Origin of the sequence: Parasegetibacter sp. NRK P23 (assembly GCF_023721715.1) — a bacterium.
GTDB lineage: Bacteria > Bacteroidota > Bacteroidia > Chitinophagales > Chitinophagaceae > Parasegetibacter.
In genome coordinates this window covers 1,116,769-1,174,439 of sequence record NZ_JAMDLG010000001.1, presented here as the reverse complement: position 1 = coordinate 1,174,439, position 57,671 = coordinate 1,116,769, and the positions used below count along the sequence as shown (strand labels likewise).

The window sequence follows — 57,671 nt, the reverse complement described above, 5'->3', positions numbered from 1 at the left end:
GAAAGAACGCCGTGCTGATCGTGGAGTTCGCGGTGCAGAAGCGACAGGAGGGGGCCACCATCCTGGAAGCGGCGATTGAAGGCGCGAAAGTACGTTTCCGGCCCATCCTCATGACCTCGTTCGCCTTCGTGGCGGGACTCATTCCATTGGTATTCGCCACCGGTCCCGGCGCACTCGGTAACCGAACCATTGGCGCCTCTTCGGCGGGCGGCATGTTGCTGGGTACAGTATTCGGCGTGGTCATCGTGCCCGGATTGTATTATGTATTCGCTTCGCTTGCTGATGGCCGTAAGCTGATTAAGAAAGAAGACGAAGTTCCTTTAACAGAAGAAATGATGCACCATGGTAAAAAGAAAAACCACTAAATATGCAGTGATCGCCTTTCTGGCGATCACTTATACCGCTTGTAAAACACCGGTAATCACCGGGAGAACGGAGGACAAGGCAACACCGTTGGCGTATAACGACAGCACAAGTCCTGATACCGCGAACACGGCTTCCACCAGCTGGAAACAGTTCTTTTCAGATACTTACCTGGTAGCGTTAATTGATACCGCGCTGAAAAACAACCAGGAACTGAACATCACCTTGCAGGAAATCGAGATCAGCCGGAACGAAATCCGTGCACGCAAAGGGGAATACCTGCCTTTTGTGGGGGTGAAAGGCGGCGTGGGCGTAGATAAGGTAGCGCGGTACACCAATATCGGCGCGATGGAGGCCAATACGGAGATCAAGCCGGGGAAAGAGATGCCGGAGCCGCTGGGAGACTTTGGCGTAGCGGCTTATGCCACCTGGGAAGCCGACATCTGGCACAAACTGCGGAACGCTACCAAAGCGGCAGCGCTGCGCTACCTGGCCACCGCGGAAGGGAAAAATTTCATGGTGACCAATATCATCTCCGAAATAGCCGCTTCCTATTTCGAACTGCTCGCGCTCGATAACCAGTTGGCTATCCTGCAACAAAACATTTCGTTACAGGAAAACGCGTTGAAGGTGGTGCGTTTGCAGAAAGAGGCCACAAGGGTAACCGAACTGGCCGTGCGCCGCTTTGAGGCGCAGCTGCTGAGCACACAAAGTATGCAATACACCATTCAGCAGCAGATCGTTGAAACGGAGAACAAGATCAATTTTCTCTGCGGAAGGTTCCCTGGCCGTGTGAACAGAAGCACCATTGGTTTTGATAACCTGGTGCCCGCGACCGTATATGCCGGGTTGCCCGCGCAACTGCTGTCCAACCGGCCCGATATCCGGAAGGCCGAACAGGAACTGGAAGCCGCGAAGCTGGATGTGAAAGTGGCCCGGGCACAATTCTATCCTTCACTGGGTATTTCCGCGGCAGTGGGTTACCGCGCATTTAACCCCGCTTACCTGGTGAAAACACCGGAGTCCTTACTGTATTCCCTTGCGGGGGACCTTGTCGCCCCATTGGTGAACAGGAATGCCATTAAAGCGGCGTATTATTCTTCGAACGCGAAACAGGTACAGGCGGCTTTCGGGTATGAACAAACTATATTGAATGCGTATACCGAAGTGTACAACCAGTTGTCGAAGATCAGCAACCTGGAAAAAACCTACGCGCTGCGCTCGAAACAGGTGGAGGCCCTGGCGCAGTCGGTAGACATCTCCAATAACCTGTTCACCTCCGCGAGGGCGGATTATATGGAAGTATTGCTTACACAGCGCGATGCTTTGGAAGCGAAGTTTGAACTGGTGGAAACGAGGATGCAACAACTGAATGCCGTGGTGAGCGTGTACCGGTCGCTGGGAGGTGGCTGGAAATAAGGTGTCGGTACCGGCGGCGCCGTTATAGCGGCGCTGCCGGGTACCGTCCTTTTCCGTAATTTAGCGGGTATAAACCCTGCGCATGAGCTTACCCGGTAAACAGTCTGAACTGCTGAAGTTCGATGAGATGAAGAAGACCTGGCACCAGATAGCCCGCTATAAAGAAGGTGATCCGGACCCTTCCTTCGAACTGGAAGTGCATAAGAAACTGCTGAACATATTTCACGTAGGCGACTATTTTTATTACATCGTGAACCTCGGCAGGGTGGATATCGAGTTCATGAGCGAAAATGTGACGAAGGTCATAGGTGTTAAGCATCCTTCCGAATATACCGTGGAATACATTTATGAAAATGTGCACCCGGAAGATAAGGGACGTTTCATCTCGCACGAACAGCAGGTAACGGCGTTCTTCAATACCCTTCCCCCGGATAAAGTAATGAAGTACAAAGTGAGTTATGATTACCGCATGCGCCGGACGGACGGTACTTACATATGGATATTGATGCAGACCACCACCATCCAAACCGATGACTCCGGCGCGGTGATCAGGGTGCTGGGCGTTCAAACAGATATCACACATCTAAAAACGGACAACACACCTTCCGGTTTGTCGTTTCTCGGGCTGGAAGGAGAACCCTCTTTCTACAATGTTCCGGTCGATAATATGATGGTATTGCCTTCCCGTGAATTGTTCACGCCCAGGGAAAAAGAGATTTTACGTTACCTCGTACAGGGCTTCACCAGCCAGGAGATTGCGCAAAAAATGTTCATCAGTAAACAAACGGTTGATCGTCACCGTAAGAACATGCTCGCTAAAACGGGCTTGAGGAACAGCCTGGAACTCGTGAACTTCGCGTTGCGAGAGGGAAGGTTATAAAAGAGAAGGACGCATCTTTTGAAAGATACGCCCTTCGTGATTGCTGTTCCGTTTCGGGTTCAGGGTTGATTACCGGCGGAAAAGCTTATGGTGATCCATAGTAGCAACCGACAGGTTTAACAGGGGTTACTTTTATTTCCGGAGTGATCCGTAAAAGAAGGAACTGTTGTCGGCAACACGATACAGCCCCCCGATATTGGTAACATTAGGATTTGTACTTTGAACATAGTCTACACGGAACGGACCGCCGGTGGCGAAGTAGTTCTGGATGTCGATCAATTGTGCTGCCCGCGCTGTCCAGTTGTTATCATACGTTGGATTAGTCAACGTGAGTACCCCGTCTTCGTAAGTGTATTTAAACGTGGCCACTGCCGAAAAAGTTGTGGTCCCATTGTTGTTCCTGGTGGTAACCGTGGCGCTGGTGGAATTGGCGAGGATGAAACGTACATCCACCAGTGTGCGTTTGGGGCTCATCGCCGCGAATTTCGTGACGGAACTCTGGTATACTGCGTTGAAGCCGGATGTGATTCCCGCCGGAAGTCCGCTGCCGATGTACAGTTCGCGGTAGGTTCCGTTGTAGGCGAAGAGTGTTTTCATCGGTAAAATGGGGATGTCATTCTGCTTTATTTCATATCGGGTGCCATCATTGGCGTAGAGCACGAAGATGCCGTTCTCCAGTTTTCCTTTCACGAAAGTGACGCCATTAATCGTGAAGCCGCTGGCGAAGTTGATGCCGATGTCCTCAAAATTGTACTTCCCTTTGATCTGCACCACTTTGCCATCGTTGTCGGTGAATTGGAGTTGGGCGATCTTGTTTGATTTGTCGAGAACGAATTCTATTTTGTTGTTGATGCCTGCAACATTTATGTAGTTGTTCTGGCTCACCGTGAAATAGTCGTTTATGCCGTCAATGTTGTCTTTGAAAGCGCTGCTCAGGTACCGTTGTTTTTCTTCGGCGGTAGCCTTCACCAGGATGAAGTCGTTTCTGTATTTAAAGCCTTTCAGGAAAACTGAATCGGGCGTGCTGCGCACGAATTCGAACTCCACATCACTTTGAAGTCCTGAGCCCGCCGCTCCTCCATAGGATGCCGGGGAAGGATCCTGCAACATGTTGATGTAGTTGTAGGTATCAAAGATGAGCGTGGCGTTCATCACCCACTTGATTCGGAAGGTGGAATTTTGTGATTGTGTAGCCGTTGCGTTGTTCAGGTCAGCGACCATGATGACGTTTTGCGACGCATTGAAATCCATATAGAAACCGTAGCCGCCTTTGGCTGAAGTGGTGAGTGCGCCTTTCCAGCCGTGTTCAGCTTCGAGCAGCCGCGAATTCAGTTCATTGATTCTTGCGGACATTCTTTCTTCAGGCGTTTCATCGAAAAAATGTGTAGTATCCTTTTTGCATCCGCAGAGCAGAAGCGCCGCGCAAAGGAAGTATGTTAGTTTTTTCATAATCAGTTCAGTTAAAATTTGCCATAGATAAAGTTGTCTGACTCTCCTTTTACCACCAGTGCGCCATACTTAAGGTAATTGGCGAACACGGGGAACTCTGGTTCTTTGGGTAGCCAGCTTCCATTGAACGTTTTCGTGGTAAAGTAGTCGCGCAGTGGCGCGAAACCCGCCAGTACCTGGCTGTTCCTGCCGTTGTTGTATTCGGCAACATCAATGGCCTTGTCGATATACTGGAAGGTGATATCTCCTCCTGATGTAGCGTTCATCGTGAAGTCGTACCATGCCGTGTAACTGGTGCCGGAAGCATTGGTATAAAAGCATTGCAACTGCATTTCCGTAGCGGAGAGGAAGGCGATCTGAAAGTAAGCGGGCGTTCTGTTGTTGGCGCCCAACGCTGTTTTAGTGGCCTGCCATACCTGCTCGAATTTTGCCGATTTCCCGAAAGTGGTGTGCAGGTCATCTGAAAAGTTCACGACCAGTGGTTTGGTAATGCGCGCGTTACGCAGCGCGACCAGGAAGTTGTTGGAGTTGTCGCCATATATTTCACGGAGCACCTTCGCCACTTCGTATTGCAGTTCCCTGAAATTGATGTTGAAGAACTGTTTGAAGTAATCCACCACCATGGCTTCTTTTCTTTTCAGCTTCGCCTGCGCGGCGGCGCCTGCCGCTCTCGCATAACCATCATACCATAGCTGGCCTTCCACCAGCAGATGGGCCGTAACTTCCGCGAAATCTTCCGTGTGTACACTTCTGGCGTACCGGGAAACAAAGCCCATGCTTTGTGCTATTTCCGCGGTGTTGGCGGCGTTGGTCCAGTCTTCATCGTATTCCCCTTTGGTGATCTGTTGAAATTCGGGGGGGATGGCCACGATCTGGTTGAGGATATGGGTGAATTCGTGGTGGATGGTGCGCATTTTACGGCTTACCTGTTGCGGTTCAGTAAAATCAAGGTCGTTTAGTTCATACAATACCACGCGGCGCCCGCCGTCGGCGGTTCCCAGTGTGATGGTGCCGTTGGAGTTATACGAAGGGGAACCATACAATACGAATTGTTTGGGTGTATAGGTTTTGATGAAAGCCGGACCGGCAACTTTTTCATACGTTTTTAGAAATATATTAAGGATGGCTTCCACCGTTGGTTTTACTTTTTCCAGTTTGATGGGGGCCACATCTCTGCCCGGATCGGTCAGGTTCCTTTCGAAGCGATAGACCAGCTGGATGTTGTAAGGATTGGTAAGGGTGGTCATGATCCAGTTGTCGAGTTCGGTTTTTACCGGGGAATCAACATTGTACTGTGACATGTCCACGTTGAGCGTCTCCGATTTTCTGCACGACCAGGTGTTGAGGAGAAGAAGCCCTGAAAGGCTTGTTGCTATTATATTTTTCAGTTTCATGATTAGCGGGGATTTAATGGTAAACCTGAAAGTGTTACTTCCTGTGGCAGTTGGAAAGCCCTTCTTTTATCGCCATGTGGGAGTTCCTCGAAAGTTTCTGTTCCGGAGGCGTCAATGTGGTTGTGCCTTACCGTTATTTTATGGCGCAGGATATCCATCCAGCGGATGCCTTCCAGGATGAACGCTTTCTTTTTGGTATCCAGCAGGGTGGCGATAAAGGCTGCTTTGGTATCGGTGAGCCCGGTGTATAGCTTCACTTTTTCAGCGTTGAGTCCGTGTGCGCTAACATTGAAACCCACGATGCGCGACCGGCCGAAATCGTTCAGGTCGTTGATGGCTGCGGTGTAATTTTCCTTTTGCAGGTAGGCTTCCGCTCGGTTCATCAGCGCTTCGTCAACGGTGAGCAGGGGCAGCATGATATAGGGTAATCCTGTTCCCTGGGCTACATTGGTATAGTGGAAGTATTCCAGGTATTTGCCCGGGTTGTAGTTAGGTGCACCCCAACTGAACAATTTTGTTCTGAAAGCGGGACCGAATGCGGTGGGACCTCCATAATGCGTTTTCACCTGCTCTCCGAATCCGTACCTGTTGGCGCCGGCGCCGGAACTGCGGTGGTACACAGAGTAAGTATTGGCCAGCAGCAGGTTGAAGGGGCTTTCCGCTTTGGTATAAACCTGGCGGTGTTCGTCGCTGGTGAGGTTGTACATATTGCCCGCGTACTGCCGGAGGTTGTCGTAGAAATTGTTTTCAGGAAGAATAGCGGAGGCGTGTTCAATCACTTTATCCCATTCTGCTTTGAAGAGGTAAAACCTTGCGGCGAAGGCATTGGCCGCCTGCGGGTTGAAGTGGTATTTCGGTACTTTCCAAACGCCACCTTTCAGCAGTTTCAATCCTTCGGTGAGGTCCTTTTCGATTTGGGTATAAACACTTTGAACGGTCCCACGGTCGTATTCCTTGAACACTACTGTTTCAGGTTCGGTAACATAGGGGATGCCCATGCCGCTGTTGGCGCCGCCCGGTTCATAAGCTTCCGCAAAAAGCGTTACCAGCATGTGGTGGCAGTAAGCCCTGGCAATCAGCGCCTCACCTTTGTATGGCAGCACTTTGTCGCCGAAATTGTTTTCTTCTATCGCTTTTAATGCATGGTTGGCGGAGGCGATGGCGGAATAACAGGCGTTCCAGTATTCGGCGGGTGTGCTGTTGCCCGAACCTGTTGGGTCGCGCCAGAAATAAAGGTCAACGTAGGGTTGCGATTGGTTCGAAGATAAAGCCGCTGTTCTGTCTTCGGAATTATCGGAAGCTGTTTCCGTGAACAGGTAGGTTCTTTGCGGATAAGCAGAAACCAGGAGGCCGGCCACTTTCTCCACAGTAGTGATCTCTGCGCGGTTGTCTGGATTCTCCTCCAGGTATTTGTTGCAGGAAGTGAAGAGTACGCCCAAACACAACAGGCTGTATAATATGGTATTTCTTTTCATCTCTATAATCATTTTAGTGCGGAAGGTTTCCTTCCTCAATTAGAATCCGAGTTTGATGGCCATGGTGTATTGCTTTGGAATGGGCATGGCCACACCGCCGTTGTTGAAAAATTCAGGATCGGCACCGTAAAGGTTCTTATCCGAATACAACAGGGCGATGTTGTTGCCTACAAGGGAAAGTTGCGCACTCCTGATTTTCAAACGTGCCAGCAGTTTTGCAGGAATTTCGTAGTCCAGCGACACTCTTTTCAAACGGATGAAATCACCTTTGGCAACAGCTTGGGTTGAATAGTTGTAAGCGTTGTAAGGATATACGCCGCTTACAATGGTGCCGGTGGCATCATTCATTACCGCATTGGAAACATGGTAAATACCCAGGAGTGAGGGAATATCAGTTATTTTCTCATCACCCGGGGTAAGCCACCTGTCTTTCATCCTGTTCGACATGGTGTACATGTCGGAGTAAGAAGCGGAAAACGCCGGTTGCAAGCGGATCCAGTTTCCTGCGGAGAAAGTAACCAGGGTGGAAAGGGAGAACCTTTTGTAGGAAAAGTTATTATAGAAACCTCCCGCGAAAGTAGCGTCGGTGGGCCCGTGGTATACGAGGTAGTTGTCGTCAGCATCCTGCAGGCGCACATAAGTGGTGGGTACGCCTGAAGCCGACAGGTAAGTGGGATAACCGTATTCCGGATCCAGGCCCGCGAAAGGAATGGAGTACAGTCCGCGTTGCGCATAGCCTACCCGCATACCACCTTCCGCCCTTGCGTTCGCCCAGATGTTCGGGTTGATGTCGAGTTTGGTGATCTCATTTTTGTTGATGGAGAAGTTGAACTGCGTTCTCCAGCGGAATCCTTCGGGAATACGGATCGGGTTACCGGCGATGGTGAATTCAAAGCCGCGTGCCCGCATATCGGCGTAGTTGGCGGTTTTCACGAATTGGCCGCCGATGCCGGAGGTGTTCAGACTTCCAATCAGGTCGAAGGAATTGCGTTGGTACCAGTCGAGGGTAAGGTCGATCTTGTTGAACAATGCCAGGTCGGCCCCGATGTTCAGTTCATACATTTTTTCCCAGGTGAGTTCCGAGTTTTCGAGTCCGCTCAGGAAGATGCCCGATTCGCGTTCATTGTCGTAAGGGCGGTAAGTTACCTGGTTGTAGAATACAGCGGAAGAGTTGCGTGCGTTCCCGATGCTGGCCGTCATACCATAGGTGCCGCGCAGCGTTGCGCCGGATACTACGCTGGCGATGGCGTTGCTGTAAAAAGGTTCGTTGTCGATATGCCAGGCGCCTGAAACGTTCCAGGTAGGGAGCCAGCGCGCCACTTTCGATTTGCCCATTTTGTTGGAACCATCGTAACGTGCGGTGGCGTTGATGCTGTATTTCTCGTTGAAGGAATAAGCGGCACGTCCCATAAATGCTGCGAAACGGTCCTTGCCGTACGACATCCCGAAGTAGGGGTCTCCGCCTTCAATCATCTTTTTGAAGAATCGGTAGTTCGGGTTCACGAGTCCGCCGTTCTCATACTGGTAGCCGATACCTTCATAGTTTGAATTGCGGCGGTCGGTACTTCTCAGTTCCATCGAACCGAAAAAGTTGAAGCGGTGTACATCGTTGAAGGTATTATCGTATTCGATGTTCTGTCTGAAATAGTAGTTCTTCAGGTTGTCGATGGTGGTATTGAAGAAGCCGCCTTCGGGAAGTACAACCACGGGCAGTGAATTGATGTTGTCCGGGTCAACATACAGGTTGATATTGCCCGCGGCGATGGTAGCGTCGTAATCCGCACGGAATGCTTCGGCCATATTGGAACCTTCCAACACATAATGTTCGCGGGTGGTATTGGCGTAACGCAATGCGCCGTCTATGGAATACTCCAGTTTGGGAAGAATCTTGTATTTGATGCCGCCCTGCACCTGGAGGTCAAGGCCTTTCAGGGTGAGGTAGTTGGTGTTCAGTTCATTGATGATGTTGAAAGGAGCGTAGTTCCTGACGAAGAACTCCTGCGCACCATTCTCATCATAAGCAGTCATGAGCCTGCTGGTGTTCAGGGAGTAAGAGTAGGGGTTGATGTCGAAATCGCGGGAATACAATCCGTAAACGGGATCGGAGTTGCGGGTAAGTGTACCTGGCGTGCGTTGGTCCCTGATGGAACCGTTCACCAGTACTTCACCCCTGAACCGGTCGCTCAGTTTAAAGTTGTTCCTGAACTTAGTGGTGTAGCGGCTCACATTGTCGCCTATCGTCATGCCATTATCCTTCATCAGTGAAGTAGAGAAATAGGTTTGTGAAGTGGCCGTTCCGGAGTTCATGCTGATGGAATGTTCCTGGAGCATGGAGTTTTTGAAAAGCACATCGAACCAGTCTGTGTTGGCTTTGGCGTATCTCTCCAGGAACTTCAGCCTGTCTTCCATGGTATTTTTCAGTGCATAAGAATCGGTGGCTTCATCATAATCGTACATCAGGTTGTACATTTTGTAGAAGATGCCGCCGTCTTTTCCCCTTGAAACGCCACTGTGGTTATAGTACCCCTTGTTTTCCAGTTCCAGTAAGGCGGAGAGCTGGTCGGCCGAGTTCATGATATCGAACTGGTTGTAAGTCGGTTTCAGGTAGGTGGTGAAGGTGCCAGAATAGTTGATCTGCGGCTTGCCGTTGGTAATCCTTCCTTTTTTAGTGTTCACCACAATTACGCCGTTCATGGCACGTGCGCCGTACATGGCGGTAGCGGCCGCGTCTTTCAGGATGGTGAACGATTCGATGTCATCGGGGTTGATACCGGCAACGGAAGAACCGATCAGCGTATTGGCGTCTCCGGTAGAAAGCGCTTCATTGGAAATGTTCACCACATCTTCCAGGATGATACCATCCACTACCCAAAGGGGTTTGTTCTCCCCTGTGAGCGAGGTGGCGCCACGTACACGTATCTTGGGCGCCGCGCCGAAGGTGCCGGAAACGTTCTGAACGGTTACGCCGGCCACCTGTCCTTCCAGCATCCGCGAGATGTCTGGAACACCGCTTCTCTCCGCATCTTTGGCATTTACTTTGGTGGAAGCACCGGTGAACATTTTACGGTCAATGTTCTGGTAGCCGGTTACCACCACTTCTTTCATTTTATTTTCCGCTTCCTGCATCACCACGTTTAGCGTAGTGTTGGCGGAAGAAACCTTTACTTCTTTATCGTTGTAGCCGATGATGCTGAATACCAGCGTAGCGTTTTCGGGAACATTCTTTAAGTTGAATTTTCCTGTGGCGTCTGTAGATGTTCCTGTTGAAGTTCCTTTGATGATTACTGAAACGCCTTGCAGCGGCACGCCTTCCCCGGTTTTCACCACACCTGTAATGCCGATATTTTCAGCAATGGCGGGAGAGATGGTGTTTGTGGAGAGGGCTTTTCCAGGTTTTATCACCACGGTGCTGTCCACGATCGTGTAGGTAAGCGGCTGGCCAGCCAGGCATTTTTTCAGGGCCTGCTCCAAAGGGGTGTTGGTGACGGAGATGCTCACCCGCTCTGCGGCTTGTAACATCTGCACATTATACACGAACTGGAAACCTGTTTGCCTGCGCATGTCCAGGAACACTTTTTCCAGTTTCACGTTTTTTTGGTGGATGGTAACGTGTTGTGCCCATCCGCCTGCGGAAGCATGAAGGGTGGCCACTGTCGTCAGCAAAAAAAGCAGTCTCATAATCAATAACGTTTTGGCCGGGAACCGTCCGCGCATGAGGGGGACGCTCCCGTAAGCAGTAATTTTCATACTTTTGGAGTGTTGGTTTTGACGTTTTCCGAATCTTAATTGCGAATGTCGATCCAGCTCGCCGGTAATGCGCCACATTACCGGCTTTTAGGATCTTCTCATGTGTGTTGGCTTATACTATCTCATCAGTTTTGGTTTTCAGTTTTTTTATGGTTGAACAATGATTTTCCCGTTTTCCATGGTAAAATGAACGGCGCCAGTGAGTTCGAGCAGGCCGAGTAGTTTCGATAATTTATCTTTTCTTGAAACGGTGCAGGTGAAATCGAGATCCGCCACGTTTCCTTTAAAAACGATGTCCGTGTCATACCAGCGGGACACCTGACGCATGATCTGCCTGATGTTCGCGCCGTTGAAATGAATCTGTCCGTTCTTCCAGGCTGTTTCTTCTACGATGTCCGCTTTCTCTGCTGAAAGCGATCCGTTGGTATGGTTGAGCACGGCGTGCTCACCCGGCACAAGCAATTGCGGGTGCTTTCCCGGTGTTTCCACTTTCACGGAGCCTGAAACCAGTGTGGTCACAAGCGTGGGTTCATCATCGTAACCCATGATGTTGAATTGTGTTCCGAGTACTGAAACCTGTATGTCTCTGATTTTTACTTCGAAAGGATGGGCTTTGTCTTCCGCCACTTGAAGGTAGGCTTCTCCGGTAAGTTCCACTACTCTTTTATCGCCGGTAAAAGCGGTGGGGAAGCGCAGCGATGAAGCTGCGTTGAGCCATACTTTGCTGCCGTCGGGAAGGGTGATGGCGAATTCTCCGCCGCGGGGTGTGGTAATGGTATTGTAGGCGACGACGGCTTCTTTTGCGGACCGCTGTGCATCGTAAGCCAGGAGTCCGTTCTGCAAACGAACATTGGCGTTGCCCTGCACGGCTATGATGCCGTTCCCGGCGCTGTCCAGCTCCATGGTGGAGCCGTCGGCCAGGGTGAGGATGGCGGTATTGCGGCCCGGATCTTTTTCGGGCTTGGTGGCCGTTTGAGCCAGTTGCGGAGATTTTTCAGACTGGTTAAAAAAGAAGTAGGCCCCTGTTGCAATCAAAGCCAGTAATACGGCCGCGGCATACATCCAGCGGCGGCGGATGGCACGGACAGGGGCGATATTTGTTTTGCCCGGCTTATCCGAAGCGGTGATCTGTTGGAAAATATGCTCGGAAGGTATCGGTTCGTGGCCGGTGGCATTCCGGCTTTCCCCTTCTATCAGCGTGGAGATGTGCGCCATCAGTTCCTCCCGGTCGGAAACGGAGAAAATAGTCTCAAGTTCTTTCAGTTCTGCCGCGGTTATTGTACCCGAGCCATATTGCGTCAGTAAGTAGTTAATCCTGGTTTGGTCCATCAGTTGGAGGGGTTGTGTTATGATCCATGATACCGCACAATGCCGCTGCACGGTATATAAGACTGTGTTCGTGTTAAAACGTCACGACCAGGAAACAGGATTTTTAGAAAAAAAGTAAAACCGAAGAATGAAGACAGAGTAATACGATTGGGCCGTGGCCCGCGGCGATGAGTTGTTCGCGGATTTCCTTTAATGCCGCGGAGAGCTGATTTTTAACGGTACCCACGGGCATATTGAGTTGCTCGGCGATCTGTGCCGGTTTCATATCCAGTTCGCGGTTGAGGTGGAATACTTTCTTTTTCTGCTCGGAAAGTTGCTCCACCGCTTTGTGGATGTTCAACCTGATTTCAGAGAGCGCCGTTCGTTCCTCCGGCTCCGCCGCACCCGAGCCATACAGTATGGACCCGTATAAATCTTTTCGTTGCGCGATCTTCACCTGGCGGGAAAGGTGGTCGATGTATACCCTGGAAGCGACGCGGAAAATCCATGCTTTAATATGTTCAATCTCGGGAAGACGATCCCGGTTCACCCACACTCTGATGAATGTTTCCTGGATGATCTCCTCGATGTCTGCTTCCTGGCGGGTATATTTCTTTAAGAAGGGCTGAAGCAGGGCTGAGTAGTGAAGATAAAATTGATGAAAAGCCCTTTCATCGCCTTCTGCCATCTGCAGCAGCGCTCTTCTCTCATCATATGAAAAATGATCGGGCAATAAACGGCTTTTTGTGATGTGCAAATATGGGAAAAAACGAGAACCATGAGGAAAGAATACGATGAGCGGTTGATAAATATCAAAATAACAACCAAATAACAACCGCTCATTTTCCCCGCCCGTTATATATTCCTACCTTGCCAACTCAAATACATGGAATGGGTTTTGCGTCAACGATGGATGCCAGGGCTAAGCGCACCACACTTCTTATCATATCCTTACTTTCCGGAGCCTTACTGGTTTCCCTGAGCTGGACATTTGGCGCCCATTTTATAATTTATCCCTTCTTATTTATCGCCACTATCGTTTTGCTTTTTTCCCTGAGATTAAGAAAGAACGCAGGACTCAGCTTTGTGCATGGTGCCATAATGTTGAAAACGCCGTTTTCCAGGCGAAGGATACCCCTGCAACAGATAAAGGCCGTGTCGGAACTGAATGGCATAGAACTGGCCCATGCTTTACATGGCTCCGCCAGATTCGGATTCCTGGGTTACAGGGGATTGCTAAAACACGATAAGTTTGGCCGTATTACAAGTTACGCCACCCGCCGCGACAATGGTGTGGTGCTTCACCTCCACAATGGGGAAACCTTACTGCTCACTCCCGATGAATGTCCAAAGTTTCTTTCCCTGCTTCGCCTCGTAAAAGGCAATACACTCTCCGCCGCCTGAATTGTTGAACCATCCCGCAGGAAACCCTTGCGGTTTCTAAATTTCATAGGTGTAAATTCCTGCGCTTCGTATATTACTGTAACTATTTCAGAACCCTGTATTTTGAACTGATCTTTTTAAAGTGGCGAAAACTTTATAAAATTTTTAAGAAGTTTTTGTTACTTTAATGAAAACCTTTTAGATTTGGTTTAAAATATAATAAACTAAACCCCTTCATGAATCCCAAGAAATTGAAATATAAAAGGGAGGTTGTTAGTAAACTATATTTTTCAGGTGAATTGTCATCTACCGATCTGAGTAAGCTGATAGATAAGAGCATTCCGCTTACCACCAAGATACTGGGAGAACTGATTGAAGAAGAAGTGGTACTGGAAACGGGACATGCTTCTTCCACAGGTGGCCGGCGGCCGGTGATGTACGCATTGAAGGAAGATGTGTATTATATCGTATGTGTGGCATTGGATCAGTTTGTGGCGCGCATTACCATCACCGATATGCAGAACAGGTTTGTGAAGCCGGTGGAAAAATTTGAACTGGCGCTGCCGAGAAATCCTGATGCGCTGGAGGCCCTTACGGATTGTATCAAAGAATACCTTTCCACCAGCGGTATCTCCAGGAAGAAGATTATAGGAATAGGTATTGGCATGCCGGGTTTTGTGGACGCGAAGAAAGGGATCAATTATTCCTTTATGAAAACAAGGGGGAAGTCCATCTCCCAAACCATTTCGGAAGCAACAGGGTTACCGGTATATATAGACAACGATTCGAGTTTGATCGCGTTGGCGGAACTGAGGTTCGGAGCTGTGAAGCACAAGAGCAACGCGATGGTGGTGAACATTGGATGGGGTATAGGTTTAGGCATGGTATTGAACCGTTCCCTTTTCAGAGGGCAGGAAGGTTTCGCGGGAGAATTCAGCCATATCCCCTTGTTTCAGAACGGTAAAATGTGCAGTTGCGGTAAAACCGGTTGCCTGGAAACGGAAACCTCCTTGTTGGTGATCATCGAAAAAGCGAAGAAAGAACTGGAAGCGGGAAGAACCTCGATGATGCAACTGATGCCCATGGACCATTACGAGCAGGCAAGCGAGACGATCATCTCCGCAGCAATTGAGGGTGACCGTTATGCCATTGAATTGTTTTCAGAAGCGGGTTATAACATTGGACGAGGACTTGCCATACTGATCCACCTGTTGAATCCTGAAGTAATTGTATTGAGCGGCAGAGGCGCGTCGGCTGGCAAAGTATGGTTAGCGCCCATGCAGCAGGCTTTGAACGAGCACTGTATTCCGCGACTGGTGATGCATACAAGCATGGAATTGTCTACGCTGGGGTACAATGCCGAACTGATTGGAGCCGCCGCCCTGGTGATGGAAAATTATGAGAGCAGGGATGTAAAAAAGAGTTTGAATGCCGATATAAGTGTAGCCTGATTTTGTTGGCGGATTCCCCTGATAGAGAAAATTTGTGAAGAACACCCTCGTGCCATACCGCATTACCTGAGGCGTATGCTTTATGGTAAAAACTGACAGATGAGCTTTTTTCATCTGATGTAATTTTTTTGCCTGAACAGGGCGAACGGATTTTTATTTCGTCAATAAAAATAAACCAAAATGAAGAAGTACTTACTGCTTATGCTATTGTTACTTCAGGGAGTTTCTCTGCTATTCGCCCAAAGCCGGCAAATAACAGGGAAAGTACTTGATGCGGCAACAAGAACCGGGCTGGGGGGCGTTACCATACAGGTGCGTGGCCAACAGATCATGGCACTCACGGATGCCGACGGTTCTTTTACCATGAATGCTCCTGCAGGAGCCGTTGTGCTGGAAATCAGTTATGTAGGGTATAAAACAGAAACGCTTTCAGTAGGGGCAGCAACCAACAATGTATCCATAGATATCGAGCCCGCTGAAGGGCAGATGGGCGAAGTAGTGGTAACGGCTCTGGGTGTGAAGCGCGACAGGAAGAGTTTGGGCTACGCTACTTCCACCGTTACCGGCGACCAGTTGATAAAAGCGGGTACAACACTGAACCCGGCACTTTCATTATATGGCAAGGCCGCGGGTGTGGGCATCAATATCGGTTCTGCCGGTCCAACAGGTGGTGTGAACATTAAGATACGCGGTGCGGCTGGTTTGGAATCCAATTCAAGAACCAGGCCTTTGTTCGTTGTAGATGGCGTTCCTATTTATGACGTGGCCACCAGCATGGAAAATAAAACATACGATCCGCTGAACTCTTTCGATTACGGATCCGGGATAAATGATATCAATTCTGATGACATTGAGTCAATAGAAATCCTGAAAGGTGCAAAAGCAACCACACTTTATGGAAGCCAGGGACTAAATGGCGTTGTGCTGATCACTACCAAAAGCGGAAGGAAAACCAGGGGTCTTGGCGTGAATGTTTCCCACCAGGTGAGCGTTGACAAGCCCTTCAGCTTTATTGACTTCCAAAATAGTTATGGTTCCGGTAACAATACGCTGGATACCGCTACAACAGTACTCCCGAACGGCAGGAGAATCCGTACCTTGCGTGCCAACAGGTTGAGCTTTGGTCCGAAATTCGACGGAAGTGATATAATGCGCTACGATAGCGCCATTGTTCCTTACCAGGCACATCCCGATAACTTCCTTGATTTCTTCCAGAACGGGATCACCAACAGAACGAATGTTGCCCTTGCAGGTGGGGGAACTTTCGGAAGCGCAAGAGCATCCTACTCGCATGTTGACTTCAGTGACATGTTGCCTAACTCAACCCAGAAGTCAAACACATTTAGCTTCAACGGAAACTTTAATATTTCTCCATTCGCCACCCTCGAATTCATCAGCAATATCTACAGCATCAAAACCCAGAACAGAAGACCAAACCTGGAACAGGTGGTAGCTTGGGGTTTGAACAGAGATTATGATTATAATTTCCTGAAAGATTTTTACCTCGATGAATCGGGTTACCTCCGCGAACTGGACGACTATGCAATGCCGCCCTCAGCGCTTCGTTTGATCCCGGTATTGTGGCAACAAAACAATAACCGCAATACCGATCAGAAGTTCCATACCATCAATACGGTGAGAACTACAATGAAGTTTACAAGGGAACTTTCTTTCCAGGCGCAGGCTTCCGTAGATTATACCAATACAGATTACACCGTAAAGAACCAGATCACCAGGCTGCTTCCGCAAACTGTCGGGGGGAAATTCCAGCTCAGGAAAACAAATACCACCGTTCAGAACTACCAGGCGCTCCTGAAATATGAAAAGGATATTTCCAACGACTGGAACCTTTTTGCTTTCGCCGGAGGTGCTTACCAGCAGATGAGACTGAACGATGTGTTTGCAGGTACCGGTGATAACGGTCTTCGCTTCCCGGACTGGTACTCTATTTACAACGACATTGGTGGTGCGCAGGACCTTGGAAAAGTTCGTGGCATCGAGGAAGCGTCTGAATTGCTTTACAGTGTGTTCGGTTCTGCTACCGCATCCTGGAAAAACAAGGTGTATTTTGAACTACAGGCACGTCAGGACTGGAACTCTACTTTGTCGCCTTCCAAGAACAGGTACTTCTATCCTGGCGCATCCATTACTTATAACTTCGACCAGGATATTACCATACCCAAGTTGAAATATGGTAAGCTGAGGTTGGCCTGGGCTGATGTAGGCGGTGGCCCGAATACCGTTTCAGAAACACGTTACTTTGCCAACAACAGTTACTCCGTAGTTACAGTATATGAAGGCTCTCCCATAAGAGCGGTTGCCACGCCGAGCGCGTTGTTCCTGGGCGACATCAAGCCCTACCGGAAAAGAGAATATGAAGTGGGCTTCAACACCCGTTGGTTTGACAACAACAGGTTAGAAGTGGACCTTTCCTTCTACACCAATAATATCTATGATCAGATTGTAAACCTGGCTATTTCTCCAACTACAGGTTATAGCACCGCTAAAATAAACAGTGGTAGTGTTAAGAACTGGGGTTACGAATTGTTCATTAAAGCGGCACCACTTGTAACGAAAGATTTCCGTTGGGATCTCACCTTCACTGCCGCCCGTCAGTTCTCAAAAGTTAAAGAACTATACACAGGTATCAATGAGCAACTGATCCAGGGAATGAACGGTGTAAACGTGGTGGCAACAGTTGGCGAAAAGGTAGGTGATATCAAAATGTTCGACTATATAAGGGATACAGACGGAAACAGGGTAGTGAATGCTAACGGACTTTATTCTCTGAACAACAATGAGTATAAAAAATTCGGTAACGTGAATCCCGATGCTTTTGGTGGCCTTTATTCCGATTTCTTCATGAAAGGCTTCAACTTCCATATCGGGTTTGACTATAAGTTTGGCGGTCAGGTGTTCTCTTACTCGAACAATTACCTCGTAGGCAATGGTGTAATCAAATCCACCTTGTTCGGAAGGGATGAAGAGAATGGTGGCCTTGCTTATTATATAGAACAAGGCAGCAACAAGAAAATACCCTGGCAACACAACCAGCCTGCTCCTTCTAATGCGGTGGGCGGATTGGTTTACCATGATGGTATGATCCTGGATGGTGTAATGCAGGTTACAGAAAATGGGGTAACCAAGTATGTGCCAAACACCCAACTGGTTGCAGCGCCCACTTACTATCAGACCTACATCAATGATGCGGGTGGCGCATGGCCCCCCGACAGGCTCGCTAAGAATGATTACATCAAGCTCAGAGAGATTTCAATAGACTATACCATCCCGACAAAATTGTCGCAAATGCTGAAATTGCAAAAACTCACTGTTACAGCGGCCGTAAGGAACCTCGGGTATATCTACAAAAGCATTCCGAATATTGACGCGGAAGCAACATTGGGCGCACAAGGATTTATTGAAAACTCTTTCTATCCTTCTCTGCGTACCTATACGCTGGGCCTGAATGTTAGTTTCTAACTGAAAAACAAAAAAAATGAAAAAGATCATCACATATATCATGGCCGCGGTCACTGTAGGATCTTTCACTTCCTGCAAGAAGGACCTTGAGTCTCAATTCAACAATCCGGCTGTTTATGCCAAAGTAGAGAACCTCTATGGCGGAATATTCCTGAAAATGCTCACTGAGAATAAGGTTTATTCGCAGGATTATGGTGAATTCTACTGGCAGTTTAACGCGGGTACCGAAGTGCCAGGGTATGCGCAGATTGCGCAACGGCATATCACCGACCGTTACGCGTGGTTCCTGAATTTCGACGACCTGAGCGGCACCAACGCTTTTGGTGGAAATACCAATAACCTCTGGAACAACAGGTTCAATGATTTCTATACAAGGGCGCGTTCCTGGGCCGTGTTGAAAGACGAATTGAGTAAAATTTCCGGACAGGCGTTGAAGGATAATATGATTTATTATACCTTATCAACCGTGATTAAAGATTACTCAGCATTGCTGACGGTGGACTTCTACAACAGCATTCCCTATTCGGAAGCATTTAAGGGAACTGAGGGCGAGTTTTACCCTAAATTCGATGACCCGCTGGAAATCTATAAATCAGTGCTGGATGAACTGAAGCAGATCAGTACAGATCTTCCCGGCATCTACGACGAAATGTCGGCGTTGTCTAAAAACCTTTTCGCAACCAACGACCTGGCTATGAAAGGCGATGTAGACAAATGGGTGCGGTATATCAATGCGCTCCGTCTGAAGTACGCCGTTCGTATTTCCGGGGTGGCCGAAGATGTGGCCAAAGTACACCTCCAGGATGTGCTTACAAAACCACTTCCTGCCGCGGATTATGTTTGGGACCTCACTACCGATGTGGCGCCGGAAAGCAATGGCTTCTGGCTCCGCGGACTGGGAGAGAACTCTTTCGCCAGCTTTATACCTGATATCATTATGCGCAGGATGCACCGCGATTCATCCAAAGCGTACACGCCCGGAACGGATGATCCCCGCCTACAGGTGCTGGCCATGCCCACCAAATATTTTGATGGGGCGTACAGTTCTACCGTGAACAAACGGAAATACATCGGGGTAAGCTACAATACCGATGCACAAAAGCCTGCTTACGTTGCCGGGGAGCGTTATACCACTACACCGAACAGCTTTATCCTTTCCCTGCAACAGAATGCCAAATCTCAGTACCACCTCACCACGTTTACACACAATTCCAATTTCCCTGCATATATGATGTCAATGGCGGAAGTGGACCTGTTGCTGGCTGAAGTGGCGGCAAAGAACCTGGGAAACACCGGTAAAGCTGCAAGCCAGCACATTAAGGATGCAATTTCACATTCCACCGATTTCTGGTATGCACGCAATGAGGAGAGCCGGATGGCTAACTCGTTCCGCACCAAAGCACTCAACGGAGGCTACTTTGTTGGGCCGGCTACTTTCGCTACCAACCGTTTCGGGGAAGATTCAGCGCTGTACATGCACCCGGCAAAGCCCTCCACTGCTGATATCAATAAATTCTCAGACTCTATCGCCACGCGCTTTAACTCGAAAGACCTGGAGGGTAAAATGGAAATACTGATGCAACAGAAGTACATCCACCTCAACATTATGGCGCCGTTTGAGTTGTGGTCCGAGATCAGGAGAACACGCCACCCTTACCTGGAACCCATGACATTTACCGGAAAAGTGATGAAGCCCTTCCCGGAAAGATTGAGGTACCCCACCATCACGCTGGGCACCAATCCGGAAGAATTCCTTAAGGTGAAGGACCAGGATAATTTCACCACACCCATATTCTGGGTGCCGGCCGCGAAGCGGGGAGTTAATCCTTACTGGAGCGACTATAATTATGAATAACGAATTTCTCTGAATAAAAATTCTTATGATTAAGGAGTATAACGAAAGTTATACTCCTCTTTAAACCTTATTTTATGAAACGTATTATTCTGATTGTTCTACTTTGTTCTTTTAAAATTTCTCAAGCCCAGAATGTGATAGTGGCTCAGGGAACTGACGCAGAGTATTGTCCGAATGTAGATTATGAATTTACTTGTTCTACATTGACAAATATCAGTTCTGTAAGTGTTTCTCCCGTGAGGATTTCAAGTAATGATGGTATACCTCAAAATGCAATGATACTTGATAATGGATTTATTTCAAATGCTGGGCAATATAAGGTTTTTAGATTTAGAGGCCGGTTTTCAGATGATGGGCTTAATCAGGCATTTAGGTTCAACTTTTCAAATGGTACAACGCAATACCCCGAATCGGATGTTGTATTTAAGAGGATTAAATCTTTCGGAAGTTCAGGTGTAAAGTCGAAACCTATACTTTCTCTCAGCACTATTCAAGTGCCTAGATGCGAAATACAATCAATCCCTATTTCTTTTGCGCCTGTTAAATTTTTAAATCCCAACGATGACAATGTTGAATTTGGTTCAGTGTCGTCCTTTGAGTATCTTCTTCCAACTGGTTGGCAAATTAACGGAACAACATCTACAGGTGGATGGATTTCAGGAAATACTAGTGCTACTATTACCTCCGACTTGTCAAACGGCGATAATGGTGTGATTCGAATAAGGGCGGTCAACCCATGTAATGGTTTTTTAAAGCCAGGAACAGAGGCTGTTATTTCAATAGCACGACCAGCGCCAACATTTTCAATTACAGGCAGTTCCAATAACTTATGTAATGGCTCAATAAGTTTTTCTCTAAACGGGTTGCCGTCAGGAGCATCAATCAGCTGGTCATCCTCAAACTCGTCTATAGCATCAGTTCCTGCCAATAGTAATCAACCTCAAGTAATATTGTCGCGCATCCCAGGGGGCCAGAGTGGTTTGATAGACCTTACTGCGTTGATTACACATTGTGCTTTTAGTTATACTGTTTCAAGACAGGTTCAGGTTGGAGGACCTGGAGAAGGACAGTTTTCAATTTTTACTAACAGCTCTCAATCCCCTTATTGCCCAAATGTGCCTATTATGTTTGGTGCTAATTTTATAAATACTCAATATAGGTGCGGATCTGTACCTGGAGGTCTAACAAATGTAGAATGGGAGGTTACTCCTTTTTCCGCAACTGTAATGGAAAACACCGGAATGGCTATTTGCCCATCGGATAATAATGCAGGGATATCAGTAATTTTTCAAAATCAATATTACCCTTATACTGCACAGGTAAGGGCTCGTGGTCAGAATAATTGCGGATATGGAAATTGGACTGCATGGCTCCCAGTTTCAATTCAAAGTGGGACTAATTGTGGTGGCGGATTTAGTAGTTTTAGTGTTTCTCCTAATCCATCGTTAGGGCGGATTACAATTTCTAAGAAAGATCAGGTAAATGGTCAGGAGGGAGCGATATATCAGGTGTTAATTTTTGACAGAATAGGAAATTTGGTTAGAAAGATTCGGTTTGCCAAAGGGGTGTCAAGAACAGATATTAACATATCTGACCTTAAGTCTGACATTTATTTTATGAAGATTTTTTATGGTAAAGGGTGGACATATGAGAAGTTGATAAAGCAATAATTTAGTTTTTGATTTTTTAATCTAGGGGAGGAAATATACCTCCCCTTTATATTTAAAATATAATGAAACATTTAACTATTTTAATAGTCTTAGAACAACTCATCTTCTTTACATCCACCTCCGCCCAGCACATCCACCAGTTCCGCTCCGGCCTCATCGCCCCAACCGGCACCCGTTACGGACGTGAAGCTGTATTCACCGATCCCCTGGCATATCACCTGTACAACGGTTCGTTGAAAACACCCACCGCTGGTGCCGTTTTTTCCACCAACGAAAAAGGGGAGAAAATCACCTGGATCAAAATAGAAGCCGACAGCGCCAACAGGTTAAGGACCATTAATACAGAGCAACGGAATCCCGGTGTGCCCGCGGGTCCTGGTGTGAATATGCAGTCGCAGCGCGGCGCTATCGGCAGAGGAGGCGCTTATGTTTACCTCACCTATACTGCCCCGAAGGCACAAACCGCTGTATTGAATGTAAAAGGAAACAGTGCTGTGTATGTGAATGGCGCCATTCATACCGGAGACGTGTACAACCTCGGTTACATGTACATTCCCGTTGCCCTGAAGAAGGGGCTGAACGAATTTTATGTACGCGGTGCATTTATTGAAGCAGCTTTGCAATTGTCGCCGAAAGCTTTACAACTGAATACGGAAGATCTTACATTGCCCAGCATTGTGATCGGTAAGCAGGAAGCGAATGCGATGGCTGGTTTAGTGGTGCTGAATACAACCAATGCGCCCATGAACGGGTTGCAGATCCGAACCAGGTTGGATGGCAAAGAAAAGGTAACGGCCATTCCAGCTATCCCGGCGATGTCTTCCAGGAAAGTAGCGGTGGGTTTTGATGGTACAGGCGTTCATGAAAAGGGGAAGTTCAGTTGTGAAGCGGTGTTGCTGAAAGAGGGAAAAGTACAGGATACCAAAAGTTTTGAAGTGGAAGCCGTGCTGCCAACCGAATCTTACAGCAATACTTTTGTGAGCGATATGGATGGAAGTCTGCAGTATTACGCCGTTACACCCAGGAACGGCGACAAAGGCAACGCGCTTTTCCTCTCCGTACATGGTGCCGGTGTAGAAGCGCTGGGGCAGGCAAGGGCGTACCGCTCCAAAGACTGGGGTACACTCGTGGCCGCCACCAACAGAAGGCCGCGCGGTTTCAACTGGGAAGACTGGGGCAGGCTCGATGCCCTCGAAGTACTGAATATCGCAAAAAATAAATTTAACCCCGATCCCCAATCGATCTACCTTACGGGTCACTCCATGGGTGGGCACGGTACCTGGTTCCTCGGCGCCACCTATCCCGATAAATGGGCCGCCATCGCGCCCTGCGCGGGATACCCTACCATGAAAGGATACGGCTCCGCAGATGGACTCATCCCCGATTCCAGCGCCGATCCGCTCGAACAACTATTGCTCCGCTCCAGCAACCAGAGCGATGTACCCAAACTTGCGTTCAACTACAAGCCACTTGGCGTATATGTTTTTCACGGCGATGCCGATAGAACGGTGCCCGTCACTTATGCCCGCCAGATGCGGCAGTTGCTGGGTACTTTCCATCCCGATATGAGTTATTATGAATATCCCGGCGGCAGCCATTGGTTCGGCGACCACAGCGTGGATTGGAAACCGATGTTCGATTTCTTCCAGTGGCACAAACGCCCCATCGATTCCACCGTGAATACAATTGATTTCAGCGCCGCCAGTCCTGGTATATCCGCTGCTTATTACTGGGCCGGTATATACCAGCAACAACATCCGCTGATGTACAGCCGTATACAGCTCAACAGGGACCTCAACGCCGGAACCATCTCCGGTACAACACAAAATGTGGCGATGCTGGCTTTCGCACTGAAAGATTTTATGGCAGGAAAAGAACTGAACATCACACTCGATGGAAAAAACACGCTGAAATACGTCGTTAAATCCACAACCGACAGTGTATTCCTCGCAAACAAAACCGGTGAATGGCAACTCGTTTCGCGGCCATCCGCCACGCAGAAAGGACCACATCGTTATGGTACATTGAAAGACGCGTTCCAACACCATATGGTGTTCGTATACGGAACTTCCGGAACGAAGGAAGAGAACGACTGGAGCTACAACAAAGCGCGTTATGATGCCGAAACCTGGTACTACCGTGGCAACGGCGCCGTGGATATTATTCCCGATAAAGCATATTCCATCGAAAAATACAGGGACCGCGGCGTGATCCTTGTCGGTAACCGTTCCACCAATAGCGCATGGGACCTGCTGCTGAAAGATTGTCCCATCCAGGTTGACCGTAACAAAATCACGAACGGTAACAAGACCTTTACCGGAGACGATCTGGCGGCTTACCTGGTATGGCCGCTCGCGCATTCCAACACGGCTTCCGTGGCCGCGATAACCGGAACAGGATTGAAAGGAATGAAGGCGGCGGATGGTAACCAGTATTTCGCAGGTGCCAGCGGATTCCCCGATTACATGATCTTTTCGCTGGAGATGCTGAAACAAGGGGCTTCCGCTATAAAATCAGCGGGCTTCTTCAGCAACGAATGGAAGTTGTCGGAAACCGATGCCGTTGACAGAAACTAAAAACACTTGTAAATTGTTGGGGTGAAGTATTTGTATCTCATAGCCGCAGTAGTGTTCATGTTCCCGGCACGGGCGCAGTTCGTGAACAGTATCGGGATGAAGATGGTACCCGTTAAGGCAGGAAGTTTCCTGATGGGCAGTGAAGGAACAGGGGAGAACTATGATGAAAGCCAAGCCCATCGTGTAACGCTTACCCGGCCGTTTCACATGGGCGCAACGGAAGTGACGAATGCGCAGTACGAAATGTTTGATCCTTCACACAAACAATTGCGGGGTAAAAACGGCTTTTCTTCCGGCGATCAGGATGCGGTCGTATTTGTGAGTTACCAGGAAGCGCAGCAATTCTGTGCATGGCTCTCCAAAAATGAAGGCAAGCCTTATCGTTTACCTACCGAAGCCGAATGGGAATATGCCTGTCGTGCAGGAACCACAACCAGTTTTAATACCGGCGATAGTTTCCCGAAAGCTTTTTTAAAACAGCAGCAAACCAACCGTACACCGGTACCTGTTTCCCTCCAGGTGGCCATGTTTCCTGCCAATGCCTGGGGCTTACACGATATGCACGGTAACGTCGAAGAATGGTGTAGTTCCTGGTATGCGCCTTACCCGTCATCTCCCCAAACCAACCCGGCTGGGGGAAGAACAGGCTTGTACCGGGTGACGCGTGGCGGTAGTCACAATACCCGACTCAACTATTTACGGAGCGCCAACAGGATGGGGATGTTGCCGGAGGATAAACACTGGCTCACCGGATTTCGTGTGGTAATGGGTGTTTCGGGAAAACAGAGTTTTACTACGCCAGAAGCAACCGGGAATGAAGTTAACCAGCAAAAATTCGCTTGGAAACCAACCGCCAATCCCGTTTTTAAAACACCGGTGCCCTACGTGAAAAACCCCGCTGAAAATGTTCCGTTCTACGCCCATAACCATTGTCCGGCCATCACCTGGTGCGAAAACGGCGACCTGCTGGCCATCTGGTTCTCCACGAATGAGGAACATGGTCGGGAGATGGTGATCCTTCAGTCGAGACTGAAGCCGGGAAAAGAAGATTGGGAACCCGCCACCTTGTTCTGTAAAGTGCCCGATAGAAACATGACCGGCTCTTCATTGTTTACAGATCAACAAGGCACTTTATACCATATGAACGGCGTGGAAGCCGCAGGCGACTGGCAGAACCTCGCTATGATGTTCCGCACCAGCAACAACAACGGGGAAACCTGGAGCGCGCCAAGACTGGTGCAGCCGGAACACGAACCCGGTCACCAGGTGATCGCGGGGATGTTTGCGACTTCTTCCGGAAAACTGATCCAGGTATGCGATGCGGTGCCTGGTCCGAAAGGAGGTTCGGTGCTGCACGAGAGTATGGATGGAGGAAAAAGCTGGACCCTGCTCAGTGATATGAACGAAGTCCCTCCGTTCATTAACGGAGGCACGGGTAAAAGAATAGCAGGCATACATGCGGGTGTGGTGGAACTAAAGGATGGCCGGTTGCTGGCGCTCGGCAGGAATGACGATATCGTGAATGAAAATGGCTTACTCCGGATGCCACTCAGTATTTCTTCTGATGGCGGAAGAACCTGGCGTTATGCGCCGTCTCCGTTTCCCCCGGTGGGCAGCGGGCAAAGACTGGTGTTAAAAAGACTGAACGAAGGGCCCATTCTTCTCTTATCGTTCAGTGAAAACGACGGACTTCTTCCAGGGAAAAAAGGCATGTACGCGGCGTTGTCTTTTGACGATGGGGCAACATGGCCAGTGGTGAAATTACTTTCCGATGGGAACACCCGTCTACTGGAAGGCGGTGCCTGGACCAAAACATTCACCATGGATGAAAATACCGCCGAACCAAAAGGATACCTTGCGGCAACGCAAACACCAGACAATACGATTCATTTGTTAAGCAGCAACCTGTACTATCGCTTCAACCTGCAATGGCTGATGCAGCATACACAGGTACAATAATTTTTAAATATGAGAAAAGGAAAAATCTTTGCCTTGTTACTGAGTCTGTTTCTTTCCGCAGGCATGGCGCAGAACAACCTGCACCACCAGTCTTCGGTTTATGAATGGCCGGAAGACCCGTTGGTAAAAGAAAAACTCGAAGCATGGCGCGATAAGAAATTCGGCATTATCATCCATTGGGGCATTTACGCGGTACCGGGTATCATTGAATCCTGGTCCATCTGCAATGAATCCTGGATAGACCGCGACAGTACCATCGCGTACGATGATTATAAAAAATGGTATTGGGGGCAGTCGGAAAAGTTCAATCCCGTAAAATTCGATCCGGAAAAATGGGCCGCCGTTTCAGAGAAAGCCGGCATGAAATACCTCGTGTTCACCACCAAGCACCACGATGGTTTTAATATGTTCGATACCAAACAATCGGATTATAAAATATCGAACGGTCCATTCGCGGGCAACCCGAAGGCCGATGTGGCGAAATATGTTTTTGATGCCTACAGGCAGAAGGATTTTATGATCGGCGCCTACTTCTCCAAGCCCGACTGGCACTCCGAATATTTCTGGTGGAAGAAATACGCCACGCCCGACCGTAACGTGAACTATGATATCACCAAATACCCCTGGCGCTGGGAAAAATTCAAACAATTCACCTACAACCAGATCAGTGAACTGATGCACGGTTATGGCAAAATGGACATTCTCTGGCTTGATGGCGGTTGGGTTCGCCCCAAAGAAACCGTAAATGCCGAAGTATTGTCGTGGGGAGCACCCATCCCGCCCTTCAGCCAGGAAGTGGACATCCCCGCTATCGCGAAGATGGCCCGCAACGCGCAACCCGGCCTGTTGATCGTGGACCGCACCGTACACGGCCCATACGAAAACTACCAGACTCCGGAACAGCGCATCCCCGATACAAAACTGGACCATCCCTGGGAAAGTTGTCTCACGCTCGCCAACAACTGGGGCTTCGTGCCCAACGACCAATTCAAATCCGCCACAAAGGTGATCCATTCCCTCGTGGAAGTGGTGGCCAAAGGAGGCAGCTTATTGCTGGGCGTTGGTCCTACTCCCGAAGGTGAGTTCCCGCCCGAAGCCATTCATCGCCTGGAAGCCATCGGCGACTGGATGAAACGCAACGGCGAGGCCATCTACAATACCCGCACCACCGGGATCTACCAGGATGGAAATACCTGGTTCACCCGCGGAAAAAAGGATAATAAACTGTTCGCCATCGTGTGCATTAAAGAAGGAGAAACAATCCCGTCAACCCTTCAATGGAAAGGCAATCTCCCGGCAAAAGGAGCGCCGTTAAAATTCCTGCAAACCGGCAAACCCGTTAAGTGGAAGATAGTGGGAGATAATGTTGTAGTCACCATTCCTAAAGCGCTGGTGGGCAAAACCGCCCCCGCCTTAGCTTTCGCCTACTAATTGCGACTGCCCTGGTTCGCGGCCCCCAAACCCGCCCGCACCAACCAGTGCTCTACCAACCCATCGCCCCGCGAACCAGGCGCAGGAAGCAATCTCCCGTAGGCTACTCCGAACTCCTTTGAAAAATGTGCGGGGTTTAACCCCACCCCCGCACCAACCAGTGCTCTACCAACCCATCGCCCCGCGAACCAGACGCAGGAAGCAATCTCCCGGAGGTTACTCCTCACTCCTTAAAAATGTGCGGGGTTTAAAGATGTTGGTATTAATTTATAATGAGACTGCTTCCCGCGCCGGGCAGGGAGGATGTTTGGGAAGATGCCGGGCGCGGTTCGCAGTTGGGAACAAAATTAAGATTATGCTTAAACGAAAAATGAAGTTGCTGTTGAGTTTGCTGGTGCCGGTCCTCCTGAATGCGCAGGACCACACCAACACATCCCTTCCTCTTGAAACCCGCGTACAATCGCTGCTGAAGGCGCTCACGCTGGAAGAAAAAATATCGTTGCTGGGCTTCAACAGTAAGCCTGTTCCGCGATTGAATATTCCCGCCTACAACTGGTGGAACGAGGCGCTGCATGGTGTGGCCCGTGCCGGGGAGGCTACCGTGTTTCCCCAGGCCATCGCGATGGCGGCCACTTTCAACGATCAACTCCTGGAAAGCGCCGCTGATGCCATTTCCAACGAAGCCCGCGCCAAATACAATCTTTCCACCGCGATGGATAGAAGATTGCAGTATATGGGACTTACATTCTGGAGCCCCAACATCAACATCTTCCGCGATCCCCGCTGGGGACGCGGACAGGAAACTTATGGAGAAGATCCTTTTCTCACCGCTACCATGGGTCTTGCTTTTGTAAGGGGCATGCAGGGCAATGATCCGCTGCACCTCAAAACCGCCGCCTGTGCCAAGCATTTCGCGGTACACAGTGGTCCCGAAGAAGGGCGTCATGCTTTCAATGCCCTCGTCAATGAGAAGGACCTCCGCGAAACTTATTTGTATGCCTTCAAAAAACTCGTGGACGGTGGCGTGGAATCCGTGATGTGCGCGTACAACAGGGTGAACGGCGAACCCTGTTGCACGGGAAATACATTACTGAAAAACATCTTACAGCAGGAATGGCGCTTTAAAGGCCATGTGGTGACCGATTGCGGCGCGCTCAACGATATTTTCCAGTTCCACAAAACAACCAACGACCCGGTGCAGGTGGCCGCCGACGCCATTAAAGCCGGGGTTAACCTCGATTGCTCCAGTCTGCTGCAAAGCGATCTGATGAAGGCGGTGGAAAGAAAATTGTTGACCGCAGAAGAAATCACGAATGCGTTGGCGCCGATTCTCCATACACAATTTAAGCTTGGGTTTTATGATGGAAAGAAGACCGGTAAATACGATGCTTTCGGGGCGGATAGCGTGCATACCGCGCACAATGTGCGCCTGGCCAGAACAATGGCGCAGCAAAGTATGGTATTGCTGAAAAATACTGCTAACCTGCTTCCTCTGAATCGTGATAAATATGGTTCCATCATGGTCGTCGGTGCTAACGCCGCTTCCATGGATGCACTGGTGGCGAACTACCATGGCATGTCGGGGAACATGGTCACTTTCGCCGAAGGCATCACGCTCGCGGCAGGACCCGCCACTGCCGTGCAATACGACCAGGGCAGTGATTATACGGATACTACGCGCTTCGGTGGCATCTGGGCCGCAGGGGAAAGCGACCTCACCATCGCCGTGATCGGACTGACGCCCGTGCTGGAAGGGGAAGAAGGCGACGCCTTCCTGGCGGAAAGTGGTGGCGATAAAAAAACGCTTAGTCTGCCCGCCGCGCACATCGCCTTCCTGAAGGCGTTGCGGAAAAAGCACAATAAACCCATCATCGCCGTGGTTACAGCCGGCAGCGCCGTGGATATTTCAGCGATAGAGCCTTATGCGGATGCCATCGTGCTCGCCTGGTATCCGGGGGAGCAAGGCGGCAATGCCCTCGCCGATCTGCTTTTTGGAAAGGTATCTCCTTCGGGAAGACTGCCCGTTACCTTCTACAAATCTTTCAGCGACCTACCGGCTTACGACAGCTATAAAATGGAAGGCAGAACCTACCGTTATTTCAAAGGCGACGTGCAATACCCCTTCGGCTACGGGTTAAGCTATACCAGTTTCCAATACGATTGGGAAAAGAAACCACAAACCACTGTTACAGCAAAAGATACGCTTCGCTTTTCCGTTTCCATTACCAATACCGGGAATTATGATGGAGATGAAGTAACGCAGGTGTACATCCGCTATCCTGAAAAGGATGGAATGCCATTGGGTGAACTCAAAGCATTTAAAAGAGTTTCCGTTCAAAAAGGAGGAAAACAAACAGTTGAATATGAAATTCCTGTCGCGGAACTGATGAAATGGGATAAAAACTGGGTATTATACGCGGGTAATTACGATATTGTGGTTGGCGCGCATTCCAGAGATGCCCGTCTGACCCACTCGTTCAAAACCAAAACAACTGTAAGAAAATGATGAAAAAGGCCTTGCTACCAGCCGCTTTTTTCACCAGTGCCCTCCTGTTTTTTTCACCCGCGGGGGCACAGGTGAAACCTCAGCCCACTCCCTCTTTTACGAAGTATGTTGATCCTTACATCGGAACAGGCTTTCATGGCCATGTGTTCCTGGGGGCCAATGTGCCGTTTGGCGCGGTGCAACTGGGTCCGGTGAACATCACGGAAGGATGGGACTGGTGCTCTGGGTACCATATTTCGGATACCACCATTACAGGGTTTTCGCATACCCATCTGAGTGGTACAGGTATCGGCGACCTGGGCGATATTCTCCTGATGCCCGTTACCCAACAGGTGTCTATGCGCCGGTCACGTACCGGGATGCAAATGGAGGACGGTTATTTCACCGTGTTTTCGCGTGAAACCGAACGGGTAAGACCTGGGTATTATTCCGTATTCTTACCGCGTTTCGGGGTGCATGCTTCACTCACCGCGTCTGAAAGGGTGGGCTTCCACAAATATGTGTTCCCGCCTTCTCCGGAGTCAGCGGTGATCATTGATCTTGAAGCGGGCATTGGATGGGATGATCCTGCGGAAACCTATCTGCACCAGGTGAACGATAGTACCATAGCGGGTTACAGGTATTCAAGGGGATGGGCGGCTTTTCAGAAAATCTTCTTTACCGCCGTTTTCTCCAAACCCATCACCGGTATCCGGTTGTACGACAGCATTCAGCAGAAAGAGGGTACTTCTTTAAAGGCGCAAAGGGTAAAAGCCGTGGTAGGCTTCGCTTCCGATAAAAGTGAAACGGTACTCGTGAAAGTGGGCATATCCCCGGTAAGTGAAGAAAACGCGCTGATGAATATACGGATGGAAATTCCCCACTGGAACTTTGACGCGGTAGTACAAAAAGCGGACGCCGCCTGGAACAAAGAACTGGGTAAGATCAATATTGAAACGGACAACGAGGACCGTAAAAAAACGTTTTATACCGCCTTATACCACACAATGATCGCGCCATCCCTGTTCAACGATCACAACAAGGATTACCGGGGCACGGATGATAAAATCTACCGGAAGGCGAACTTTAATAACCTCACTACTTTTTCGCTGTGGGATACCTATCGTGCCGCAAATCCACTCTATACGATCTTTCAGCCGGAAAGGGTGAAAGATATGGTTGCGTCTATGCTGGCGATTTACAGACAACAGGGGAAATTACCCATCTGGCACCTGATGGGCAATGAAACGAATACAATGCCTGGTTACAGCGGGGTCTCCGTATTGGCGGATGCCACATTGAAAGGACTGGCCGGTGTACCCGATTCAGTAGTGCTGAATGCCATGATCACTTCCGCCATGAAAGGAGAACGCGGTATTCAGTATGTAAAGAAATATGGATTTATCCCCGCGGACAGTATGCATGAATCGGTGGCCATGGCAATGGAGTATTCCATCGCGGATGCGGGCATTGCATTGCTGGCGAAGAAAATGGGCAGGACCGAAGCGTTTAAATACTGGCAATCCCGGGCGGAAAATTACCGCCGTTATTACGATGAAAGCACCAGGTTCATGCGTGGGAAAATAACGGATACGGAGTGGAGAACGCCATTCAGTCCCTTTGAGTCGAAACACAACAAAGATGATTTTTGTGAGGGAAATGCCTGGCAATACACCTGGCTCGCGCCGCAGGATGTAGATGGTTTGATCAGATTGCTGGGAGGGGAGGAGCGTTTTGTAAAAAAGCTGGATTCGCTTTTTACTGTATCGGGCGATATGGGTGCGGAAGCTTCCAGTGATATTTCCGGCCTGATCGGGCAGTATGCGCATGGCAACGAGCCCAGTCACCACATTACTTACCTGTACATGTACGCGGGACAACCGTGGAAGACGGCGGATAAAGTGCGGCATATCCTCGATTCGATGTACACGGCAAAGCCCGATGGTATTTGCGGGAACGAAGATGTGGGGCAGATGTCGGCCTGGTACATATTTTCAGCACTTGGGTTTTACCCGGTACATCCTTCAAAGGGAGAATATGTTTTTGGCAGCCCGGTGGTGAACCGCGCTGAATTAAAATTGCAGGGCGGGAAGGTGTTCCGGTTGATCGTCAGGAACAATTCAGTGGAAAACAAATACATCCAGCGCGTCACCTGGAACGGTGTTCCTTATGCGAAGTCATTCTTCCGGCACAGTGAGCTGGTGAAAGGGGGTACAATGGTGGTGGAAATGGGGGCGAAACCTTCGGCCACCTGGGGTGTGGCAAAATCGTTCAGGCCCTGAGCGCAAAGGTTTTGGGCGTATATCACTTACTACATTGCGAATGTCCGGTGCGCATGGTTTTCCATGAAAATTTAATTTACATCCGTTCCCACGAATAGGCGTGGGGCGGATGTTTTTATAGAGAAAGATGATGAAGAAAAAACTATGGCTTGCTGCAGGTATTGCCATCACCGGTTTTTTAACGGGCAACGCGCAGCAGAAAAACACGGGGAGCAATTATGTATTAATCGCCCCGGGCGATACGGAAGCGGAAATCATTGATAAAGCTGTTGCTGTTACACCTTCTCCACGGCAACTGCGTTGGCAGCGCCTGGAGCTTACCGCATTCTTTCATTTTGGGGTGAATACCTTCACCGGCAGGGAATGGGGACATGGAAAGGAAGATCCACGTATTTTTAACCCGACGCAACTGGATGCGCACCAGTGGGTGAAAGCCGCCAAAGCCGCGGGCATAAAACAAGTGATTATTACGGCAAAACACCACGATGGTTTCTGTTTATGGCCCACCGCCACCACGGCGCATTCTGTGAAAAGCAGTCCGTGGAAAAACGGTGCCGGTGATGTGGTGAAAGAAGTGGCCGAGGCTTGTAAAAAAGAAAAGATCGGGTTCGGTGTTTACCTCTCACCCTGGGACCGCAATGCCAAAGTTTATGGCTCCCCCGCTTATAACGACTTCTTCGTGGAACAACTCACGGAGCTGCTCACCCGCTACGGGAAGGTAGACGAAGTATGGTTCGATGGCGCCAATGGCGAAGGACCGAGCGGTAAAAAACAGGTGTATGATTTTGAACGCTGGTACCAACTGATCCGCAAATTGCAGCCTGAAGCGGTGATTGCCATTATGGGACCCGATGTGCGTTGGGTAGGTACGGAAACGGGTTATGGCCGCGATACAGAATGGAGCGTGGTGCCCACGAACAACCTGAGCCAGGAATCCATCGCCGCGAACTCACAGCAGGGCCTCGCATTTAAGCCTACCGGCGATATGATGGGCGATGACCTCGGCAGCCGCGATAAAATTGTAAAGGCGAAGGGGCTGGTGTGGTACCCCGCGGAAACCGACGTGTCCATCCGCCCGGGTTGGTTCTACCATGAAAAGGAGGACAGCCAGGTGAAAACACCCCAAAAGCTGGAAGACATTTACTACCATTCCGTAGGAAAAAACGGGGTGCTCCTGTTGAATATCCCCCCGGATAAACGGGGTTTATTGCACGAAAATGATGTGAAAAACCTCCGCGACTGGAACACGATCATCCAAAAAACCTTCAGCAACAACCTGGCTGCCGAGGCGAAACTGTCCTCCTCTGGGAAAGGCGCTAAAAAAGTATTCGATAAAAAAGAGCATACCAGTTGGTGTCCCGCTCCCGGAGACACAACAGGGACCCTTGAACTGATGCTTCCCCAGAGTACGACTTTTAATGTACTACTGCTGCAGGAGCAAATTACCCGCGGCCAGCGGATTGAGCGATTTGTGCTGGAATATGAAGAAAATGGCGATTGGAAAAAAGTAACGGAGGGCACCACGGTTGGTTACAAACGGCTGCTTCGTTTCCCCGAAATCAGTGCCCGTAAGGTAAGGCTGCGCATCCTTTCGTCCCGGAAAGGTTTTTTCCTGGCCAGTTTCGGCCTGTATAAATCGGCTGCATTACCTTGATTTCAGGTCATTTCAGTGATGATGATCTTCACCGGCGGGTAAAATTCCTCTTATCGTAAACAAGTTCGGGGAAACTAAAGTAATTTTGCGGCACTTTATACCGTTCCTTTCGTGAAAAGATGTTGGTCTAAAGCGAGGTATTCTTCCCCTCTTTTGAACATAAGGGATTGATTATCTGTTTAATTGCTGCCATTTTTAACGAATTTGGGTGTTCACGCGCCCGCACATGTTTTAACCTGAAGAAATGATACAGACAGATATTTGCATAATAGGAGCGGGTCCGGTGGGCCTGTTCGCTGTGTTTGAGGCCGGCCTGCTGAAAATGCGCTGCCATGTGATGGATGCCCTGCCGCAGGTGGGCGGGCAACTTTCTGAGATTTATCCCCATAAGCCCATCTACGATATCCCTGGTTCTCCAGGCGTACTCGCCCAGGAACTGGTGGACAACCTGATGAAGCAGATTGAACCCTTCGCGCCCACTTTCACCCTCGGCGAAAGAGTGGAGGAAGTAGTGAAACAGGAAGATGGTTCTTTTATAGTGACCACCTCCGATAAAACTTCCGTGCACTGTAAAGTTATCGTGATCGCAGCCGGACTGGGCTGTTTTGAGCCCCGTAAACCGGCCGTTGAACAACTCGAGGAGTTTGAAGGCAAAGGGGTGGCTTACATGGTGAAAGATCCCGAAGTGTTCCGAAACAAAAATATTGTGCTGGCGGGTGGTGGAGATTCCGCCCTCGACTGGACCAACTACCTCGCTGATGTGGCCGCGTCGGTGACGCTGGTACACAGGGGCGAGACTTTCCGCGGCGCGCCCGATTCCGCTGAAAAAGTGTTTGAACTGGCCAAAGAAGGAAGGATCAACCTGGTGCTGAAGGCCAACGTGGTGAAGATTGAAGGAAATGGTAAGCTGAACGCGGTGCTGGTGCAGGACGACGCTAAAAACCTGAACACCATACAGGCCGATTACTTCATTCCCTTGTTTGGATTGAGCCCGAAACTGGGTCCTATCGCGAACTGGGGACTGAACGTAGAAAAATCGGCCATTACGGTGAATACTTTTGATTATTCTACCAACGTAGAAGGTATCTTCGCCATCGGTGACATCAATACATATCCGGGCAAACTCAAGCTCATCCTCTGTGGTTTCCATGAGGCCGCGCTGATGGCGCAAAGTGCCTTTAAATATGTATATCCCGATCAGCGGCTGAGTTTCAAATACACCACAGTAAACGGGGTGAACGCTTTTTAACATGAACATCACGATCACAGTAGAGGACAGGGAAGGCGATGTACAAACGCTGGAAGCGCCCACCGACATGGGGCTGAACCTCATGGAGTTCCTCAAAGCTTCAGAATACGCCATCGTGGCCGCCTGCGGCGGAATGGCCATGTGCGGCACCTGTCATGTGCAGGTGGTGCACGGACTTGAAAAACTGCCCGAAAAAGGCGACGCCGAAATGGACATGCTGGATACGTTGCCCGATGCGGATGACGATAGCCGACTGGCCTGCCAACTGAAACTGGATCCCGCCATGGACGGGGCTTATTTTAAGCTGCTGGCGGAAGAGGAGGAGGTGTAAGAGATTTTGAATTTTGAATGATGAATTTTGAATGGAGCTCCGCATTCCCGGAGTTCCATTTTTTTGTGCATCACCCAAAGTGCTTACAATATTAGGGAGCCGCATTCAAAATTTAAAATCCATCATTCAAAATCGGGTTACTTCTTCCCTCTATATGCCAGAATATCTCTGTCGAACAAATACAGGCCACTCTTATCTTCTCCAATCAGTTCCAGCTTATCATTCAGTATACGCGCGGTATTTTCTTCTTCCATCTGCTCCGTTACATACCACTGCAGGAAGTTGTGGGTCGCGTAATCTTTCTCGGCAAGCGATAGGTGCACCAGTTCGTTGATGCTTTCACTCACCGCCACTTCATGTTTCAGGAATTCCTGGAATACACGGATCAGGGACTGGTAGGTAAGAATAGGCTGCTCCAGCGCCGGAACAACGGCAAAACCGCCTCTTTCATTGATGAATTTCATCAGTTTCAACATGTGCATTCTTTCTTCATCCGCCTGTTGAAAAAAGAAGCCGGCCACACCATCTAAACCGGGTTGAATATCGGCCCAGGAAGCCATGGCCAGGTAGGCCTGGGAACTTTCAGCTTCCATCTGCACCTGTTTGTTCAACGCTTCCGCTATTGCTTTTGATAACATATGATTCGTTTTAGGCTAATTTAGGTTTTTTAGCGCAATAATCAAGTGATTTTGAATCGATTCTGAGGATACCCAGGATTATAGCAATCTATTGAATTAAACTTTTTATTAATTCTTCCTTTTGTTCAAAAAAAGTCAAAAAAAATAATTAAAAACGTGTTGAAAATTGCAAATGCACGGCCCTATTGAACTTCAAAAAATACCCACAATTGTTATGCACACCTGTGGATAGTCTTTTGTAGGAATCAGTTCATTTGGTTTGTACTATTGCATACACGATCTCCAATATCCGTTACGGTACGGTTTCCGGGAACTCATCCGGGCCGGAATACCGGGTTATTTCAAAGCCCCGGCTCCGTAAATACATGTTGAAATCAGGATCGAATTAATCCCTTAACAAAGGTTTGTATTGAAACCGATGCCTCCCGAAGTAAAATCCGGAGCCGAGGCAGCGGCTAAAAACGTCCTTATAAGGTTCACTATAAAAAATTGATACCATGGCGCAAGCAGATGAACTCCTGTTGAAGGAGAACAAAGACAGATTCGTGATTCTTCCCATCAACTACCCGGCTGTATGGGATATGTACAAAAAGCATGAAGCCTCGTTCTGGACGGCGGAAGAGATTGACCTCAGTTCCGACCTGAAAGACTGGGCCTCACTGAACGATGGCGAACGTCATTTCATCTCGCATGTGCTGGCTTTCTTCGCCGCAAGCGACGGTATTGTGAACGAAAACCTGGCGGTGAACTTCATGAGTGAAGTGCAATTGCCCGAAGCACGTTGCTTCTATGGCTTCCAGATCATGATGGAGAACATCCATTCTGAAACTTACGCCCTGTTGATTGATACTTATATTAAAGACCCACAGGAAAAACACCGGTTGTTTCATGCGATTGACACGGTGCCCGCGGTGAAGAAAAAAGCGGAATGGGCGCTCCGTTGGATCGAACAGGGTTCTTTCGCTGAAAGGCTGGTGGCTTTCGCCGCTGTGGAAGGCATTTTCTTCTCCGGCAGCTTCTGCTCCATTTTCTGGATGAAGAAACGCGGCCTGATGCCGGGACTTACCTTCTCCAACGAACTGATCAGCCGTGATGAAGGCATGCACTGCGAATTCGCCTGTCTCCTGTACAGCATGCTGAGCAACAAACTTTCCCAGGAAGAAGTATATAAGATCATCGGCGATGCCGTAGTGATCGAAAAAGAATTCATTACCGAAGCGCTCCCTGTTGACCTGATCGGGATGAACGCCCGCCTCATGCAACAATACATTGAGTTTGTGGCCGACCGCTGGCTCTCTGAACTGGGTTACCCCAAAATGTTCAACGCCACCAACCCGTTCGATTTCATGGAAATGATCTCCCTCCAGGGCAAAACCAACTTCTTCGAAAAACGGGTAGGCGATTACCAGAAAGCCGGTGTGATGTCGGGTTCCAAAGAAGCGCAGACTTTCAGCCTCGACGAAGACTTTTAAATTGATTCAACTTTATTGCTCAACTACTAACCTTTAAATATATACTCCAATGTTCGTCATCAAACGCAATGGTAAAAAAGAAAGCGTCAAATTCGATAAAATCACGGCGCGTATTCAGAAACTTTCCTACGGGCTCAGCGCCCTTGTGGACCCGATTGATGTAGCGAAGAAAGTGGTGGAAGGTATTTACGATGGTGTTACCACTACTGAACTGGACAACCTGGCTGCGGAAACAGCCGCGTCGCTCACCACCAAGCACCCCGATTATGCCCTGCTGGCGAGTCGCATCGCGGTGAGCAACCTGCACAAGAACACTGAAAAGAGTTTCTCCAAAACCATGCGGAAACTCTACAACTATACTGATCCCCGTTCCGGCAAACTGCTGCCCCTGCTCTCCGACGAGATCATGGAGGTGATTGAAAAGAACGCCGAACTGCTGGATTCCACCATCATCTACGACCGTGATTTCGGTTTCGATTATTTTGGTTTCAAAACCCTTGAAAAAAGTTACCTGCTCCGCCTCGACGGCAAGATCGCCGAGCGCCCGCAGCACATGTTCATGCGCGTGTCCATCGGTATTCACCACGATGATATCGAGAGCGCCATCATCACCTACAACCTGATGAGTGAGCGCTGGTTCACACACGCAACCCCAACATTGTTCAACGCAGGTACACCTAAGCCGCAGATGTCGTCCTGCTTCCTGCTCACAATGAAGGAAGACAGCATCGACGGTATTTACGATACACTCCGCCAGACCGCGAAGATTTCGCAGAGCGCCGGTGGTATCGGTCTCGCTATCCATGGCATCCGCGCAACCGGTAGTTATATCGGCGGCACCAACGGTACCAGCAACGGGATCATTCCCATGCTGCGTGTATTCAACGATACGGCCCGTTATGTGGACCAGGGCGGTGGTAAACGCAAAGGCGCTTTCGCCATCTATCTTGAACCCTGGCATGCTGATGTATTTGAGTTCCTCGATCTCCGTAAGAACCACGGTAAAGAAGAAATGCGCGCACGCGACCTGTTCTACGCCCTCTGGATGCCCGACCTGTTTATGCAACGTGTGGAAGAGAACGGCGACTGGAGCCTGTTCTGTCCCAACGAAGCACCGGGACTGCACGAGTCATGGGGAGAAGAATTCGAAAAACTGTACACCACTTACGAAAAAGAAGGAAAGGCCCGCAAAACAATCAAGGCGCAGGAACTGTGGTTCGCCATCATCGAAGCCCAGATCGAAACAGGGACACCTTACCTCCTCTATAAAGACGCGGCCAACCGCAAGAGCAACCAGCAGAACCTGGGTACCATCAAAAGTTCCAACCTCTGCACCGAGATCATCGAATACACTTCTCCCGATGAAGTGGCCGTTTGTAACCTCGCTTCGCTCGCGCTGCCCCGCTTCGTAACCGATGGTCAGTTCGACCACCAGAAGTTGTATGAAGTAACCTACCAGGCTACCAAAAACCTGAACAAGATCATCGACTTCAACTACTACCCCGTGGAAGAAGCACGCAATTCCAATATGCGTCACCGTCCTATCGGATTGGGTGTGCAAGGTTTGGCCGATGTGTTCATCCTCCTGCGTCAGCCGTTTGAAAGTGAAGCCGCTAAAGTGTTGAACAAAGAGATTTTTGAAACGATCTACTTCGCCGCCATGACCGCCAGTAAAGACCTGGCTATTAAAGACGGCGCTTACTCCACTTTCAAAGGTTCGCCGCTTTCAAAAGGTATTTTCCAGTTCGATATGTGGGAAGAAGCTTCCCTATCCGGTCGCTGGGATTGGGATACCCTGCGCAAGGAAGTAATGCAGCACGGTGTGCGCAACTCGCTGCTGGTGGCACCGATGCCAACGGCTTCCACTTCGCAGATTCTCGGTAACAACGAATGTTTCGAACCTTACACTTCCAACATCTATACCCGTCGCGTACTCAGCGGTGAGTTCATCGTCGTGAACAAGCACCTCCTCCGCGACCTGGTGGAACTCGGCCTGTGGAGCAACGATATGAAGAACAAGATCATCAAAGCCAACGGTTCCATCCAGAAAATTGAAGAGATTCCCGCCAACATCAAGGAACTCTACAAAACAGTATGGGAGATCAAACAAAGGAACCTCATCGATATGGCCGCCGACCGCGGGGCATTCATCTGCCAGTCGCAGTCGCTTAACCTCTTCGTGGACGCGCCTTCTTCTTCCAAACTCACTTCCATGCACTTCTACGCCTGGAAAAAAGGTTTGAAGACCGGTATGTACTACCTGCGTACACAGGCCGCCGCGCAAGCTGTTCAGTTCACGGTGGAAAAACAGGGTGGCCAGAACATGGATCCCGTGATTCCCGCAGGAACTACTTTGCAGGTGGTGGATGATACTGCAGTGATGATGACAGGGCAAACCTGCACGATGGAAGAGGGCTGTGTTACTTGTAGCGCTTAATCAGGCTTGCTTCTCGCGGCGGGGATAATTTATTTCTCGCAACGGCGCTACGGCGCAACGGAGATTACTCAGTTGAAAACGAATAATTTAAAAGGGTCGGCACATTGATTTGTGCCGGCCTTTTTTGTGTGGGAATATGTTTCACGCAATTGCTTTGTGCTGCGCACTTCGCAACGCAAGGAAGCAGGGACGCAAGGATCGGTTGTGGTGCTGCGGGTTGAGGGTGAATACTTCTCGTGATTGCTTTATACCTCGCAACGCTGCGACGCAACGTAGATTACTCAGTTGAATACGAATAATTTAAGAGGGCTGGTACATTGATTTGTGCCGGCCTTTTTTTGTGCGTGAACCCTCAAAAGAACACCGGCAGCACATACCAGCAGAACACTGAAATCAGCACAATCGCCAGCAAATTCAGCACCAGCCCGGCTTTCACCATTTGTCCCAAACGGATATGCCCACTCGCGAAAACGATCGCATTGGGCGGCGTGCCCATCGGCAGCATAGATGCGCAACTTGCTGCCAGCGTCATCGGAACGCCGAGCAACATGGGGTTGATGTGCAGTGCATCGGCCATACCTGCCATCACCGGCGCGAATACAATCACCTGTGCCACGTTGCTCATTACTTCGGAAATAAAAATGGAAAGGATGGTGATCATGACCACCAATACAAAACCACCGTTCCCTGCGAAGCCTGCGAGCCATTCCCCGAGTTGCTTCATCAGACCGGCGTTCTCCAGCGCGTTGGCCAATGTGATGCCGCCTCCGAAAAGCAGCAGGATGCCCCAGGCCATTTTGGAAGTGTCTTCCCAGGTGAGCAGGGCGTTCTCTTTTGTATTTTCCTTCCCCGAAGGGATAAAGAAGAGCGCCGTTCCTCCGGCAATGGCGATCACGGTATCATCCAGTTTTATCAGGTTCAGCTGATTGATCAGGTCTTTCAGTATCCATAAGAGGGCAGTGGTACAGAATACGATCAGTACTCTTTTTTCTGAAACACGCATCGGACCTAGTTTTGCCAGTTCTTCCCTGATCACCATGCGGGTGCTTTCTTCCGCTTTGATGTGGTTGGGGAAAAGCCATTTCACCATCACGACATACATACTCAGCATCAGCAACAGCGCAAGGGGAAAACAAACGGCCATCCAACTGGCGAAATCGATGGTCATGTTGTAGCGTTCCTGCATGTAGCCCACGAAAGCCACGTTGGGCGGTGTTCCTATAACGGTGGCGATGCCACCCAGGTTGGAAGCATACGCTATGGAGAGCATGATGGCCACTGCGAAATGATCGTAACGCGCGCCGTTGCGGGGATGTTCTTTCAGTACGTTCACTACGGAAAGCGCGATGGGAAACATCATCATGGTGGTGGCGGTATTGCTGAGCCACATGCTCAGGAAACCGGTGCTGAGTATAAAACCCAGTACAATCCGGTTACCGCTGGTGCCGGTAATGCGAACGATGTTCAGCGCGATGCGCCGGTGCAGGTTCCATTTTTCGATGGCGAGTCCCAGCAGGAAGCCGCCCATGAACAGGAAGATAACGGGATCGGCATAGGGGAGCGCTGTGTTTTTTAATGTGCCGATGCCAAAAGAAGGGAATAATACCAGCGGCAACAGCGCCACCACGGGCATGGGGAGGGCTTCGCTCACCCACCAGAAAACCATGAGCACACCGATGGACAGGGTGAGCATGGCTTTCGGGGCGAGCCCGAAGGGATTCAGAAAATACACGAGCAACGCCAGTGCTATACCGGCAGGAACAGCAATCGATTTCTTCATGACTTACAAGATAACAACTATTGGCGTTTGCCGCTTACTGAGATGAAATACAGCCACTTTGTGTAAATTCATTTATTTTCATGCGAATTTTTACTTCAACTGCCTGAGTTCAGCAGGTTCAGGTACTAAAATTAAGTTTCTTGCTCAAAGAAATCGTAATATCCATACAGGCCTATTTCCAGGCGCACCAGTTCATCCGGCAACACAAACTCTGGAAATGGATACTCATTCCCGGTATCCTCTACGCGCTGCTTTTCCTTACCGGCATGTATTTCTTCTGGACCTCTACCAGCGAAGCGGTTACCTATATCAGTAAGTTGGTAGGACTGCAGGGATGGCTGGAAAGGATGCACAACAGTTTTCTGAATTTCCTTTTTATTCTCGGAGAACTGATTGTACGCGTGATCCTGGTATTCTTTTACTTTTCACTTTTCAAATACCTGTTCCTTATCATCGGCTCGCCCATTTTCGCTTACCTCAGTGAAAAAACGGAATCGATCCTGGAAGGAAGGGATTTCCCGTTCAGCTTTAAACAACTGGTGAAAGACATCGTAAGGGGTATCCGGCTGGCGTTGCGGAATGCGCTCTGGCAAACGGTGTACACCGTTTCTATCCTTATTCTTTCCTTCATTCCCGTTGTGGGTTGGATCACGCCGCTTATCGCTTTGTTTGTAGAGTGTTATTACTACGGGTTCTCCATGCTGGATTACAGTTGCGAGCGCCGGAAAATGAGTCCTGCGCAAAGTGTGGCCTTCATTGGCACACACAAAGGACTTGCCATCGGGAACGGTCTGGTATTCTACCTGATGCACAGCGTGCCTTTATTGGGTTGGGTGCTGGCGCCTTCTTATGCGGTGGTGGCCGCTACGCTTAGTTTACATGAAATGAAAAAATGAGTATGCCTTTTCCCGGTAAAGTGTTCCTGGTGCCCACTGTTCTGGCGGAAGATGCGGAACAAACCGTTCCCGCTTATGTATTGGATGCCGTAAAACAATGTGGCGTTTTTTTCGTGGAGAACGAAAGAACCACCCGCCGCTGGCTCAAGAAGATATGGCGCGAAATGGTGATTGACGCGTATGAATGGGTGGTGATCCACAAAGCGGAAGAAGATGTAATAACCCATTTCAGGAATGCTTTGAAAGCCGGTAAAAACATCGGTATCATCAGCGAAGCGGGTTGTCCGGGTATTGCGGATCCCGGGCAAATACTTGTGGCGGAGGCCCAGGCAATGGGCGTTGCCGTAGTGCCGTTGGTAGGACCAAGTTCTATCCTCCTCGCCCTGATGGCCTCAGGCATGAACGGGCAACAATTCCGCTTCCGCGGCTACCTGCCCATCGAAAGCGCTTCCCGCATAAAAATGCTGCGGCAACTGGAGTTGGAAGCCGTGAAAGAATCGTGTACACAATTGTTCATAGAAACGCCTTACCGCAACAACCAGTTGCTGAAAGACATCCTCGCTACCTGCCAGGGTTCCACGAAGTTGTGCGTGGCCGCGGATATCACCGCCGCGAACGAGTACATCGTCACCAAAACCATTTCGGATTGGAAAAAACAGCCCCTGCCGGAACTGCACAAGCGCCCCACGATATATTTAATCGGGAAATAAGACTTTATTTTTTCTGAAGCAACACCGTGGCATAGGCTACGAGACCTTCCTCCCTGCCCACAAAGCCCATCTTCTCCGTAGTAGTGGCTTTCACGGAAACATCTTCCGCTGTAATCTCAATAATAGACGCGATGGTTTGTTGCATCTGTTCCACGTAAGGCTTTATTTTCGGGGCTTCCAGGCAAAGGGAGCTGTCCACGTTTACCACACTGTACCCTTTAGAACAGATCAGATCGAAGGTGCGTTTCAGCAGAATCTTACTATCGATGCCCTTGAACTCGTTGGAAGTATCCGGGAAATGTTTGCCGATATCGCCCAGTGCCAGTGCGCCCAGCATGGCATCGCAGATCGCGTGGAGCAGCACATCGGCATCACTGTGGCCCACGGCTCCTTTGGTATGCGGAATTTTAACGCCCCCGATAAAGAGTTCGCGGCCCTCTGCCAGTTGGTGAAAATCTATTCCGAAGCCGATGCGTAGGTTCATGGTGAGAAGTTAAGGGGGCAAATATAGGGAATTGGCCTCACCCCAACCCCCTCTCCCCAGGGAGAGGGGCTACGAAACGTTTTATTTGTAAAGCATGAGATTTGTAATGTGAATGCCTGGGCAGTTATTTTGAGTGGGTTTAGCAATTAGGCAATGCATCTTCTTTAAGCGAAGAAAAAATAAAAAACCGTACGCTTTTAAACACATAACTGAACGTTTAAAGCGTACGGCAACTTATTTTGAAACAAACCTTCTCGACTACGATAAACATTGCCCCTCTCCCCTGGGAGAGGGGGTTGGGGTGAGGGGTTGGGGTGAGGCTTTACTCCACCGCATCCAGATCAAATACCAGCCCGAAGCGCAGCGTATTAGAAAGCGGGTTCCTCGTAATACCCTGACCCGAAGGTGCCAGGTACGAGAAGTTGATGCCTATGGCATTGTATTTAATCCCCGCACCTACGGTAAAGTATTTGCGGTTGCCTTTGTCTTTGTTCTCATAAAAATAGCCTGCGCGCAATGCGAACTGGTTGTTGTACCAGTATTCCGCCCCTGCCGAGAAAGTAAATTCTTTCAGTTCTTCGCCGAATCCGCCGGGTGCGTCACCGAATGAGCTGAACCAGCTTCCTACGATGCCTTTGGAGCGGTAGTCGCGGGTTTTGGCGTCGTTACGTTCCACCACTTCGTCGTAGGTTGGGTCCGACATATCGGGCACTTCTTCGTAGCTGGGGGGCGTTGGCACCATCAACTTATTGATATCTAGGGCGAAAGTAACTTTGTTGGCTTCATCGAAAACTTTGGTATAAGCGCCACCCAATCCCAGGTTGGCGGGAATATAATCCCTTTCTTCGGCGTTATTGGTGTAGCCTATTTTTCCGCCTAGATTTGAAAGTACGGCGCCTGCACTGAAGCCTTCACCGTTTTCATCGGCACCATTATAATACCAAGACAGGTCTGCGGCAACAGTGGAGCCAGGCTTAAAAGCTGTACCGGAAGACGCATTTCCCGTAACGAGGTTTGAGCGTATATATCTTAATGCAAGACCAACACCCATTTGCTCTGAAAGTTTTCTTGAATATCCAAGATCTAAAGAAAATTCACGTGGTCTGCCGTTGCTCATAAGATTCCCGCTCCCATCGGTAAACTGAATTGTCCCTAGACTAAAATACCTTACTGACATTGAAATAGCCTCTTCTTCGCTTGGCTTTAAATATCCAGCTAGTGAAGCAAGATATACATCGTTTAACCCCAAATCCTTCAACCAAGGTGTATAAGTCAGTGCTATACCAGTATTACTTGAATTAAATGGTGTCTTTGCGAGGTTCCAGAACGGCGCATTTGCATCAGGGAGTGTAGCTATCCCGGTTTCACCCATTGCTCCGGCCCTTGCATCAGGTGAGATTCGTAGGAAAGGTACTGCCGTTGTAACGATGTTGATTCTGTCGGCTGTTTGTGCGGATACTGAGAAAGCGGTGCCCGCCAGCAGGAATGCAGTGGCAGCCAGTTTCAGATGGAGTCGTTTCATCAGAGATTTTTTATATCAATTTTGTAGGTTTCGAAATGTAAGACCAGGCAAAAGTAGGGATTATAAGATAACCAGCTTCTGGATCACTTCTTTGGTTTGTCCATCGGGGGCGCTGATGCGTAAAATATACCAGTACACGCCGCGGGCAAGTTTCGCTCCAAAATCATCTTTACCGTCCCATTCCACATCACTCGAACGGTTACCCGTTGTTATTATTGTGTTTTTCAGTGATTTTACGAGTTTTCCGGTAAGTGAAAATACCCGTATGTGTACCTGTAAATTTTCGAAGGGACGGTTGTGTTCGAACCAGAAAGAAGTTTTGGTGGTGAATGGATTGGGGTAATTCAGCACATGGTCCACCACCAGGTCGCCCTGTTCCGTCACTTTAAAGCGCAGCAGGTATGCTCCGGAGTTATTGGCCACGTCCCAGGCTTTCACCTCCAAAGTGTGTTCTCCCGGCTCCAGGGGCGGCAACTGGTATCGGATGGTTCCTTTCTTGTAGGAGTCCTGCTCAGATTGGTAGAATTCGTTCAGCACGATGGGATTGTTCAGGTCATTGTCCAGGATGGCGGTGATATTATGGCCTATTCCTGTGCCGGTGGTATTGATGCCGGAAGAATCGGTGAGTTTCACGAGCAGGATGGGCGCGTTGTTGGTGATGCTGCCGTTCACGAATTTTTCATCGTTCATCCAGGCTTTTACGTTGGGCCCTTCCTGGTCGTTGGAGCCGGTATTGCTGCCACCACCCACCACCAGGTTGGCGTAATGGTCGTTCGCGTCGTATTGACCGTTTTCAGCGTAATAGTTGATCCAGCCTTCGCCGAAGGCGTAGCTGATGTCTTTCGGAACAATGAACTCGAAACTGAAACGGCCGTCTTTTACGGAGGATTTTCCTTTGAACAACACCTGTTCGCGGGTTTCGAATCCGGTAACCGGACTGCCCTGATCGTTGCCGAGGGTGCGCCTGGTGCTTTTCTTATCAAATACCGAGGGGAAAACAGCACCGTTGAAGTCCGTTAAAACTACACCGTTCATATCCGTGATTTCCCCGGTAACAATTACTTTATCGAGTGCCCGGATGGTATCTTTCAAAGCGCCTGTTTCTTTCCCGTTGATGTGTGTGGTCCTGATTTTATACCGTGGGAACGCAAGGGTAAGCGCGGGGTCGCCCAGCAAGGTGAATTTCCTGTTGTTGACGATGTCTCCCGAAAACTGGTAGGTGAAATTCTTGGCATTTTTTACGGCTTCGCCGAGGCTGGGGTAGAAACCGTTGGCTTTTCTTTTGAAGGCTTCCTGCAGGTAATTGTAGTTCATGGTGCGGTTGCTGAAGGCGAACACCACGCGGGTGGTGGTCATCAGCGCGATGGCGCCTGCATAGGGTTGCAGCAACACCTGCTCGCCCAGCGAGGGCATGCCCGGATTATCATAGGGCGCGAAATCGCAGGTGGCCGTGATAAGAAGTGGATACCGGTCCTTGTTGCGCCACTGGGCCGCGGTCTCTTTATCAAGAAGCACCTCCTCCGCGAGACGTGTGAACCCGCCGTGACCACTGTAATTCCAGATCAGGGTGCCATTGAAAACCTTGTTGTTGCTGGCTTGTGTGGCAGCGGGGTAGCGGCTGCCCGCCGATGTGCTTTGCTGCGGGAAAGCGTCGAGGTAATACTTATTTGTATTGAAAGACGGATTCAGGGTTTCCAATCCTTCCGACACATATTCGGCATCCTGGAGGTGCAGGTTGTCATCTTCATCATCCGCGAGAAAACTGAGTTCGTTCCGCCAGGGGCCAAGCGCCTGGGGCGTATGGTAGGCGAGTACTTTGTCTACATAAGCTTTTGCCTCAGCCGGGTTCCCTGCCGGAATGCGGCCGATTCCAATGTCCAGCAAGCTGAGCGTGCCGGTATTGTTGATGTTATCCGTATTGTCCAGCAACCCGAAAAAATCATCTGAAGTATAGGTGGAAAGGGGATCAAGGGATTCGTTGCTTTGGTAAGCGGGCACAAAATTCGTGTTGTTGCCGAGGCGGTTCTTGTAATCGAAGGATGCGTCGCCGAACAACAACAGGTAGCGGGGTTGGCGCGAAGTATCGCCTCCGGCGCGGTCGTACTGCATCTTAACGAAATCGCGGATAGCCGTAGGGTCGGGGATCCCGGCCGAAAATTCGTTGAAGACCATTTCGGGGGTCACTATCAGTGTGGTAAGACCATTGGCCGCTTCGTGGTAGGCCGCCAGGCGCTGTGCCTCCGCAACCAGTTCCGGCGCCGCGATCACCAGGAAACGCGCATTCGGCGCACCGTGCAGGTCCTGGTTTTTTACCGTGCCCAATGGAGCGGGGCGTAAAGCGGCTGCGGGGGAAAACGCAATATATGTTCTGAGACGGCTGGCATTTTGTACAAACCCCAACGTGTTGCCCGCTATTTGTGTGGCCATCCGCACCGGGGAAAGCGGGGCGGTCACTTCCCACACTTCGGCATCGGCGGGGGCACTACTGATTTCAAAACGTGCATTGCCGGGCGCAACGGAGCGCCAGTCGCGGAAATGCCATTGCCCAACACCGTTGAAACGAAGCGGCGTGCGGGCATGTACCAGGATATGGTCCAGCCAGCCCTGCGCGTTGAAGCCGCCGGGCTGGAAGTTGAAGGCAGCCTGTATATCGGTAGCGGTGATGATTTGTGTGAGGGAGATGTTTGCTTTACGGGCGAAAATATCATAAGCGCCGCTGCCCGTGGCCGCGATATCAGTGGAGGACGCGGCGCCACCGTTCAACTGCACACTGAAGCGGTTGCTGCCATTCACGGAACGGCCCACCATGGCGGCATTGAAGCGAACGGGTTCCTGGACATCCCTTCCCGGAAAGGTAAAAGAGAAGTTCCTGGTAAGCGTTTTGCCCGGCGCATTGGCAAACTCTTCCCCAAACCATTCTTTGCCGCTGCCGAGGAAATTCACCAGTTCGTTCTCGTAGAAACGGACATCATCATAAGCCGAAACGGTTCGTTGAAAACTGCCAGGATCCTGTTGAAGGGGGATGCTTAATCCCGAACCTTCCACTTTAATATAATAATAGGTGCGGTTGGAGAACAGGTTCGTTCTATGCGTAAAGCTCTGGTTCACAGAGTCTTTTTCTACAATATGGGCACCCGGCGCATAAAACAGGACGAATCCCGGATAGGAACGGCAGGGGATTTCCTGCAGGTCATCAGTATAAGTTGTGTTCATGGCTTCGGGCAGCATGGCGCCGGTTCTGCCGAAAACGCGGATGGCTTCTGCCGGGAAACTGTTCCCGGTGTAACCCAGGGTGTTCAGTAAAGCAAGATCGATCCGGTAAACGCCTGCGGTATCCACGCCTATCCTGAACCATGCGCCCTGTTGCAATACGGAATGGGGCGCGTACACCCGTTGCGCGGAGGTTAGTATGGTATTTGCGAGCAGGAATACAAGAACGAGAAAACGCATCCGCAATATGGAAGTTTGGTTCCGTGTTTGAAGTTATGTGTTTATGGGCAGTAAGGCGGTTCTTATCCATTGATTGCTAAAGCTGCCGCCCGGAAAACAAAATTAAATTATATTCGCCCTCCGGTTGTACAATAAACCGATAATCGAGGTCGTTATTCATATCCAAAAACCTAGCTCAATGCTATCCAAGATGAACCTGAAAAATGTTTCGATCCTATTAACTGCCACTGTTCTGCTGGCTTCCTGTAAAAACGGGGGGCTGTTCGGAAAGAAGCAGGAAAAATCATCCGTAACCGGTTGGAACTACAACGATAAGAACATGGGCGGCTACCAGGTGTCCATGGAGAAAGAGCAGAAAACCGGCCCCGGTCTCGTTTTCGTTCAGGGTGGTACCTTCACGATGGGTGCTACTGAAGAAGATGTGATGGGCGACTGGAACAATATTCCCCGCCGTGTTACCGTGAACTCGTTTTATATCGATAAAACCGAAGTGGCCAACGTGCACTACCGGGAATATCTGTACTGGATTGAATCGGTATTTGACGGGGATGAATACAAAGATGTGCGATTAGGCGCCCTGCCCGATACATTGGTTTGGCGGAGTGAGCTCGCCTACAATGAACCCATGGTGGAGTATTACTTCCGCCACCCTTCTTACAATTATTATCCCGTGGTGGGCGTAACCTGGAAACAGGCTTCTGATTTCTGTCTCTGGCGCTCCGACCGTGTGAACGAAGGCATCCTCGTTCAGAAAGGATATGTGAACAAGAATACATTGAAGAACCTCCAGGGCCTGGGCCAGGAAAACTTCAACAGCAAAGCATACCTCGTGGGTGAATACCAGGCTACGCCCGGTACCGCCGCAAAATCAAAAAAGAATCCGCTGAAGAACCCCAACGGTACCCCCCGTACCCAGGTGAAGTTCGAAGACGGTCTGATGTTGCCCAACTACCGCCTTCCTTCCGAAGCGGAATGGGAATACGCGGCACTCGGTTATGTAAACCAGAACCCCAATCCATCCACTTCTCCTAAAAAGCGTGGTGAGGAATTGATTGGCAACAAACAGGTATATTCCTGGTCGCACAACGTGAATGGTCTGCGTGATACGCGCCGCGGTTCCTGGCAGGGTACTTTCCTCGCCAACTTCAAACGCGGTTATGGCGACAACATGGGTGTGGCCGGAGGTTTGAACGATAACGCGGTGTACACTGGTCCCGTGGAGTCTTTCTTCCCCAATGGATTCGGTTTGTACAATATGTCCGGTAACGTGAGTGAGTGGACAGGAGACGTTTACCGTCCGCTGAACACCACCGATATGGATGATGTGGCCCCTTACCGTGGTAACAAATACTCCAAACTGTACAAAACTCAGGATGGTGAATTTGAAAGAGACAGCCTCGGTCGCCTGAAAGAGCAATATGTTACCGACGAAGAAAGTAAGAACCGCCGCAACTACCAGAGAGGTGACGTGATCAACTACCTGGATGGTGACAGCTCTTCCATGGTTACTTATGGTTATGGTGTAACCACCCTGATCTCCGATAAATCCCGCGTGATCAAAGGCGGTAGCTGGAACGACCGCGCCTACTGGCTTTCTCCCGGCACCCGTCGTCACCTTGAAGAGGACCAGGCCAGCAGCACCGTTGGTTTCCGTTGCGCCATGGACCGTGTGGGCAGTGCGGAAGGTAACGGACGCAAAAGCGGTATCATCTATAAGAACCGCAAACAAAAAAGATAATTACAACGCATAATACGTGATGTTCAAAGAAGGCCCCGCTGAGATATGCGGGGCTTTCTTGTAGTATATTTGTTCACTCAAACCAAATACTGTGACCATCTCCGCCTTATACCAGCTTTTCCTGCAACACCCCAGTGTGCAAACCGATACGCGTGCCCTGAAGCCGGGAGATATCTTCTTCGCGCTGAAGGGACCCAACTTCAACGCCAACGCCTTCGCGGCCAAAGCGCTCGAAATGGGCGCCGCGTACGCTGTAATTGATGAGGCGGATTTCCATACCTCAGAAAAAACGATCCTGGTAGATGATGTGCTCACCACCTTGCAGCAACTGGCCCAACACCACCGCCGGAAGTTCATGAACCGGGCCGATGGGAAAAAGACGCCGTTCATCGCCATCACCGGCAGCAACGGGAAAACCACTACCAAAGAACTCATTCATGCCGTATTGTCTTCCCACTTCATCACCTATACCACCCAGGGCAACCTCAACAACCACATCGGTATACCGCTCACTTTGCTGCGTGTGCAACAGGATGCGGAAATGGCCGTGATAGAAATGGGGGCGAACCACCAGAAAGAAATTGAAGGCTACTGCAAATACACTTTGCCCACACATGGACTGATTACCAACTGCGGCAAGGCGCACCTCGAAGGTTTCGGTGGCGTGGAAGGCGTAAGGAAAGGAAAAGGTGAACTGTTCGATTTCCTTCGTGCCAATAATGGAACCGCATTTGTGATGTGGGACTATGATTACCTCCGCGAAATGAGCGCGGGCATTCCCAAAGTGATCCGCTACGGAACGGAACAGGCCGAAGTGGAAGGCAAACTCGCCGCCTCCGCGCCTTTTCTCGCCGTGCAAATCACCAATGTACATGGTTTAGGAACCATACAAACGCAATTGGTAGGCGACTATAACCTCCCCAATGTACTCGCGGCCGTGGCCGTAGGCATTGAGTTCGGTGTCCCCCTGGAAAAGATTACTGCCGCAATTGAAGCGTACACCCCTACCAACAGCCGTTCACAACTCGTGAAGAAAGGAAGCAATACCATCATTCTCGATGCTTATAATGCCAACCCTTCCAGTATGAAAGCTGCCATCGCTAATTTCGCCGCGCAACCCGGCGACCATAAAATACTGATGCTCGGCGCCATGATGGAACTGGGGCCTGACAGCAAAAAAGAACACGAGGACCTGGCCGCCTTTATCGCTGCCCATCCCTGGGAAGAAGTGGTATTGGTGGGTGGCGATTTCGCGCATGTAATGCACCCGTTCACCTACCTGCCCGATGCGGAGGCCGCCGGCAACTGGCTGCAGCGCAAAAGTCCTGAAAGCGCCCAGTTGCTCATAAAAGGATCGAGAAGTATGAAGATGGAAAAGGTGCTGGAGAAACTGTAATGGCATTCATTACTTCCTTAATACGCCTTGTTTCAAATTAATCCGCTGATTTGTGGGATAAATTACTGATCGTGCCATAGGCCACGATTGTACCCCGGGTTATATTTATACCTTTGCATGATGGAATCAGCCCCCAAACGAAATTATCTTTCCTCCGTATTCGGTTGCCGTTGCCCGCGTTGCCGGGAAGGAAAGTTGTTCAAAAACCCTGTGAGCATCAAACTCAACAGGAACATGGAAATGCACAAGCAATGCACTGTTTGCGGGCAGCCTACTGAAATTGAAGTGGGGTTTTATTATGGCACGGGTTACGTAAGTTACGCGCTCACAGTAGCCATTAGTGTGTCCACTTTAGTGGCATGGCTGGTACTCATCGGCATGTCGTTTAACGATAACCGTTTCCTCTGGTGGCTCATCTCCAATGGTGTCCTGCTCATTGCCCTGCAACCCTGGCTGATGCGGCTTTCCCGTTCGTTGTGGATATCCTGGTTCGTAAAGTACGATCCTGAGTGGCCTACAAACAAGATTAAGGAGGAAGAACTGGAAAGAACTATCCCCGACCAGATGGAGAACCTCTAAGCTTCCTCGTCGAAGTAAATTTTATAGTATTTCTTTCCCACGGCTTCATCGTAACCGCGTTCCATCAGGTCTTTACGGCCATGGATGTAGATGTGGAAATTCTTGTCGAGCTTTAAGATCGATTTGAATACTTTCTGTTGTTTTTTCACGGCGGCGAGGTGGATATCGAATTCCTCGTTGATCTCGAAGCCGCGGTTCTGTTCGAAGTTCCGTTTGTAATCGCTGAAGGTGTCCACGATCTCTTCGTGGTGGATCACTTCCCGCGCGAACTCTTCCATGTTGAACTGGTCCTTCGTTTTAAAGTATTCCATCGACCGGTTCATCATATCAATCTGGTCCGATTTGGTGACCTCGAATTTCTCCGGGTATTCCTGTGTGATGAACTGTTTACATAAGTCGAGGTACTGATTCGTTTGGTGATAAGCGTCTGAATAAGGTTGAACCTGGAGGAAATCATGCACCCAGTATTGCGTATCATTCTGTTTGTTGGTACTGTCTACCACGCAGCAGAAATACCCCTCTTCCCGGTTCTTCCTGAAAATAAGGCATCCTTTATCCAGTTTATTGATGTTGATGCCTTCCTCGTGGATCACTTCATAACTTTGGCCGTGCGGGAACACTTTCAGGAAAGTCTCTTTCGTTTCTGATTTGAACAACCCGATGGCCTTTGTTTCTTCGCCCTGAAAGGGCACCTTGTTGAAAAGCACCACATACAGTTCACCGTCTTTTACCCTTGCGTGTGTTGATTTTGAATAGAGGTACTGCGCCAGGTGGAACGACTCTTCGGTAAAGGCTTCCGCGTCATCAAAAATCTTCGTTACATAATTATACACCTCGTTCAGGTTCACATCACTGATATGGGTAAACCGAAACAGTTCATCGGCGTTGAAAGCGCCCAGGAAGTACTTGTTCAGCAGTCCGCGTACGATCTCATCATTTAAGGTGAGCGGGTTTACGGATAGCTTCAGTTCTTCGTTCCTGGAGGGATTTCCCACTTTGTGTACGATCACTTTTTCCAGTTCCACATGGTCGATGCCGGTCATGAGCAGGTTTTTAGAGCGGCAAAAGTAAGGAAGCGCGGCCAAAAAATACCTTCTGATGGGCATTGCATCCTTCGCTTCCGCGCTGTAGGTTTGCAGCAGTATTAACCTCAACCCAAAAAAGTACGTATGAAAACATGGATGGCCGCTCTGGCCGTTGCTGCCGCTTTACCTGCTGCTGCACAGGATTTTCCCGGATACCGGGCCGGTAATTACACCGGTGTGAACGGTGTTTTTTTCAACCCCGCCAATATCGCGGACAGCCGTTACCGTTTCGATGTAAATCTTTTTTCCCTGAACACGTATGTGGGGAACGATAAGGCTTCTTTCAAACTGAAAGATGTGTTCAAAAATTCTTTTGAGTTCGATACGCTCAAGAACCAGATGTTCGGGCCCAACGCGGGCGCTTCCAGCGGTATGGCGAACTTTACGGTGCATGGCCCCTCTGTGATGGTTTCCATCGGTGAAAAAACGGGTATCGCTTTCACCACCAGGGTGCGTGCGGTAACCAATATCCGGGATATGGATGGAAAGCTGGTAGATAAACTTACCTCCGATTTTGAGAACGATCCCTCTCTGCCCTACACGATCCAGTCACAGGAGAACATGCAGCTGGCCGTACACGGCTGGACGGAATTTGGCGTAAGCTTCGCACGAACGCTGCTTCAGAAGGAAGAACATTTCCTGAAAGGTGGTTTCACGGCCAAATACCTGGCCGGTGCCGCGAATATGTACCTGAATATCGGCAATTTTAATGGTACGCTCGTGGAGAACAATATCGCGGACGATGTGGAGCTGATGAACACTACGGGAAGGATAGGCATGGGCTTTGGCGGTGTGAACATCTCCGATTTTGATCCGGAGGACCTGCTGGAAATGAAAAGTACCGGCTTCGGCGGTGATATCGGATTTGTGTATGAATGGCGGCCGGATGCGGAAAAACATACTTACGGCGATAAACAACTGTCGCGCAGAGACAGAAACAAATACAAACTGAAAGTTGGCGTGGCCCTGTTGGATATTGGGAAAATCAATTACGAGCGGGATGTACAACGCAGCGGAGATTACGACATCAATATCACCGGGCCTGAAAGGCTTTCCCTCTCTGAACTGGGCGACCAGGAACTTGATGAGTTCAAACAATATTTCAATTCGCGCCCTCAGTTCTTTACTCCTGCTGCTACGAACAATGATGCTGAATATGATGTTGCATTGCCCACATCGCTGCAACTGGATGTGGATTATAGTCTTAGCGACAAGTTTTATGTACACGGTGGCGCACAGCTTTCCCTGGCGAAAACAAACAACAAGCCCTACAATACCGCTTATTACAGCGGGTTCACGCTCACCCCGCGTTATGAGGGCCGCGCTTTTGGCGCCTACCTGCCCCTGAACTATAATGCGCTCACGGAATTTAACGCGGGCCTTTCATTGCGGTTTGGTCCGCTGTTTGTTGGTTCCGGAAGCGTGTTGTCTGCACTGATGGGGGAGTCGAAGCAGGCCGATTTCCATGTTGGCCTCCGTTTCGGTGGCCTGCATAAGAACAAAGCGAAAAAATACAACAAAGCGAAAAGCAAAGAAGAGAAAAAGAAAGAAGAGAAGAAGTCAATAGAAGAAAAGAAAGAGGAAGGCGCGGCGAGTTCCATAGAAGGATAAAAGTATTTTAACGGCATACAGGGTTGGAAAAACACCGATAGCGCTCCGGTTTTTTCAACCCTTTTTTTATTTCAGCAGCCAAAACCTGTAATTTCATTTTTCTAAACACGACACCAATGCGAAGACTGCTTTTTTGTTGCCTGCTGGGAATGATGCCCGGAATATTACTGCAGGCCCAGCGAAAGAAACAACCTGTACCCGATGCTGCAAAAGATACGGCCCATGTGGCACCCTTTCTTTCCGATGTGAAATACCGGCTGGTAGGACCCTGGCGTGGTGGAAGAAGCGCGGCTGTGGCTGGAAGTTATAAGAACAGGCAACTGTTTTATATGGGCGCCACCGGCGGAGGTGTATGGAAAACAACGGATGGCGGCGCGTCCTGGAAGAATATTTCCGATGGTTATTTCGGTGGCACCATCGGGTCTGTAGCGGTTGCACCTTCCAACGAATCGATTCTGTATGTGGGAGAAGGAGAAAATACAGTGCGCGGCAACGTGAGTGAAGGATTGCAAGGCATGTGGAAGAGTGTGGATGGCGGTAAAACCTGGAAAAACATCGGCCTGAAAGAAGGTAGGCACATTACCAAAATCATCATTCACCCAACGGATCCCGATAAGGTTTGGGTAGCCGTGTTGGGACACCTCTTCGGTCCACATGAGGAAAGAGGCATATTCAAAACAACAGATGGTGGAAAGAGCTGGAAAAAAGTATTATATGCCAACAACCAAAGCGGAGCATCCGATCTTGCTATGGATCCATCCGACCCCAATGTACTGTTCGCTTCCACCTGGCGCGTGATCAGAACGCCATACAGCCTTGAAAGCGGTGGGGAAGGCAGCGCACTCTGGAAAAGTACTGATGGCGGAGAAACATGGAAATTCCTGAATAAAAACAAAGGCTTGCCCGATGGTACCTGGGGAATCTCAGGTGTGGCCATCGCGCCTTCCAATACACAAAAAATTTACGCGCTCATCGAAAACGCGAATGGCGGACTCTTCAGCAGCGCGGATGGCGGTGAAACCTGGCAACTGCAAAGCAGCGACAACAACATCCGCCAAAGGGCCTGGTACTATACCAAACTGTTCATCGATCCTGCCAGAGAGGAAGATGTGTATGTTTTGAACGTGGGCTTTCTCAAATCCACCAATGGCGGAAAAGCCTGGCAGAACATCGGTACCCCGCACAGCGATCACCACGATCTCTGGATAGACCCGCAGGATGGCAACCGGATGATCATTGCCGACGATGGCGGCGCACAGGTGAGTATGGATGGCGGCAAATCATGGAGCACCATGATGAACCAGCCCACCGCGCAGATATACCGTGTATCAACGGACAATTCGTTTCCATACCGTATTCTCGGCGCCCAGCAGGACAACAGTACGCTGCGCCTGAAACACCGTACCTACGGCGGACAAATTGGTGAAAGCGACTGGGAATCCACCGCCGGGTTTGAATCCGGATACGTGGTGGCCGATCCGCTGAACCCCGATATTGTATACGGCGGAAACTATGGCGGATACCTTTCCAGGCTGGACCACAAAACAGGCGAGAACAGGAATATTTCCGTATGGCCCGATGTGCCCATCGGCTCCGGCGCGGATGTGCTCAAATACCGGTTTCAGTGGAACTTCCCACTCTTCTTCTCTCCACATGATCCCAAACGCCTCTACGCTGCCGGGAACCATCTGTTTGTAACGGAAAACGGGGGGCAAAGCTGGGAGATCATCAGTCCGGACCTTACCACCAATGATAAATCCAAGCAGGTATCCAGCGGTGGACCCATTACCAAAGACAATACCTCCGTAGAATATTACTGCACTATTTTCACCGCGGCGGAATCTGCCGTTGAAAAAGATGTGCTCTGGACGGGAAGTGATGATGGCCTCGTGCATGTTACCAGGAACGGAGGGAAAAACTGGGAGAACGTTACCCCGAAAGATTGTCCGAAATGGATGATGTGGAATACCATTGAAACCGATCCTTTCAAGAAAGGTAGCGCATACATTGTAGGAACACGTTACAAACTGGA

37 protein-coding genes (2 of these 37 only partly in view) are annotated in these 57,671 nt (G+C 49.7%); 25 read left to right on the top strand and 12 right to left on the bottom strand.

Features of this window, described 5'->3' with window-relative positions; genetic code table 11:
• From M4J38_RS04640 to M4J38_RS04630, 3 genes are all read left to right on the top strand, one after another.
• Positions 1 to 365 carry the end of an efflux RND transporter permease subunit gene (locus M4J38_RS04640; RefSeq protein WP_251758364.1) on the top strand. 2,818 nt of this gene lie to the left of the window's left edge, so 365 of the gene's 3,183 nt are visible here — the last part of the coding sequence; its start codon lies off the left edge, out of view; the stop codon is at positions 363 to 365.
• Positions 343 to 1,782, top strand: coding sequence for a TolC family protein (locus M4J38_RS04635; protein ID WP_251758363.1), 1,440 nt, complete (start codon positions 343 to 345; stop codon positions 1,780 to 1,782). Before M4J38_RS04640 ends, M4J38_RS04635 begins: the two co-directional genes overlap by 23 nt.
• Before the next feature lie 82 nt (positions 1,783 to 1,864).
• The gene (locus M4J38_RS04630; protein ID WP_251758362.1) at positions 1,865 to 2,662 is read left to right on the top strand and encodes a LuxR C-terminal-related transcriptional regulator; all 798 of its coding nucleotides are present in this window, start codon (positions 1,865 to 1,867) and stop codon (positions 2,660 to 2,662) included.
• 132 nt (positions 2,663 to 2,794) lie between these two features.
• Here the strand turns inward: M4J38_RS04630 and M4J38_RS04625 are convergent, their stop codons facing one another.
• From M4J38_RS04625 to M4J38_RS04600, 6 genes are all read right to left on the bottom strand, one after another.
• A complete protein-coding gene (locus tag M4J38_RS04625; RefSeq protein WP_251758361.1) occupies positions 2,795 to 4,111 on the bottom strand; it encodes a DUF4302 domain-containing protein in 1,317 nt (438 codons plus the stop codon).
• A gap of 11 nt (positions 4,112 to 4,122) precedes the next feature.
• Positions 4,123 to 5,505: a substrate import-associated zinc metallohydrolase lipoprotein gene (locus tag M4J38_RS04620; RefSeq protein ID WP_251758360.1), complete on the bottom strand. Its 1,383-nt coding sequence runs from the start codon at positions 5,503 to 5,505 to the stop codon at positions 4,123 to 4,125.
• Between the two features lie 2 nt (positions 5,506 to 5,507).
• The gene (locus tag M4J38_RS04615) at positions 5,508 to 6,980 is read right to left on the bottom strand and encodes a RagB/SusD family nutrient uptake outer membrane protein (protein ID WP_251758359.1); all 1,473 of its coding nucleotides are present in this window, start codon (positions 6,978 to 6,980) and stop codon (positions 5,508 to 5,510) included.
• Positions 6,981 to 7,019: 39 nt separating this feature from the next.
• Complete coding sequence (locus M4J38_RS04610) at positions 7,020 to 10,658, bottom strand: SusC/RagA family TonB-linked outer membrane protein (protein WP_251758358.1); 3,639 nt, start codon at positions 10,656 to 10,658, stop codon at positions 7,020 to 7,022.
• A gap of 216 nt (positions 10,659 to 10,874) precedes the next feature.
• Positions 10,875 to 12,056, bottom strand: coding sequence for a FecR family protein (locus M4J38_RS04605; RefSeq protein ID WP_251758357.1), 1,182 nt, complete (start codon positions 12,054 to 12,056; stop codon positions 10,875 to 10,877).
• Positions 12,057 to 12,159: 103 nt separating this feature from the next.
• Entirely contained in the window at positions 12,160 to 12,792 is a 633-nt protein-coding gene (locus tag M4J38_RS04600) for an RNA polymerase sigma factor (RefSeq protein ID WP_251758356.1), read from the bottom strand.
• Between the two features lie 134 nt (positions 12,793 to 12,926).
• Here M4J38_RS04600 and M4J38_RS04595 point away from each other — a divergent pair, with 134 nt between their 5' ends.
• The 13 genes from M4J38_RS04595 (at position 12,927) to M4J38_RS04535 (ending at position 35,841) form a co-directional block, all read left to right on the top strand.
• Complete coding sequence (locus M4J38_RS04595; RefSeq protein WP_251758355.1) at positions 12,927 to 13,439, top strand: PH domain-containing protein; 513 nt, start codon at positions 12,927 to 12,929, stop codon at positions 13,437 to 13,439.
• 215 nt (positions 13,440 to 13,654) lie between these two features.
• A complete protein-coding gene (locus M4J38_RS04590) occupies positions 13,655 to 14,869 on the top strand; it encodes an ROK family protein (protein ID WP_251758354.1) in 1,215 nt (404 codons plus the stop codon).
• A 180-nt stretch (positions 14,870 to 15,049) separates the two neighbouring features.
• Positions 15,050 to 18,349: a SusC/RagA family TonB-linked outer membrane protein gene (locus M4J38_RS04585; RefSeq protein WP_251758353.1), complete on the top strand. Its 3,300-nt coding sequence runs from the start codon at positions 15,050 to 15,052 to the stop codon at positions 18,347 to 18,349.
• Between the two features lie 16 nt (positions 18,350 to 18,365).
• A complete protein-coding gene (locus M4J38_RS04580; RefSeq protein WP_251758352.1) occupies positions 18,366 to 20,204 on the top strand; it encodes a SusD/RagB family nutrient-binding outer membrane lipoprotein in 1,839 nt (612 codons plus the stop codon).
• Between the two features lie 74 nt (positions 20,205 to 20,278).
• Positions 20,279 to 21,874 carry a T9SS type A sorting domain-containing protein gene (locus M4J38_RS04575; RefSeq protein ID WP_251758351.1) on the top strand — a complete coding sequence of 532 codons (1,596 nt, stop codon included), beginning with the start codon at positions 20,279 to 20,281 and terminating at the stop codon, positions 21,872 to 21,874.
• 62 nt (positions 21,875 to 21,936) lie between these two features.
• Positions 21,937 to 24,450, top strand: coding sequence for a prolyl oligopeptidase family serine peptidase (locus M4J38_RS04570; protein ID WP_251758350.1), 2,514 nt, complete (start codon positions 21,937 to 21,939; stop codon positions 24,448 to 24,450).
• A gap of 21 nt (positions 24,451 to 24,471) precedes the next feature.
• On the top strand, positions 24,472 to 26,409 hold the full coding sequence (locus M4J38_RS04565; RefSeq protein WP_251758349.1) for an SUMF1/EgtB/PvdO family nonheme iron enzyme: 1,938 nt from the start codon (positions 24,472 to 24,474) through the stop codon (positions 26,407 to 26,409).
• Positions 26,410 to 26,418: 9 nt separating this feature from the next.
• A complete protein-coding gene (locus M4J38_RS04560; protein WP_251758348.1) occupies positions 26,419 to 27,840 on the top strand; it encodes an alpha-L-fucosidase in 1,422 nt (473 codons plus the stop codon).
• Positions 27,841 to 28,195: 355 nt separating this feature from the next.
• A complete protein-coding gene (locus tag M4J38_RS04555; RefSeq protein ID WP_251758347.1) occupies positions 28,196 to 30,346 on the top strand; it encodes a glycoside hydrolase family 3 N-terminal domain-containing protein in 2,151 nt (716 codons plus the stop codon).
• Positions 30,343 to 32,607 (top strand): GH92 family glycosyl hydrolase, encoded by a 2,265-nt coding sequence (locus M4J38_RS04550; RefSeq protein ID WP_251758346.1) that lies wholly within the window; start codon positions 30,343 to 30,345, stop codon positions 32,605 to 32,607. The genes M4J38_RS04555 and M4J38_RS04550 overlap by 4 nt, the downstream gene beginning before the upstream one ends.
• 127 nt (positions 32,608 to 32,734) lie before the next feature.
• Positions 32,735 to 34,261, top strand: coding sequence for an alpha-L-fucosidase (locus M4J38_RS04545; RefSeq protein WP_251758345.1), 1,527 nt, complete (start codon positions 32,735 to 32,737; stop codon positions 34,259 to 34,261).
• 244 nt (positions 34,262 to 34,505) lie between these two features.
• Positions 34,506 to 35,510, top strand: a complete 1,005-nt coding sequence (locus M4J38_RS04540) for an NAD(P)/FAD-dependent oxidoreductase (RefSeq protein ID WP_251758344.1) — start codon at positions 34,506 to 34,508, stop codon at positions 35,508 to 35,510.
• A gap of 1 nt (position 35,511) precedes the next feature.
• Positions 35,512 to 35,841 (top strand): 2Fe-2S iron-sulfur cluster-binding protein, encoded by a 330-nt coding sequence (locus M4J38_RS04535; protein WP_251758343.1) that lies wholly within the window; start codon positions 35,512 to 35,514, stop codon positions 35,839 to 35,841.
• Between the two features lie 137 nt (positions 35,842 to 35,978).
• Here the strand turns inward: M4J38_RS04535 and M4J38_RS04530 are convergent, their stop codons facing one another.
• Positions 35,979 to 36,479: a ferritin gene (locus tag M4J38_RS04530; RefSeq protein WP_251758342.1), complete on the bottom strand. Its 501-nt coding sequence runs from the start codon at positions 36,477 to 36,479 to the stop codon at positions 35,979 to 35,981.
• A gap of 497 nt (positions 36,480 to 36,976) precedes the next feature.
• Here M4J38_RS04530 and M4J38_RS04525 point away from each other — a divergent pair, with 497 nt between their 5' ends.
• Together M4J38_RS04525 and M4J38_RS04520 are read left to right on the top strand one after the other, a co-directional pair.
• On the top strand, positions 36,977 to 37,951 hold the full coding sequence (locus M4J38_RS04525; protein ID WP_251758341.1) for a ribonucleoside-diphosphate reductase small subunit: 975 nt from the start codon (positions 36,977 to 36,979) through the stop codon (positions 37,949 to 37,951).
• Between the two features lie 49 nt (positions 37,952 to 38,000).
• Positions 38,001 to 40,388, top strand: coding sequence for a ribonucleoside-diphosphate reductase subunit alpha (locus M4J38_RS04520; protein WP_251758340.1), 2,388 nt, complete (start codon positions 38,001 to 38,003; stop codon positions 40,386 to 40,388).
• Between the two features lie 352 nt (positions 40,389 to 40,740).
• On the opposite strand, the gene M4J38_RS04515 is transcribed toward M4J38_RS04520, so the two are convergent.
• Positions 40,741 to 42,168 (bottom strand): DASS family sodium-coupled anion symporter, encoded by a 1,428-nt coding sequence (locus M4J38_RS04515; RefSeq protein ID WP_251758339.1) that lies wholly within the window; start codon positions 42,166 to 42,168, stop codon positions 40,741 to 40,743.
• A gap of 140 nt (positions 42,169 to 42,308) precedes the next feature.
• Between M4J38_RS04515 and M4J38_RS04510 the strand changes: the two genes are divergently transcribed.
• Both M4J38_RS04510 and M4J38_RS04505 read left to right on the top strand, forming a co-directional pair.
• Complete coding sequence (locus M4J38_RS04510) at positions 42,309 to 43,064, top strand: EI24 domain-containing protein (RefSeq protein WP_251758338.1); 756 nt, start codon at positions 42,309 to 42,311, stop codon at positions 43,062 to 43,064.
• 2 nt (positions 43,065 to 43,066) lie between these two features.
• The gene (locus M4J38_RS04505; RefSeq protein WP_251758337.1) at positions 43,067 to 43,774 is read left to right on the top strand and encodes an SAM-dependent methyltransferase; all 708 of its coding nucleotides are present in this window, start codon (positions 43,067 to 43,069) and stop codon (positions 43,772 to 43,774) included.
• A gap of 4 nt (positions 43,775 to 43,778) precedes the next feature.
• Here M4J38_RS04505 and ispF read toward each other — a convergent pair whose 3' ends face one another.
• The 3 genes from ispF to porU all read right to left on the bottom strand — a co-directional run bounded on the left by ispF (position 43,779) and on the right by porU (position 49,230).
• Positions 43,779 to 44,258 (bottom strand): 2-C-methyl-D-erythritol 2,4-cyclodiphosphate synthase, encoded by a 480-nt coding sequence (gene ispF, locus M4J38_RS04500; RefSeq protein ID WP_251758336.1) that lies wholly within the window; start codon positions 44,256 to 44,258, stop codon positions 43,779 to 43,781.
• Positions 44,259 to 44,580: 322 nt separating this feature from the next.
• Entirely contained in the window at positions 44,581 to 45,780 is a 1,200-nt protein-coding gene (gene porV, locus M4J38_RS04495; RefSeq protein ID WP_251758335.1) for a type IX secretion system outer membrane channel protein PorV, read from the bottom strand.
• 60 nt (positions 45,781 to 45,840) lie between these two features.
• Positions 45,841 to 49,230, bottom strand: a complete 3,390-nt coding sequence (gene porU, locus M4J38_RS04490; protein ID WP_251758334.1) for a type IX secretion system sortase PorU — start codon at positions 49,228 to 49,230, stop codon at positions 45,841 to 45,843.
• A gap of 178 nt (positions 49,231 to 49,408) precedes the next feature.
• Between porU and M4J38_RS04485 the strand changes: the two genes are divergently transcribed.
• The 3 genes from M4J38_RS04485 to M4J38_RS04475 all read left to right on the top strand — a co-directional run bounded on the left by M4J38_RS04485 (position 49,409) and on the right by M4J38_RS04475 (position 52,943).
• A complete protein-coding gene (locus M4J38_RS04485; RefSeq protein ID WP_251758333.1) occupies positions 49,409 to 50,968 on the top strand; it encodes an SUMF1/EgtB/PvdO family nonheme iron enzyme in 1,560 nt (519 codons plus the stop codon).
• A 91-nt stretch (positions 50,969 to 51,059) separates the two neighbouring features.
• Positions 51,060 to 52,364 (top strand): UDP-N-acetylmuramoyl-tripeptide--D-alanyl-D-alanine ligase, encoded by a 1,305-nt coding sequence (gene murF, locus M4J38_RS04480; RefSeq protein ID WP_251758332.1) that lies wholly within the window; start codon positions 51,060 to 51,062, stop codon positions 52,362 to 52,364.
• A 117-nt stretch (positions 52,365 to 52,481) separates the two neighbouring features.
• Positions 52,482 to 52,943 carry a DUF983 domain-containing protein gene (locus M4J38_RS04475; RefSeq protein WP_251758331.1) on the top strand — a complete coding sequence of 154 codons (462 nt, stop codon included), beginning with the start codon at positions 52,482 to 52,484 and terminating at the stop codon, positions 52,941 to 52,943.
• Here the strand turns inward: M4J38_RS04475 and M4J38_RS04470 are convergent.
• A complete protein-coding gene (locus M4J38_RS04470) occupies positions 52,940 to 54,097 on the bottom strand; it encodes a nucleoid-associated protein (RefSeq protein WP_251758330.1) in 1,158 nt (385 codons plus the stop codon). The genes M4J38_RS04475 and M4J38_RS04470 overlap by 4 nt on opposite strands.
• Before the next feature lie 15 nt (positions 54,098 to 54,112).
• Here M4J38_RS04470 and M4J38_RS04465 point away from each other — a divergent pair, with 15 nt between their 5' ends.
• Positions 54,113 to 55,639, top strand: a complete 1,527-nt coding sequence (locus tag M4J38_RS04465; protein WP_251758329.1) for a DUF5723 family protein — start codon at positions 54,113 to 54,115, stop codon at positions 55,637 to 55,639.
• Between the two features lie 116 nt (positions 55,640 to 55,755).
• Positions 55,756 to 57,671, top strand: the 5' portion of a protein-coding gene (locus tag M4J38_RS04460) for a hypothetical protein (protein WP_251758328.1). It continues 1,201 nt past the right edge of the window; only the first 1,916 of its 3,117 coding nucleotides appear in the window; it begins with the start codon at positions 55,756 to 55,758; the stop codon falls past the right edge of the window.

Bases quoted from the DNA above. Each gene is read 5' to 3' on its own strand.
- M4J38_RS04585 (WP_251758353.1), top strand. From the start codon at position 15,050: ATGAAGAAGTACTTACTGCTTATGCTATTGTTACTTCAGGGAGTTTCT.
- M4J38_RS04580 (WP_251758352.1), top strand. From the start codon at position 18,366: ATGAAAAAGATCATCACATATATCATGGCCGCGGTCACTGTAGGATCT.
- M4J38_RS04605 (WP_251758357.1), bottom strand. From the start codon at position 12,056: ATGGACCAAACCAGGATTAACTACTTACTGACGCAATATGGCTCGGGT.
- M4J38_RS04550 (WP_251758346.1), top strand. From the start codon at position 30,343: ATGATGAAAAAGGCCTTGCTACCAGCCGCTTTTTTCACCAGTGCCCTC.
- M4J38_RS04555 (WP_251758347.1), top strand. From the start codon at position 28,196: ATGCTTAAACGAAAAATGAAGTTGCTGTTGAGTTTGCTGGTGCCGGTC.
- M4J38_RS04475 (WP_251758331.1), top strand. From the start codon at position 52,482: ATGATGGAATCAGCCCCCAAACGAAATTATCTTTCCTCCGTATTCGGT.
- M4J38_RS04625 (WP_251758361.1), bottom strand. From the start codon at position 4,111: ATGAAAAAACTAACATACTTCCTTTGCGCGGCGCTTCTGCTCTGCGGA.
- ispF (WP_251758336.1), bottom strand. From the start codon at position 44,258: ATGAACCTACGCATCGGCTTCGGAATAGATTTTCACCAACTGGCAGAG.
- M4J38_RS04535 (WP_251758343.1), top strand. From the start codon at position 35,512: ATGAACATCACGATCACAGTAGAGGACAGGGAAGGCGATGTACAAACG.
- M4J38_RS04465 (WP_251758329.1), top strand. From the start codon at position 54,113: ATGAAAACATGGATGGCCGCTCTGGCCGTTGCTGCCGCTTTACCTGCT.
- M4J38_RS04620 (WP_251758360.1), bottom strand. From the start codon at position 5,505: ATGAAACTGAAAAATATAATAGCAACAAGCCTTTCAGGGCTTCTTCTC.
- M4J38_RS04530 (WP_251758342.1), bottom strand. From the start codon at position 36,479: ATGTTATCAAAAGCAATAGCGGAAGCGTTGAACAAACAGGTGCAGATG.
- M4J38_RS04560 (WP_251758348.1), top strand. From the start codon at position 26,419: ATGAGAAAAGGAAAAATCTTTGCCTTGTTACTGAGTCTGTTTCTTTCC.
- M4J38_RS04525 (WP_251758341.1), top strand. From the start codon at position 36,977: ATGGCGCAAGCAGATGAACTCCTGTTGAAGGAGAACAAAGACAGATTC.
- M4J38_RS04590 (WP_251758354.1), top strand. From the start codon at position 13,655: ATGAATCCCAAGAAATTGAAATATAAAAGGGAGGTTGTTAGTAAACTA.
- M4J38_RS04570 (WP_251758350.1), top strand. From the start codon at position 21,937: ATGAAACATTTAACTATTTTAATAGTCTTAGAACAACTCATCTTCTTT.
- M4J38_RS04520 (WP_251758340.1), top strand. From the start codon at position 38,001: ATGTTCGTCATCAAACGCAATGGTAAAAAAGAAAGCGTCAAATTCGAT.
- M4J38_RS04615 (WP_251758359.1), bottom strand. From the start codon at position 6,980: ATGAAAAGAAATACCATATTATACAGCCTGTTGTGTTTGGGCGTACTC.
- M4J38_RS04595 (WP_251758355.1), top strand. From the start codon at position 12,927: ATGGGTTTTGCGTCAACGATGGATGCCAGGGCTAAGCGCACCACACTT.
- M4J38_RS04575 (WP_251758351.1), top strand. From the start codon at position 20,279: ATGAAACGTATTATTCTGATTGTTCTACTTTGTTCTTTTAAAATTTCT.
- M4J38_RS04515 (WP_251758339.1), bottom strand. From the start codon at position 42,168: ATGAAGAAATCGATTGCTGTTCCTGCCGGTATAGCACTGGCGTTGCTC.
- M4J38_RS04485 (WP_251758333.1), top strand. From the start codon at position 49,409: ATGCTATCCAAGATGAACCTGAAAAATGTTTCGATCCTATTAACTGCC.
- M4J38_RS04635 (WP_251758363.1), top strand. From the start codon at position 343: ATGGTAAAAAGAAAAACCACTAAATATGCAGTGATCGCCTTTCTGGCG.
- M4J38_RS04505 (WP_251758337.1), top strand. From the start codon at position 43,067: ATGCCTTTTCCCGGTAAAGTGTTCCTGGTGCCCACTGTTCTGGCGGAA.
- M4J38_RS04610 (WP_251758358.1), bottom strand. From the start codon at position 10,658: ATGAGACTGCTTTTTTTGCTGACGACAGTGGCCACCCTTCATGCTTCC.
- porV (WP_251758335.1), bottom strand. From the start codon at position 45,780: ATGAAACGACTCCATCTGAAACTGGCTGCCACTGCATTCCTGCTGGCG.
- M4J38_RS04545 (WP_251758345.1), top strand. From the start codon at position 32,735: ATGATGAAGAAAAAACTATGGCTTGCTGCAGGTATTGCCATCACCGGT.
- M4J38_RS04540 (WP_251758344.1), top strand. From the start codon at position 34,506: ATGATACAGACAGATATTTGCATAATAGGAGCGGGTCCGGTGGGCCTG.
- M4J38_RS04630 (WP_251758362.1), top strand. From the start codon at position 1,865: ATGAGCTTACCCGGTAAACAGTCTGAACTGCTGAAGTTCGATGAGATG.
- porU (WP_251758334.1), bottom strand. From the start codon at position 49,230: ATGCGTTTTCTCGTTCTTGTATTCCTGCTCGCAAATACCATACTAACC.